The 56,840-nt window shown below is 68.6% G+C and carries 48 protein-coding genes (1 of these 48 running past the window's edge); 27 read left to right on the top strand and 21 right to left on the bottom strand.

All coding sequences use genetic code 11. The features are described 5' to 3' along the window. On the bottom strand, positions 1-173 hold the beginning of the coding sequence (coaE, locus tag OP497_RS11065) for a dephospho-CoA kinase (protein ID WP_280548318.1). The gene continues 442 nt to the left of window position 1, outside the view; 173 of the gene's 615 nt are visible here — the first part of the coding sequence; the start codon lies at positions 171-173; its stop codon lies off the left edge, out of view. A 42-nt stretch (positions 174-215) separates the two neighbouring features. Continuing rightward, positions 216-1,067 carry an A24 family peptidase gene (locus OP497_RS11060; RefSeq protein WP_280548316.1) on the bottom strand — a complete coding sequence of 284 codons (852 nt, stop codon included), beginning with the start codon at positions 1,065-1,067 and terminating at the stop codon, positions 216-218. Between the two features lie 148 nt (positions 1,068-1,215). Between OP497_RS11060 and nagZ the strand changes: the two genes are divergently transcribed. Both nagZ and OP497_RS11050 read left to right on the top strand, forming a co-directional pair. Beyond that, positions 1,216-2,229: a beta-N-acetylhexosaminidase gene (gene nagZ, locus OP497_RS11055; protein ID WP_280548314.1), complete on the top strand. Its 1,014-nt coding sequence runs from the start codon at positions 1,216-1,218 to the stop codon at positions 2,227-2,229. 43 nt (positions 2,230-2,272) lie between these two features. After that, positions 2,273-2,851, top strand: a complete 579-nt coding sequence (locus OP497_RS11050; RefSeq protein ID WP_280548312.1) for a hypoxanthine-guanine phosphoribosyltransferase — start codon at positions 2,273-2,275, stop codon at positions 2,849-2,851. Between the two features lie 114 nt (positions 2,852-2,965). Here the strand turns inward: OP497_RS11050 and OP497_RS11045 are convergent, their stop codons facing one another. Further along, positions 2,966-4,654: an AMP-binding protein gene (locus tag OP497_RS11045; protein WP_280548310.1), complete on the bottom strand. Its 1,689-nt coding sequence runs from the start codon at positions 4,652-4,654 to the stop codon at positions 2,966-2,968. Positions 4,655-4,750: 96 nt separating this feature from the next. Beyond that, positions 4,751-5,194, bottom strand: a complete 444-nt coding sequence (locus tag OP497_RS11040; RefSeq protein WP_280548308.1) for a MerR family DNA-binding transcriptional regulator — start codon at positions 5,192-5,194, stop codon at positions 4,751-4,753. Between the two features lie 263 nt (positions 5,195-5,457). Between OP497_RS11040 and OP497_RS11035 the strand changes: the two genes are divergently transcribed. The 6 genes from OP497_RS11035 (at position 5,458) to OP497_RS11010 (ending at position 11,563) form a co-directional block, all read left to right on the top strand. Next, positions 5,458-6,624, top strand: a complete 1,167-nt coding sequence (locus tag OP497_RS11035) for an acyl-CoA dehydrogenase family protein (RefSeq protein ID WP_280548306.1) — start codon at positions 5,458-5,460, stop codon at positions 6,622-6,624. 10 nt (positions 6,625-6,634) lie between these two features. Further along, a complete protein-coding gene (locus OP497_RS11030; RefSeq protein ID WP_280548304.1) occupies positions 6,635-7,789 on the top strand; it encodes an enoyl-CoA hydratase/isomerase family protein in 1,155 nt (384 codons plus the stop codon). 50 nt (positions 7,790-7,839) lie between these two features. Continuing rightward, positions 7,840-8,742: a 3-hydroxyisobutyrate dehydrogenase gene (gene mmsB / locus OP497_RS11025; RefSeq protein ID WP_280548302.1), complete on the top strand. Its 903-nt coding sequence runs from the start codon at positions 7,840-7,842 to the stop codon at positions 8,740-8,742. Between the two features lie 89 nt (positions 8,743-8,831). Next, a complete protein-coding gene (locus OP497_RS11020) occupies positions 8,832-9,008 on the top strand; it encodes a hypothetical protein (RefSeq protein ID WP_280548300.1) in 177 nt (58 codons plus the stop codon). 63 nt (positions 9,009-9,071) lie between these two features. Beyond that, the gene (locus tag OP497_RS11015) at positions 9,072-10,253 is read left to right on the top strand and encodes an acyl-CoA dehydrogenase (protein WP_280548298.1); all 1,182 of its coding nucleotides are present in this window, start codon (positions 9,072-9,074) and stop codon (positions 10,251-10,253) included. A gap of 104 nt (positions 10,254-10,357) precedes the next feature. Then, positions 10,358-11,563: a CaiB/BaiF CoA-transferase family protein gene (locus OP497_RS11010; protein WP_280548296.1), complete on the top strand. Its 1,206-nt coding sequence runs from the start codon at positions 10,358-10,360 to the stop codon at positions 11,561-11,563. A 138-nt stretch (positions 11,564-11,701) separates the two neighbouring features. Here the strand turns inward: OP497_RS11010 and OP497_RS11005 are convergent, their stop codons facing one another. Continuing rightward, positions 11,702-12,535 carry a pyruvate, water dikinase regulatory protein gene (locus OP497_RS11005; protein ID WP_280548294.1) on the bottom strand — a complete coding sequence of 278 codons (834 nt, stop codon included), beginning with the start codon at positions 12,533-12,535 and terminating at the stop codon, positions 11,702-11,704. Positions 12,536-12,822: 287 nt separating this feature from the next. Between OP497_RS11005 and ppsA the strand changes: the two genes are divergently transcribed. From ppsA to OP497_RS10975, 6 genes are all read left to right on the top strand, one after another. Beyond that, positions 12,823-15,195 carry a phosphoenolpyruvate synthase gene (ppsA, locus tag OP497_RS11000; RefSeq protein WP_280548292.1) on the top strand — a complete coding sequence of 791 codons (2,373 nt, stop codon included), beginning with the start codon at positions 12,823-12,825 and terminating at the stop codon, positions 15,193-15,195. A 121-nt stretch (positions 15,196-15,316) separates the two neighbouring features. Further along, positions 15,317-15,958: an anti-virulence regulator CigR family protein gene (locus OP497_RS10995; RefSeq protein ID WP_280548290.1), complete on the top strand. Its 642-nt coding sequence runs from the start codon at positions 15,317-15,319 to the stop codon at positions 15,956-15,958. Between the two features lie 119 nt (positions 15,959-16,077). Beyond that, positions 16,078-18,495 (top strand): ATP-binding protein, encoded by a 2,418-nt coding sequence (locus OP497_RS10990; RefSeq protein ID WP_280548288.1) that lies wholly within the window; start codon positions 16,078-16,080, stop codon positions 18,493-18,495. After that, a complete protein-coding gene (locus tag OP497_RS10985; RefSeq protein ID WP_280548286.1) occupies positions 18,485-19,267 on the top strand; it encodes a universal stress protein in 783 nt (260 codons plus the stop codon). The genes OP497_RS10990 and OP497_RS10985 overlap by 11 nt, the downstream gene beginning before the upstream one ends. Before the next feature lie 82 nt (positions 19,268-19,349). Next, the gene (locus tag OP497_RS10980; RefSeq protein WP_280548284.1) at positions 19,350-19,829 is read left to right on the top strand and encodes a hypothetical protein; all 480 of its coding nucleotides are present in this window, start codon (positions 19,350-19,352) and stop codon (positions 19,827-19,829) included. Between the two features lie 69 nt (positions 19,830-19,898). After that, positions 19,899-21,725 (top strand): gamma-glutamyltransferase family protein, encoded by a 1,827-nt coding sequence (locus OP497_RS10975; RefSeq protein ID WP_280548282.1) that lies wholly within the window; start codon positions 19,899-19,901, stop codon positions 21,723-21,725. Here the strand turns inward: OP497_RS10975 and OP497_RS10970 are convergent. The 3 genes from OP497_RS10970 to acnB all read right to left on the bottom strand — a co-directional run bounded on the left by OP497_RS10970 (position 21,722) and on the right by acnB (position 27,003). After that, complete coding sequence (locus OP497_RS10970) at positions 21,722-23,617, bottom strand: glycerophosphodiester phosphodiesterase family protein (RefSeq protein WP_280548280.1); 1,896 nt, start codon at positions 23,615-23,617, stop codon at positions 21,722-21,724. The two genes, OP497_RS10975 and OP497_RS10970, sit on opposite strands and share 4 nt — an antisense overlap. Positions 23,618-23,693: 76 nt before the next feature. Beyond that, on the bottom strand, positions 23,694-24,215 hold the full coding sequence (gene rraA / locus OP497_RS10965) for a ribonuclease E activity regulator RraA (RefSeq protein WP_280548351.1): 522 nt from the start codon (positions 24,213-24,215) through the stop codon (positions 23,694-23,696). A gap of 184 nt (positions 24,216-24,399) precedes the next feature. Then, positions 24,400-27,003, bottom strand: coding sequence for a bifunctional aconitate hydratase 2/2-methylisocitrate dehydratase (gene acnB / locus OP497_RS10960; RefSeq protein ID WP_280548278.1), 2,604 nt, complete (start codon positions 27,001-27,003; stop codon positions 24,400-24,402). A gap of 292 nt (positions 27,004-27,295) precedes the next feature. On the opposite strand from acnB, the gene OP497_RS10955 reads away from it, so the two are divergent. Genes OP497_RS10955 through OP497_RS10945 form a run of 3 tightly spaced genes read left to right on the top strand, consistent with a single transcriptional unit; the run spans position 27,296 to position 32,339 of the window. Beyond that, positions 27,296-27,751 (top strand): DUF1289 domain-containing protein, encoded by a 456-nt coding sequence (locus OP497_RS10955; RefSeq protein ID WP_280548277.1) that lies wholly within the window; start codon positions 27,296-27,298, stop codon positions 27,749-27,751. Positions 27,752-27,758: 7 nt separating this feature from the next. Then, positions 27,759-28,391, top strand: a complete 633-nt coding sequence (locus OP497_RS10950) for a tRNA-(ms[2]io[6]A)-hydroxylase (protein WP_280548276.1) — start codon at positions 27,759-27,761, stop codon at positions 28,389-28,391. A gap of 33 nt (positions 28,392-28,424) precedes the next feature. Then, on the top strand, positions 28,425-32,339 hold the full coding sequence (locus OP497_RS10945; protein WP_280548275.1) for an AAA family ATPase: 3,915 nt from the start codon (positions 28,425-28,427) through the stop codon (positions 32,337-32,339). A gap of 70 nt (positions 32,340-32,409) precedes the next feature. Here OP497_RS10945 and OP497_RS10940 read toward each other — a convergent pair whose 3' ends face one another. From OP497_RS10940 to queC, 4 genes are read right to left on the bottom strand one after another with little or no spacing between them, the layout of a single operon-like run. Beyond that, positions 32,410-32,685, bottom strand: a complete 276-nt coding sequence (locus tag OP497_RS10940) for a YkgJ family cysteine cluster protein (protein ID WP_280548274.1) — start codon at positions 32,683-32,685, stop codon at positions 32,410-32,412. Next, on the bottom strand, positions 32,682-33,527 hold the full coding sequence (locus OP497_RS10935) for a 6-carboxytetrahydropterin synthase (protein WP_280548273.1): 846 nt from the start codon (positions 33,525-33,527) through the stop codon (positions 32,682-32,684). Before OP497_RS10935 ends, OP497_RS10940 begins: the two co-directional genes overlap by 4 nt. Then, a complete protein-coding gene (gene queE / locus OP497_RS10930; protein ID WP_280548271.1) occupies positions 33,527-34,183 on the bottom strand; it encodes a 7-carboxy-7-deazaguanine synthase in 657 nt (218 codons plus the stop codon). Before queE ends, OP497_RS10935 begins: the two co-directional genes overlap by 1 nt. After that, complete coding sequence (queC, locus tag OP497_RS10925; protein ID WP_280548269.1) at positions 34,183-34,929, bottom strand: 7-cyano-7-deazaguanine synthase QueC; 747 nt, start codon at positions 34,927-34,929, stop codon at positions 34,183-34,185. The genes queE and queC overlap by 1 nt, the downstream gene beginning before the upstream one ends. Positions 34,930-35,128: 199 nt before the next feature. Between queC and yegQ the strand changes: the two genes are divergently transcribed. Both yegQ and OP497_RS10915 read left to right on the top strand, forming a co-directional pair. Next, complete coding sequence (yegQ, locus tag OP497_RS10920; RefSeq protein ID WP_280548267.1) at positions 35,129-36,565, top strand: tRNA 5-hydroxyuridine modification protein YegQ; 1,437 nt, start codon at positions 35,129-35,131, stop codon at positions 36,563-36,565. A gap of 89 nt (positions 36,566-36,654) precedes the next feature. Further along, entirely contained in the window at positions 36,655-37,065 is a 411-nt protein-coding gene (locus OP497_RS10915) for an SRPBCC family protein (protein ID WP_280548266.1), read from the top strand. A 76-nt stretch (positions 37,066-37,141) separates the two neighbouring features. Here the strand turns inward: OP497_RS10915 and OP497_RS10910 are convergent, their stop codons facing one another. The 9 genes from OP497_RS10910 to OP497_RS10870 all read right to left on the bottom strand — a co-directional run bounded on the left by OP497_RS10910 (position 37,142) and on the right by OP497_RS10870 (position 46,213). Then, positions 37,142-37,378 carry a DUF2789 domain-containing protein gene (locus OP497_RS10910; protein WP_280548264.1) on the bottom strand — a complete coding sequence of 79 codons (237 nt, stop codon included), beginning with the start codon at positions 37,376-37,378 and terminating at the stop codon, positions 37,142-37,144. A 181-nt stretch (positions 37,379-37,559) separates the two neighbouring features. Continuing rightward, positions 37,560-38,612, bottom strand: coding sequence for an asparaginase (locus tag OP497_RS10905; RefSeq protein ID WP_280548262.1), 1,053 nt, complete (start codon positions 38,610-38,612; stop codon positions 37,560-37,562). Between the two features lie 168 nt (positions 38,613-38,780). Next, a complete protein-coding gene (locus OP497_RS10900) occupies positions 38,781-40,004 on the bottom strand; it encodes an MFS transporter (protein WP_280548261.1) in 1,224 nt (407 codons plus the stop codon). Further along, a complete protein-coding gene (locus OP497_RS10895; protein WP_280548259.1) occupies positions 39,988-40,542 on the bottom strand; it encodes a hypothetical protein in 555 nt (184 codons plus the stop codon). The genes OP497_RS10900 and OP497_RS10895 overlap by 17 nt, the downstream gene beginning before the upstream one ends. Before the next feature lie 7 nt (positions 40,543-40,549). Next, positions 40,550-41,050, bottom strand: a complete 501-nt coding sequence (locus OP497_RS10890) for a hypothetical protein (protein WP_280548258.1) — start codon at positions 41,048-41,050, stop codon at positions 40,550-40,552. A gap of 89 nt (positions 41,051-41,139) precedes the next feature. Next, positions 41,140-42,447, bottom strand: a complete 1,308-nt coding sequence (locus OP497_RS10885; RefSeq protein ID WP_280548257.1) for a DEAD/DEAH box helicase — start codon at positions 42,445-42,447, stop codon at positions 41,140-41,142. A gap of 141 nt (positions 42,448-42,588) precedes the next feature. Beyond that, positions 42,589-43,182: an ABC-type transport auxiliary lipoprotein family protein gene (locus tag OP497_RS10880; protein ID WP_280548256.1), complete on the bottom strand. Its 594-nt coding sequence runs from the start codon at positions 43,180-43,182 to the stop codon at positions 42,589-42,591. Continuing rightward, positions 43,179-44,867: an intermembrane transport protein PqiB gene (gene pqiB / locus OP497_RS10875; protein WP_280548254.1), complete on the bottom strand. Its 1,689-nt coding sequence runs from the start codon at positions 44,865-44,867 to the stop codon at positions 43,179-43,181. The genes OP497_RS10880 and pqiB overlap by 4 nt, the downstream gene beginning before the upstream one ends. Further along, entirely contained in the window at positions 44,864-46,213 is a 1,350-nt protein-coding gene (locus tag OP497_RS10870) for a paraquat-inducible protein A (RefSeq protein WP_280548252.1), read from the bottom strand. The genes pqiB and OP497_RS10870 overlap by 4 nt, the downstream gene beginning before the upstream one ends. Before the next feature lie 109 nt (positions 46,214-46,322). Between OP497_RS10870 and OP497_RS10865 the strand changes: the two genes are divergently transcribed. The 8 genes from OP497_RS10865 to OP497_RS10830 all read left to right on the top strand — a co-directional run bounded on the left by OP497_RS10865 (position 46,323) and on the right by OP497_RS10830 (position 56,638). Then, positions 46,323-47,309, top strand: a complete 987-nt coding sequence (locus OP497_RS10865; protein ID WP_280548251.1) for a calcium/sodium antiporter — start codon at positions 46,323-46,325, stop codon at positions 47,307-47,309. A gap of 283 nt (positions 47,310-47,592) precedes the next feature. Next, positions 47,593-49,002, top strand: coding sequence for a cytochrome ubiquinol oxidase subunit I (locus tag OP497_RS10860; protein ID WP_280548250.1), 1,410 nt, complete (start codon positions 47,593-47,595; stop codon positions 49,000-49,002). 3 nt (positions 49,003-49,005) lie between these two features. Further along, complete coding sequence (gene cydB / locus OP497_RS10855) at positions 49,006-50,007, top strand: cytochrome d ubiquinol oxidase subunit II (protein ID WP_280548249.1); 1,002 nt, start codon at positions 49,006-49,008, stop codon at positions 50,005-50,007. Positions 50,008-50,011: 4 nt separating this feature from the next. Then, a complete protein-coding gene (cydD, locus tag OP497_RS10850) occupies positions 50,012-51,712 on the top strand; it encodes a thiol reductant ABC exporter subunit CydD (RefSeq protein ID WP_280548350.1) in 1,701 nt (566 codons plus the stop codon). Next, positions 51,699-53,432, top strand: coding sequence for a thiol reductant ABC exporter subunit CydC (gene cydC, locus OP497_RS10845; protein ID WP_280548248.1), 1,734 nt, complete (start codon positions 51,699-51,701; stop codon positions 53,430-53,432). Before cydD ends, cydC begins: the two co-directional genes overlap by 14 nt. A gap of 30 nt (positions 53,433-53,462) precedes the next feature. Continuing rightward, positions 53,463-54,458, top strand: a complete 996-nt coding sequence (locus OP497_RS10840) for an adenosine deaminase (protein ID WP_280548247.1) — start codon at positions 53,463-53,465, stop codon at positions 54,456-54,458. A 160-nt stretch (positions 54,459-54,618) separates the two neighbouring features. After that, entirely contained in the window at positions 54,619-56,307 is a 1,689-nt protein-coding gene (locus OP497_RS10835) for a diguanylate cyclase (RefSeq protein WP_280548246.1), read from the top strand. A gap of 121 nt (positions 56,308-56,428) precedes the next feature. Next, on the top strand, positions 56,429-56,638 hold the full coding sequence (locus OP497_RS10830; RefSeq protein ID WP_280548245.1) for an AbrB/MazE/SpoVT family DNA-binding domain-containing protein: 210 nt from the start codon (positions 56,429-56,431) through the stop codon (positions 56,636-56,638). The last annotated feature ends 202 nt before the right edge of the window (positions 56,639-56,840 follow it).

Here is a 56,840-nt window from a genome sequence, read left to right as displayed (position 1 = left end):
GCAAGGACCTCGCGCCCGAAGTGCTCGGCGATCTCGGCGAGGGCCGGCTCCCCCGGGGCCACGATCTCCCGGGCGACCTCGTCGGCATCCACCCAGGGGATGCCCCGCGCGGCGAAGGCCCGCGCCACCGTGGACTTGCCCGAGGCGATGCCGCCCGTCACGCCGATGATCATCCTCGTCTCCCTCGTTGGTGCATGGTTCGCGTCATGGTGATCTCAATACAGCAGTCCGGTATAGAGCGCCATCAGCGGCTCGCCGGCCAGCAGGGCGATCCAGCCGGCCATCACCAGCCAGGGACCGAAGGGCAGCGGGGCACCGCGCAGGCGGGGGATGGCCAGCTGGATGAGGATGCCCACCACCGCCCCCGCCCCGGCGGAGAGGATCAGCACCAGCGGCAGGTATTGCCAGCCCAGCCAGGCGCCCAGGGCGGCCAGCAGCTTGAAGTCGCCGTAGCCCATGCCCTCCTTGCCGGTGACCAGCTTGAACAGCCAGTAGAAGCTCCACAGCACGAGGTAGCCGGCCATGGCACCGATGACGGCCGAGGGCAGCAGCAACGGCTGGAAGAGCAGCTGGTAGAGCAGCCCTGTCCACAGCAGGGGCAGGGTGAGCAGGTCCGGGAGCAGCTGGGTGCGCAGGTCGATCACCGCCATGGCCAGCAGGGCCAGGCAGGCGCCGAGGATGAACAGCGCCTCCAGGGTCGGCCCGAAGAGCGCCAGCACCGCCACGGCCAGCACGCCTCCGGCGAACTCCACCAGGGGGTACTGGGGACTGATGCGCGTCTGGCAGCTGGCACAGCGCCCGCGGCGCTTGAACCAGCCCAGCAGCGGGATGTTGTCGTGCCAGGCGATGGGGGCCTCGCAGCGCGGGCACAGCGAGCGGGGGGTCACCAGGTTGAAGGGCGGTGCCTCTTCCGGTTCCAGTTCCAGGGCCTCGCGGGCCTCGGCGCGCCAGCCGCGCATCAGCATTACCGGCAGTCGGGTGATCACCACATTGAGGAAGCTGCCCAGGCACAGACCCAGGACGACTGCCAGGGGACAGAGCAGGAAGGGGGGGAGGTCGGCGAGCAAGGGGTGACTCCTGTCCAGTCGGTTCCGGTCCTCTATTGTATCGGGGGATGGCGTCGATTGCCTGGATACTGGCGTGTCGCTCGCGGGCTGTCCTGCGCTGCGGCTTTGGTCTAGAATCGGTTGCCTTTCATCTTCCAGGGGCACGCTCATGACCCAGATGCTCGGACCGGTGATGCTGGATCTGGAGGGCCTCAGTCTGACCCCCGAGGAGCAGGAACTGCTGGTGCGTCCCGAGGTCGGGGGCGTGATCCTGTTCGCCCGCAATATCGCCTCGGCCGACCAGGTCCGCACCCTGTGCAATGAGGTTCGTCGCATACGCCCCGACCTGCTGCTGGCGGTCGACCAGGAAGGGGGGCGGGTCCAGCGACTGCGCGAGGGCGTCACCCGCCTGCCGGCCATGGGCCGCCTGGGGCGTGACTTCGCCCTGCAGCCCGAGGTGACGGTGCGTCTCTGCCAGGATGCCGGCTGGCTGCTGGGCATGGAGCTGGCGGCCTGCGGCCTCGACCTCTCCTTCGCGCCGGTGCTGGATGTGGACGGGGGCAGTTCCAGCGTGATCGGCGATCGCAGCTTTTCCGCGGACCCCCGGGCGGTGGCCCGCCTCGGGCGTGCCTTCCTCGATGGCCTGCACGAGGCGGGCATGGTGGCCGTGGGCAAGCACTTTCCGGGCCATGGTGGCGTGGCGGCCGACTCCCATCATGAGCTGCCGGTGGATGGGCGCCCCCTGGAGGCGCTGCGCCGCCACGACCTCCTGCCCTTCGCCGAGCTGGCGTCCCGGCTCGATGCGGTGATGCCCGCGCATGTCGTCTATTCCGACTTCGACCCGCGTCCGGCGGGCTTCTCCCCGGCCTGGCTGGGCATGCTGCGCCAGAGCCTGGGTTTCAAGGGCGTGATCTTCTCCGACGACCTGAGCATGGCCGGTGCGGCCGCCGCCGGCACGCCCGCGGAGCGGGCCCGGCTGGCGCTGGCCGCGGGGTGCGACATGCTGCTGGTCTGCAACGACCGCAGCGCGGCCCGCGAGGTGCTGGACGCCTGCCAGGGTCGCCAGGTGCGTCGCGCCACGCGGCTGCGCTACGCCAGGGCGCGTCCCGACCTCAAGGCGCTGGGGGCCCTGTCGCGCTGGCGTCGCGTCCATGCGCGGCTCGAGGCAATGGCCGCCGGCTGAACCGACCTTCCTTCCTCCGATTCCCATCAAGAGCCGACCGACGATGTCCCGACTCGATGCCGATTCCCTGCCGTCCCTGACCGATATGCGCGATGTCATGGACAATGCCGACTGCCTGATCTCCCAGCCCGAGGTCGAGCGTGCGCTGGACCGCATGGCCGACGAGATCACCCGCGACCTGGGGGATCGCCTGCCGGTCTTCTACTGCGTGATGAACGGCGGGCTGATCACCACCGGGCACCTGCTGACCCGGCTCGGGTTCCCGCTGGAGGTCGACTACCTCCATGCCACCCGCTATCGGGGGGGCCTGCGGGGTGGCGAGCTGTTCTGGCGGGTCTCCCCGGAGGTGCCCATGGCCGGTCGTCACGTGGTGATCGTCGATGATATCCTCGACGAGGGCGCCACCCTGGCCGCGATTCTCGACTACTGCCGGCAGGCGGGGGCGGCAAGCATCTCCACCGCGGTGCTGGTCGACAAGCAGCACGACCGCAAGGCGGTGCCCGGCCTCAGGGCCGACTACTGCAGCCTGGAAGTCGCCGACCGCTATGTCTTCGGTTTCGGCATGGACTACAAGGGCTACTGGCGCAATGCCCCGGGCATCTACGCGCCCAGGGGGCTCTGAGCGCCAAGCCGCCAAGCCGCCAAGCCATAAGAAAACCCCGCGGGCCTTTGGGGCTGCGGGGTGTTCTCTTCCAGCTTCAAGCTTACGGCTTACAGCTCCCGGGCGCAGCCCGGGTCACAGCCCCAGCTCGTGGGTGGCTTCCTCGCGCATCTTGAACTTCTGGATCTTGCCGGTGACGGTCATCGGGAAGTCGTCGACGAACTTCACGTAGCGCGGGACCTTGTAGTGGGCGATCTGGCCCTTGCAGAAGGCCTTGAGTTCCTCCTCGCTGAGCGACTCGCCCTCGGTCAGCTTGATCCAGGCCATCACCTCCTCGCCGTACTTCTCGTCGGGGACGCCGATCACCTGCACGTCCGAGATGGCCGGGTGGGTGTAGAGGAAGTCTTCGACCTCGCGCGGATAGATGTTCTCGCCGCCGCGAATGATCATGTCCTTGATGCGCCCGACGATCGCCACATAGCCCTCGTCATCCATGGTGGCGAGGTCGCCGGTGTGCATCCAGCCGGCCTCGTCGATGGCCTTGTCGGTCGCCTCCGGGTTATTCCAGTAGCCGAGCATCACGCTGTAGCCGCGGGTGCACAGCTCGCCGGTCTCGCCGCGGGGCACTGCGGCGCCGGTATCGGGGCTGACCAGCTTGACCTCCAGGTGGGGATGGATGGTGCCCACCGTGGTGACGCGTTTTTCCAGCGGGGCGTCGGTCTGGGTCTGGATGCTCACCGGGCTGGTCTCGGTCATGCCGTAGCTGATGGTGACGTCCTGCATGTTCATGCGGTCGATGACATTGCGCATCACCTCGATGGGGCAGATGGAGCCGGCCATGATGCCGGTGCGGAGGCTGGAGAGATCAAAGCTCTCGAACTCCGGATGCTCCAGCTCGGCGATGAACATGGTCGGCACCCCGTAGAGCGTGGTGGCCTTCTCCTCGGAGACGGCGCGCAGCGTCTGCTCGGGGTCGAAGCCGTCGCCCGGGTAGATCATGGTAGCGCCGTGGGTCACGCAGCCCAGGTTGCCCATCACCATGCCGAAGCAGTGGTAGAGCGGGACCGGGATCACCATGCGGTCGGCTTCGCTGAGGTCTATGGTGCGGCCCACGAAGAAGCCATTGTTGAGGATGTTGTGGTGGGAGAGGGTGGCCCCCTTGGGTGCCCCCGTGGTCCCCGAGGTGTACTGGATGTTGATCGGGTCGTCGAACTGCAGGCTGGCCTGGACATCGGCCAGGTGCTCGGCGGAGACCTCGTCGGCATGGGCCAGCATCTGCGGCCAGGTCAGCATGCCGGTCAGGGCGCGGTCGGCATCGAGGCAGATTACCCGCTTGAGCTCGGGCAGGCGCTGGCAGGAGAAGGTGCCCGGGGCGCCGTCACGCAGCTCCGGGGCCAGCTCGGCCAGGGTGGCAACATAGTCGGAGGCCTTGAAGGCGCCCTGCAGGATCAGTGTCGAAGCGCCCGACTGCTTGAGGGCGTATTCGAGCTCATGGGTGCGATAGCTGGGATTGATGTTGACCAGGATGGCGCCGATCTTCGCCGTGGCAAACTGGGTGATGGTCCATTCGGCACAGTTGGGCGACCAGATGGCGACCCGGTCACCCTTGTCCACTCCCAGGGCGAGCAGGGCGCGAGCCGCCTCGTCCACGGCCTGCTGAAGTGCCTTCCAGCTGTAACGCAGCCCCTGGTGGCGGCTGATCAGGGCGTCGCGCTCGGCGAAGCGTGACACGGTGTCGTCGAAACAGTCACCGATGGTCTGGCCCTTGAGGGGAGTATCACTGATGCCGCTGACGTAGCTGATCGATTGATGTTGGCGTGTCATGGTGTTTCTCGTCTTGTTGTTGCCTGTGGCGGTGTGCGTGAAACGGGTGATGATGTCGTGGTTCGCTTAGGCGGCGCCGGGTCGCCTGTTCGATGCTCAGGCCTCGTGGCCGAGGCCGCGCAGCACCTCCCGGGCACGGTGGTCCACGTCGTCGAGCTCCATGCGCATCAGTCGGATGTCCTCCAGCTGCCGCTCGAGGTTGGCGCGCTTGTCGGCCAGTATCTCCAGCAGTCGCCACAGTTGGCGCGCGTTGCCGTCGGGCATGGCGTCGTACATCATCACCACTTCGCGGATCTCGGCCAGCGAGAATCCCAACCGCTTGCCGCGTAGGGTGAGCTTCAGGCGCACCCGGTCCTTCTCGCGGTAGATACGCTTCTGTCCCTCGCGGCGGGGCGCCAGCAGCCCCTCCTGCTCGTAGAAGCGGATGGTGCGTGGCGTGACCTCGAACATCCTCGCCAGCTCGCCGATGCTGTAGTGTCTGTGCTGGCGGGGCAGGGCTTCCTGGCTGGCCTCATGGGCCGGGGCAGTTGACTGTGTCATGACGTCGATCCTGTGGCCGGGTGGTGAACCGGCGGTTTCCCACCTCGTCTGGCAACACTAGACGAGGTTTACGTTAACGTAAAGTGCTTGTTCGACCATGGGGTGATATGGGATAAACCTAGCAAGTGCTAGGTTGGTGTCCAGCCGTACGGGCGAGACGGTGATGCTGCCGGGGTGTCCTCGAGAACTGCCCGGGGCTGCAGCGGCCCGGACAACAACCACAAAGACGTCACCCATCCATTGCTGAACGAGAGGGATTCCCCATGGACTTCTCCCTGACCGATGATCAGAAGGCGCTGACTGCGGCCGCCGCTGATTTCTCCCGGGCCGAACTGGCCGACCACGCCGCACGTTGGGATGCCGAGTCACATTTCCCGGTGGACGTGATTCGTCGCGCCGGCGAGGCCGGTTTCCTGGGGATCTATATCCCCGAGGAGCGGGGAGGTCTCGGGCTTTCCCGCCTGGATGCCTCGCTGATCTTCGAGCAGCTCTCTCAAGGCTGCATCTCCACGACCGCCTATCTTACCATCCACAACATGGTGGCCTGGATGGTCGCCAGTTGGGGCGACGATACGCTGCGCGAGACCTGGGTGGATCGCCTGGTCAGCGGGGAATGCCTGGGCTGCTACTGCCTCACCGAGCCCGGTGCCGGCTCCGATGCCGCCAGTCTTCGCACCCGGGCGGTGCGTGACGGTGATGACTATGTGATCAGCGGTTCCAAGATGTTTATCTCCGGTGCCGGCGCCAACGACGTGCTGGTGGTGATGGCCCGCACCGGCGCACCCGACAGCGGAGCAGCCGGCATTTCGGCAATCCTGGTGCCGGCCGATGCCGCGGGCATCGAGTATGGCAAGAACGAGGAGAAGATGGGCTGGAAGAGCCAGCCGACGCGCCTGGTCAGCTTCGACGGGGTGAAGGTACCGGTTACCAACCGGCTGGGTGCTGAGGGCGAGGGCTTCAAGTTGGCCATGAAGGGGCTGGACGGTGGACGCCTGAACATTGCCAGCTGCTCCCTGGGGGCGGCCCAGCAGGCATTGACCCTGGCCCGTGACTACATGAGTGATCGCAAGCAGTTCGGCCGCGAGCTCTCGAGCTTCCAGGCGCTGCAGTTCAAGCTCGCCGACATGGCCAGCGAGTTGACCGCTGCGCGGCTGATGGTGCGTCATGCCGCCTGGCGGCTAGACCAGGGCGATCCCGAGGCTACGGCCCACTGCGCCATGGCCAAGCGCTTCGCCACCGACATGGGCTTCACGGTCTGCAACGAGGCATTGCAGATCCATGGAGGGTACGGTTACCTCAGGGAATTTCCCCTGGAGCGCATGGTGCGTGATACCCGGGTGCATCAGATCCTCGAGGGCACCAACGAGATCATGCGCCTGATCGTCGCCCGTCGCCTGCTGGCCGACGGCGTCATCGAATCGTTGCAATAGGAGACCCCAGATGTCGGATCTTGCAGTGCTCTTCGACGAGCTGCCCACCCGCGATGGCGGCCGCATCGGCGTAGCCACCCTCAACGCCGCGAAGTCGCTCAACGCCCTGTCGCTGGAGATGATCCGCCAGCTCGAGGCCAAGCTCGAGGCCTGGGCGGTGGACCGCAACGTGGTGGCGGTGTGGCTCGAGGGCAGTGGCGAAAAGGCCTTCTGTGCCGGTGGTGATGTGGTGGCCCTCTACCGCTCGCTGACCGAGGAGGGCGATAATCGCGGTGCCGGCCGCGACGGTATCTTCGCCGAGACCTACTTCACTACGGAGTATCGCCTCGACTACCGCATCCACACCTACCCCAAGCCGCTGATGGTGTGGGGCGACGGCATCGTCATGGGCGGTGGCCTGGGGCTGATGGCCGGCGGCTTCCAGCGCCTGGCCAGTGAGACCACGCGCATCGCCATGCCGGAGATCACCATCGGCCTCTATCCCGACATCGGTGCCAGCTGGTTCCTGGGCCGCATGCCCCCCGGGGTGGGGGCCTACCTGGGCCTGACCGGGGCCCAGCTCAATGCCCGTGACGCCCTGGACCTGGGGCTGGCCGACCGCTTCATCCCGCGCGAGCGCCGCGAGGCGCTGCTCGGCGCCCTGGAAGAGGCCGACTACAGCGATCGCAGCCTGCCGGCGCTGCGTGCCGGGGTGCAGGCGGTGCTCGATGACCACGAGGACCGCCGCACCGTGCCGGCCGGCCAGGTGTGGCCGCATCTCGACCATATCCAGGCGCTGGTGGGCCGGGTGGATGCCGCCACGGCCGTCAAGCGTATCCTGCGCGACACCACCGACGACGGCTGGCTCGCCGCCAACCGCGCGCGTCTCGAGGCCGGCTGCCCGATGAGTGCCCAGCTAGTGTGGCGCATGATCGAGCGTCACGCCCACACCAGCCTCGCCGACGCTTTCCGTGACGAACTCGGCCTGTCGGTGCAGTGTTGTCGCCAGGGGGACTTCGTGGAGGGGGTGCGAGCGCTGCTGGTCGACAAGGACAAGGCGCCACGCTGGCAGCATGCCAGCGTCGCTGGGGTGGCCCAGGCCGATATCCAGGCCCTGATGACCCCGCTCTGGTCCAGCGAGTCACATCCTCTGCGCGACCTCGGCGTCGGTCATCGGATCGGATGAGGAACGCAAGTCGTCTCTGAATAACTCACGATGCAACAGGAGTCATGCCAATGAATATCGCCTTTATCGGCCTTGGCAACATGGGCGCGCCCATGGCCACCAACCTGGTCAAGGCCGGCCATGACGTCACCGTCTTCGACCTGGTCGAAAGCGCCATCCAGTCACTGGAAGCCGAGGGCGCGCGGCGCGGCGCCAGCGCCGAGGCGGCCGCCACCGGTGCCGACGTGGTCGTCTCCATGCTGCCGGCCGGGGCGCACGTCAAGGGGCTCTATCTAGGCCGCGACGGCGCGCCGGGGCTACTCGATGCCCTCGACGGCAAGCCGCTGCTCGTCGACTCCTCGACCATCGCGCCGGACGATGCCCGCCTGGTGGGGGCCGCCGCCGCCGAACGCGGCTTCACCTATCTGGATGCCCCGGTCTCCGGCGGAGTGGGCGGTGCCAAGGCCGGCAGCCTGACCTTCATCGTCGGCGGCGAGGCGGTCGGTTTCGACCAGGCGAAGCCGCTGCTCGAGGCCATGGGCAAGAACATCTTCCACGCCGGCGAGGCGGGCGCCGGCCAGGTGGCCAAGATCTGCAACAACATGCTGCTGGGCATCCTGATGTCGGGCACCGCCGAGGCCCTGGCGCTGGGCGTGAAGAACGGCATGGACCCGGCCGTGCTCTCCGAGATCATGAAGCAGAGCAGCGGCGGCAACTGGGCGCTCAACGGCTACAACCCCTGGCCCGGGGTGATGGAGGGCGCCGCCGCCTCCCGGGACTACCAGGGCGGCTTCCTGACCGACCTGATGGCCAAGGATCTGGGGCTGGCCTGGGAGCTGGCGCTGGGCTCGAAGTCCACCGTGCCGATGGGCTCCCAGGCTCGCAATCTCTTCGCGCTGCATAGCGCCCAGGGCAGCGGCCAGCTCGACTTCTCCAGCATCCAGACGCTGTACCGGGCGGGCGAGGATACGTAAGTACCGAGCGGCCAAGCGGCCAAGCGGCCAAGAAAAACCTCCAGCAGATTACTCTGCTGGAGGTTGTCCTTTATACGTCGAGACCTTGCATGAGCGCACCCGCTTTCCCGTCCTTCTCCCTTGCATTCCGACCCCGCCACGCCCGGGCCATGCGACTCTCGGTTGTCAGGCGCTTCGCGCTGATCGCCTGGCGGCAGATCCGCGCCGAGCTGGCACGCCAGGGCGTGCTGAACGCCAAGATCAGGGACGGTGGGCTTGGCAGATGACGCTCATTGGTCTACATTTAGTGAAAATGTAGAAATTGGCAGCACGCCAACCGAGGACACCCCATGAGCCAGATCACTCCCGTCACCTGGGACGACCCCTTCCGCCTCGTCGACCAGCTCTCCGAAGACGAGCGCATGGTCCTGCAGACCGCCCACGACTATTGCCAGGAGAAACTGCTGCCGCGGGTGCTGGAAGCCAACCGCCACGAGCGCTTCGACCGCGAGATCATGAACGAGATGGGCGAGCTGGGGCTGCTCGGCGCGACCATCAACGGCTACGGCTGCGCCGGGCTGAACTATGTCAGCTATGGCCTGATCGCCCGTGAGGTGGAGCGCGTCGACTCCGGCTACCGCAGTGCCATGAGCGTGCAGTCGAGCCTGGTGATGTACCCCATACACGCCTTCGGCAGCGAGGCCCAGCGCGAGAAGTACCTGCCGAAACTGGCCAGCGGCGAGTGGGTGGGGGCGTTCGGCCTCACCGAGCCCGACCACGGCTCCGATCCTGGCGGCATGAGCACCCGTGCCACCCACACCGACGGCGGCTGGCGGCTCAACGGCACCAAGACCTGGATCACCAACTCGCCCATCGCCGATGTCTTCGTGGTCTGGGCCCGGGACGACGAGGGGGTGGTCAACGGCTTCATCCTCGAGAAGGGCATGAAGGGGCTCTCGGCCCCCAAGATCGAGGGCAAGTTCAGCCTGCGCGCCTCCATCACCGGCCAGATCGCCATGCAGGACGTGGAGGTCTCGGACGATCAGCGCCTGCCCGGCGTCACCGGCCTGAAGGGGCCGTTCTCCTGCCTCAACCGCGCCCGCTTCGGCATCGCCTGGGGCACCATGGGGGCCGCCGAGGCCTGCTGGCATGCGGCCCGCGACTATACCCTGGAGCGCAAGCAGTTCGGTCGCCCGCTGGCTGCCAACCAGCTGATTCAGAAGAAGCTCGCCGACATGCAGACCGAGATCACCCTGGGCCTGCAGGCCGCGCTGCGCGTCGGCCGCATGATCGACGACGGCCAGCTGGTGCCGGAGGCGATCTCGCTGATCAAGCGCAACAACTGCGGCAAGGCCTTGGACATCGCTCGTATGGCCCGTGACATGCACGGCGGCAACGGCATCAGCGACGAGTACCACGTGATCCGCCACATGATGAACCTCGAGGCGGTGAATACCTACGAGGGCACCCATGACGTCCACGCCCTGATCCTCGGGCGCGCCCAGACCGGCATCCAGGCCTTTACCGACTGATCGGCCAGAACGATACACGCTGACAATAACGAGGGGTGCGGGGAACAAGTCGAGGGATGTGGGGCTTGTTGCCGGATCAGCCCCGAGCGAGCAAGGAGCTCAAGATGAGCGGACCGCTGGACGGCATCACGGTGCTCGATATGTCGCGGGTGCTGGCCGGCCCCTGGGCCGGCCAGCTGCTCGCCGACCTCGGGGCCCGAGTAATCAAGGTCGAACACCCCTCGCGTGGCGATGACACCCGTGGCTGGGGGCCGCCCTGGCTGGCTGAGCAGAACATTGCCGAACGGGTGGCGGCCTACTTCCTGTGCGCCAACCGCGGCAAGCAGTCGCTGGCCGTGGATATCGCCACCGAGGGCGGTCAGGACCTGGTCAGGGCACTGGCGAAGGGCGCCGATATCCTGCTCGAGAACTTCAAGGTTGGCGGCCTGGCCAAGTACGGGCTCGACTACCCCAGCCTGCGGGCGATCAATCCGCGCCTGATCGGCTGTTCGATCACCGGCTTCGGCCAGGATGGCCCCTATGCTCACCGGGCCGGCTACGACTTCATGATCCAGGCCATGGGCGGCTTGATGAGCCTCTCCGGCGAGCCCGATGGCATGCCCATGAAGACCGGCGTGGCCATCACCGACGTGATGACCGGTCTCTATGCCACGGTGGGCGTGCTGGCCGCCCTGCAGGAGCGTGCACGCACCGGTCGAGGACAGCACATCGACCTGGCGCTGCTCGATGTTCAGGTGGCCACCCTGGCCAACCAGGCGCTCAACGCCCTGGTCGAAGGCCGTTCACCCGAGCGTCATGGCAACGCCCATCCCAATATCGTGCCCTATCAGGCCTTTGCCTGCGCCGATGGCCATCTGGTACTCACCGTGGGCAACGATGCCCAGTTCGCGCGCTTGGCCGACATGCTGGGCCATCCCGAGTGGGCCGAGGATCCCGCCTACGCAAGCAATGCTGCCCGGGTCGGCAACCGGGAGGTGCTGGTCTCACTGATCCAGAAGATTCTGCTCGAGCGCGACCGCGATGACTGGCTGGCCGAGATGGAGGCGCGCGGACTCCCCGCCGGCCCCATCAACACCCTGACCGAGGTCTTCGACGACCCCCAGGTGCGCCATCGCGGCCTGCACCGGACGCTGCGCCGTGGCGATCTCGAGGTGCCCCAGGTCGCCAACCCGCTGCGCTTCGACGGGCAGCCCGCCAGCAGCGAGGTGGCGCCTCCTCGGCTCGGCCAGGACAGCGATGCGATACTCGCCGAGATGGGGCTGACGCCCGAGGATATTGCCAAGCTCAGACGGGCAGGCGTGGTCAGGTAAGAAACCAACTGGCGGCGCCGGGGACAGGTCGTAGCGGAGGTCCTACGCCAGGGATGGCGTCGGTAGCGCCCACGGATGGGTTCACAGCGCCTCCGCGTAGACCTGTTGCCGGTTAAGCCGCATGCTGGTCACTGGCTCCTATCTGGGCGAAAACCGCCGTGTCAGTCCCGTCTCGGCGATCATCCGGGTGGATATCTCCTCTACGGAGAAGCGGGTGGTGTCGATATAGGGGATGTGCATCTGGCGATAGAGCCCCTCGGCCTGCTCGACCTCCTGGGCGCACTGGTCCATGGAACTGTAGCGGCTGTTGGGCCGGCGCTCATGGCGGATCGCCGCCAGTCGTCGCGGGTCGATGGTCAGCCCGAACAGCTTGTGGCGATGCGGGACCAGCGCCTTCGGCAGCTTCAGGGTGCCGTTCTCGTCCTGGTCGTCCTCGGTGAGCGGGTAGTTGGCGGCGCGGATGCCGAACTGCAGGGCCAGGTAGAGCGAAGTGGGGGTCTTGCCGCAGCGCGAGACCCCGACGAGGATGATGTCGGCCTGGTCGTACTGGTGGGTGCGGGCCCCGTCGTCGTTGTCCAGGGCGAAGTGCACCGAGTGGATGCGGTCCATGTAGACATCGTCGCGGCCAATGGCATGGGTGCGACCCACGCTGTAGGAGGAGTGGGCCTCCAGCTCCTCCTCCAGCGGCTTGAGGAAGGTCGAGAAGATATCGACCTTGAAGCCCGGGGCCTGGCGTATCACCTCGCGGATCTGCTCGTCGACCACGGTGTCGATGATGATCGGCTGCTCGCCGTCGCGCACCGCCGTGGCCTCGATGATCGCCACCAGGGTCCGGGCCTTCTCGAGGGAGTCGATATAGGGCTTGGTGAACATGCGGATCTCGACGCTCTCGAACTGGGCGAGGAGGCTGCGTCCCAGGCTCTCGGCGGTGATGCCGGTGCCGTCGGAGATGAAGAAAGCGGTACGCGTCATGGCGGGTCGCTGTGGTCCGGTGTGGAGGTGGGGCCTATTGTCAGTGTTGGTCGGGGCCGGGACAAGGGTCAGGCGGCGGCGCGGCGGGGCCTGTCACTACAGGAAACGGGCTCATGGCCCCGCTGTTGTAAAAATCCTCCAGTGACTTCGATGTTAGACCAATGGCGAATATGGAAGGTCGCTGGTAGAGTCGCCAGCATCCCATCATGCCCTGGTCCCTCGAGTGAGGCCCGCGAGCGAGGCCCACCGGCGTGATGCACTCGTCGACGATTTTTCTGGGAGGTCTCATGGACGATTACATTCAGTGGTTCGATCAGTTGGGCATGGGGGACGTTGAACGGGTCGGTGGCAAGAATGCCTCCCTCGGCGAGATGATCTCCAACCTGTCCGGCGTGGGTGTCACCGTCCCCGGCGGGTTCGCCACCACGGCCCACGCCTACCGCGAATTCCTCTCCCACGAAGGGCTCAACGAGCGCATCAACCGCCGGCTCGCCACTCTGGACGTCGATGACGTGGCCGAGCTGGCGAGGGCCGGTGCCGAGATCCGCCAGTGGGTCATCGACACGCCACTGCCGCCGACCTTCGAGCAGTACCTGCGCGAGAGCTACGCGACGCTCTCGGCGATGCATCCCAACCTCAAGGCCGCGGTGCGCAGCTCCGCCACCGCCGAGGACCTGCCGGATGCCTCCTTCGCCGGCCAGCAGGAGACCTTCCTCAACATCGAGGGCTTCGACAACATCAAGCGCGCCGTGCACGAGGTGTTCGCGTCGCTGTTCAACGACCGGGCCATCTCCTACCGCGTGCACCGCGGCTATGCCCACGAGAACGTGGCGCTGTCGGCGGGCATCCAGAAGATGGTGCGCTCCGAGACCGGTGCCTCGGGCGTGATGTTCACCCTGGACACCGAATCCGGCTACCGCGACGCGGTCTTCGTCACCGCCTCCTGGGGCCTGGGCGAGACGGTGGTGCAGGGCGCCGTGAACCCCGACGAGTTCTACGTGCACAAGCCGACCCTGGCGGCGGGCCGCCCGGCGGTGTTGCGTCGCAACCTCGGCTCCAAGCTGATCAAGATGATCTACACCGACGACACCAGCGCCGGCAAGTCGGTGGAAACCGTGGACGTACCGCTGGCCGACCGCGGGCGCTTCTGCATCAATGACGAGCAGATCATGGACCTGGCCCGCCAGGCGGTGACCATCGAGCAGCACTACGGCCGTCCCATGGACATCGAGTGGGCGCTGGACGGCGACGACGGCAAGCTCTACATCGTCCAGGCGCGTCCCGAGACCGTGGTCTCCCAGCAGGAGGGCGGCAAGCTCGAGCGCTTCCAGCTCAAGGAGAAGGGGCGCACCCTGGTGGCCGGCCGGGCCATCGGCCAGCGCATCGGCCGCGGTGCGGTCAAGGTGGTGTTCTCCCCGGATGACATGCAGAAGGTCAACCCCGGCGATGTGCTGGTCACCGACATGACCGACCCGGACTGGGAGCCGATCATGAAGCGCGCCTCGGCCATCGTGACCAACCGGGGCGGCCGCACCTGCCACGCGGCGATCATCGCCCGCGAGCTGGGCATTCCCGCCGTGGTCGGCTGCGGCGATGCCACCGCGGCGCTGGCCGACGGGCGCGACGTCACCGTCTCCTGTGCCGAAGGGGACACCGGGCACGTCTACGAGGGCCTGCTGGAGTTCGATCGCCGCGTGACCAGCGTCGATGCCATGCCCGAGATCCCCTTCAAGATCATGATGAACGTCGGCAACCCGGATCGTGCCTTCAGCTTCGCCAGCCTGCCCAATGCCGGGGTCGGCCTGGCCCGCCTGGAGTTCATCATCAACCGCATGATCGGGGTGCACCCCAAGGCACTGCTCGAGTACGACACCCTGCCCGCCGACCTGCAGCAGACCATCGACCTGCGTACCGCCGGCTACCGCGACCCGGTGGCGTTCTACGTCGACAAGCTGGTCGAGGGCATTTCCACCCTGGCGGCTGCCTTCTACCCGCAGCGGGTCATCGTGCGCCTGTCGGACTTCAAGTCCAACGAGTACGAAAACCTGATCGGCGGCAAGCTCTACGAGCCGGGCGAGGAGAACCCCATGCTCGGCTTCCGCGGCGCCTCGCGCTACATCTCGGAGTCGTTCCGCCCCTGCTTCGAGCTGGAGTGCCGGGCGCTCAAGCGGGTCCGCGAGGTGATGGGGCTGGACAATGTCGAGATCATGGTGCCCTTCGTGCGCACCACCGAGGAGGCCCGTGAGGTCGTCGACCTGCTGGCCGCCAACGGCCTGGCCCGCGGCGAGAAGGGCCTCAAGGTCATCATGATGTGCGAGCTGCCGGCCAACGCCCTGCTCGCCGAGGAGTTCCTGGAGTACTTCGATGGCTTCTCCATCGGCTCCAACGACCTGACCCAGCTGACCCTGGGCCTGGACCGCGACTCCGGCATCGTCGCCCACCTGTTCGACGAGCGGAACCCGGCCGTGAAGAAGCTGCTGGCCATGGCCATCCAGGCCTGTCACGCCCAGGGCAAGTACATCGGCATTTGTGGCCAGGGCCCCTCGGACTATCCGGACCTGGCCAAGTGGCTAATGGAGCAGGGCATCGACTCCGTGTCGCTCAATCCCGATGCGGTCCTCGAGACCTGGTTCATGCTGGCCGGCGAGACCCTGGGCTGACCCGGCGTCTGGCGGTCCTTGATCGACGACACCCGGGCTTGCCCGGGTGTCTTGCTTTGTGCACGGCCCTTGCACGATGTCGGTCTAGACTGAGCGTATATGCCCCGACGAGGAGGTCTGCATGAAGACCCGTTTCCCGCTTTATCCCCTGGTGGTGGCCGGTGCCCTCGGCCTGGCTCTCGCCGCGTCCCCGCTGCTGGCGCAGCCTGGCAACGGTCAGGGCAATGCTCAAGGGGCGGCTCCCTGGAAGGAAAAAGGCCAGCAGCAGCGTGGCCAGAAGGGCCAGGGCCAGAATGCCCAGGAGTCGCGTGGCCAGGGCCAGGCTCAAGGCGACCGCGACCGCGACCGCCAGGAGTCCCGTGACCGGGGGCGTGACGAGTACCGCGACCGGGATCGACGCGATCGGCAACGAGAGGAATACCGCGACCGGGACTGGGACCGCGAGGAGTATCGCGACCGGCAACGCTATCGCGATTCGGCCAGGCGGCCGTTGATCGACGAGCGCGAGGTTCGCGAGATCTTCCGCAGTCGGCGCGAGGTCATCCGTCATGACGACCGCGACAGCCTGCCGCCCGGCATCCGCATGAACCTGGCGCGCGGCAAGCCCCTGCCTCCCGGCATTGCCAGGAAGTTCGACGAGCGCGTGCGGCGTGATCTGCCCGATTACGAGGGCTATGAATGGCGCCGTGTGGGCACCGATGCCGTGCTGGTGGATCTGACCAACGACATCATCTACGAGGTGATCCACGATATCCTGCGTTGATCGCCACCGGCGGGCACGCCGTTGCCCGCCGTCCCTCCTGCGCCCCCTCTCCTTGATCTCTATCAGGCACGACCCTTCGCCTTGTCGCATACTGCCGGTGTCTGCAAAGGAGAACTGCTATGGTGGAACCCCTTGGGGTGGCACAGGTGTACCGGACCTGTCCGACTGATGTCTTCGCTTTCGAGGTCACCAGTGAGCTCGAGTCGCTGGACCTGCTGGTTGGCCACGAGCGCGCGCGGGACGCGTTGAGTTTCGGCACCGCGATCCGCAGTGACGGCTTCAACCTCTTCGTGCTGGGCCAGCCCGGGCACGACCGGCACAGCCTGGTGGGCAGCTTCCTCTCCGAGAAGGCCCGAGCCGCCTCGCCTCCCAGCGACTGGTGCTACCGCTACAACTTCGACGATCCGGCCGTGCCGCTGGCCCTCTCGCTGCCGCCCGGCCTGGGGCGTCAGCTGCGCACCGACCTGGAGGCGCTGGTCGAGGAGTTGCGCAGCGCCATCCCTGCCGTGTTCGAGAGCGAGGAGTACCAGAACCGCCTCCACGAGCTCAAGCAGGCCATGGGCGAGCGCCAGCGCGACGCCGTGGAGGCCGTGCGACGCGAGGCCCGCGAGCACGATATCCTGCTGCTCTCCACCCCCAACGGCTTCACCTTCGCGCCGGCCGACGGTGACAAGATGATGGCGCCGGAGGCCTTCGAGAAGCTGCCGAAGGACGATCGCGAGCGCATCGAGGCCACGGTCGAGATCCTGCAGCGCAAGCTGACCCAGGCGATCCGCCAGATGCCACGCCTGGCCAAGGCACTGCGCGACCAGGCCAACGCCCTCAACGCGGAGATGCTCGAGTCGGCCATCGGCGCCCCGCTGGATGAGCTCAAGGAGCGCTATGCCGAACACGAGGGCGTCCTGACCCACCTCGACGCCATCCGCGAGGCGATCCTGTTCAATGTCGACTCCTTTATCGCCGATGAGCCCGACATCCCGGCGGAGGCGGTGTTCAGCCGCTTCCAGGTCAACCTGATCGTGGACAACGCCGAGGCACAGGGGGCACCGGTGATCTACCAGGACCTGCCCACCCACCAGCACCTGGTGGGGCGCATCGAGCACCATGTTCACAACGGCACCCTGCTGACCGACTTCTCGCTGATTCGGCCAGGTGCCCTGCATCGCGCCAATGGCGGCTATCTGGTGCTGGACGTGCGTGGCGTGCTCACCCAGCCGGGGGCCTGGGAGACCCTCAAGCGAATACTGAAGGCCGGCGAGATCCGCACCGAGTCGCTGGAGCAGGCCTATGGGCTGATCAGCACGGTGACCCTCGAGCCGGAGCCGATCCCGCTGGACGTCAAGATCGTGCTGCTGGGCGAGCGCCTGCTCTACTACCTGCTCTGCGAGCATGACCCCGAGTTCCTGGAGCTGTTCAAGGTCCAGGCCGACCTCGAGGACGAGCTTGACCGTGACCCCGAGCACGAGGCCTTCTATGCCCGCTTGGTGGCGACCCTGGCCCGCGAGGCGGCCCTGCGTCCGCTGGACCGCAGCGGCGTGGCCGCGGTGATCGAGCGGGCCAGCCGCCTGGCCGACGACCAGCGCAAGCTGACCGCGCGTCACCGCGATCTTCATGACCTGGTGCTGGAAGCCGACCACTGGGCCGGCGAGGAAGCGGCCACGGTGATCGCCCGGCGCCATGTCGAGAAGGCGGTCAGCCAGCAGCTGTGGCGGGCGGGGCGCATCCGCGAGCGCAGCCACGAGATGATCACTCGCGGCACCCTGATGGTCGCCACCGAGGGTCGCGTGGTCGGCCAGGTCAACGGCCTCTCCGTGCTGCAGCTGGGCGAATATGCCTTCGGTCAGCCGTCGCGCATCACCGCCACGGCGCGGCCGGGCAACGGCCAGGTGGTAGACATCGAGCGCGAGGCGCGCATGGGGGGGCGTATCCACTCCAAGGCGGTGATGATCCTGTCGCACTACCTGGCCACGCGCTATGCGGGGGAGGAGCCACTCTCGCTCTCCGCGAGCCTGGCCTTCGAACAGTCCTACGGCGGGATCGAGGGCGACAGTGCCTCGGTGGCCGAGGTGTGTGCCCTGGTCTCGGCCATTGCCCGGGTACCGCTCGACCAGGCCTTCGCCGTGACCGGCTCCATCGACCAGCATGGTCGGGTCCAGGCGGTGGGCGGCGTGAACGAGAAGATCGAAGGGTTCTTCGATGTCTGCGCCGCCCGCGGGGATCTCGAGGGCCAGGCGGTGATCCTGCCGGTGACCAATATCGAGCACCTGATGCTCAAGGCCGAGGTCCGCGACGCCATCAAGCAGGGGCGCTTCCGGGTCTTTGCGGTGTCACGGGTGGACGAGGCACTGGAGCTGCTCACCGGCCTGCCCATCGGTGCCCCCGACGCCCAGGGGCATTTCCCCGAGGGCAGCCTGGATGCCCGCGTGACCGAGCGGCTGGCCCATTTCCGTGAGGTGGTGAAGCACGCGCGCCAGGAGGAGCGGGGTGGCGATGATGATGAGCACGATGAGCACGAGGAGCCGGATGATGAACGCTGACGTGTCCCGACCAGACCCCAGGGAACAGACTACGGATGAGCCGGTCCCGGTGATGCGGGTGCTGGCACTGCTCGATGCGTCGCGCCACAGCCTGGCGGCACTGGCCGCCGCCGTGGATTTCGCGATGATGCGCCACGCCGAGCTGGTGGCGCTTTATGTCGAGGACCAGGACCTGCTGGGCAGCGCCGGCTTTCCCTTTGCCCGGGAGATCGGCGCCGTCTCGGGGCGGGTGCGCCGGTTGTCGAGGACCGACCTCGAGGCTGGCATGGCCCGACAGACCCGGCGCGTGACCGAGGCCCTGGAGGCCGCGGTGGCCGGCCGGGAGCTGCGACACCAGTTGCGGGTCAGTCGCGGCCAGGTGGTCAGCGAGGCATTGTCGCTGGCCGGCCCGGGGGACCTGCTGGTGCTCGGCAAGGCCGGGCTCTCGGGCCACTGGGGCGTGCGGCTGGGCTCCACCAGCCGCGCCCTGATCCTGGAGGCGCCCTGCACGGTGGTCATCTGGGATGAGCGGCTGTCGCTTTCCCGCGGCCCCTTGCGCACCCTGGACGGTCCCGGGGCGGGCGGCGAGTTCCCGCCGGTTCCCGAGGCGCTGACTCGACTGTTCGATGGCAGGGAGACCCTGCAGGTGGCCGATGCCCGGCAACTGGAGCAGCAGTTGGCGCGCGCGGACAACGGTGCCCTGTTGCTCCATCGCCCCCAGCTCGCCCGCCTGGCCGACCAGGATGCCGACCTGCTGGCCCGCTTGCCGATCCCGGTCATCGTGGTGCCTTGAGGGACCAAGCGATTCTGGACCACAGGACGGCGAGAATTTGGCAAGATAGCGCCTCCAACGAGCCGAAGGGGGATCTGCCGGGATGGCATACTTGCTGGTGATGGGGGGCCTGGCGCTCTCCGTCTGCTTTACCCTGGGCTGGGGCCTGGTCCGTGCCACGCGCTGGCTGGTGGGGCGCCTGCCGGGCGCGGGTCGCAAGCCGTCGCGGCGCCCCCCGCGGCGTGCGCCCAGCAGGCCCGGGGCCGCACCGCAGTCCAGGGCCGCACCGCAGTCCAGGGCCGCACCGCAGTCCAGGGCGCGGAAGGCCGCACCGGCCAAGGCGCCGCCGGAACCCTGGCGCCTGACCCGCTGGCTGGCCCGACGGCGTTCGCCGCTACCGCTGGGCATGCTGGCGTTGCTGCTCTACGCGGGCAGCCGCCTGGCCGAATACGGCATGGCCTTCCGGCCGCAGGCCGCTCCCGGCGAGTTCCACGGCCTGGTCAGTTCCCTGGGCTGGGTCGCCGCCGCACTGCTGACCCTCGCCAGCATGAACCTGCTGGCCCTGTGGCGCTGTCGCCGGTAAGGGTGGCGACGACCGGGCCGGACTCACCTATGCTGTCAAGACCCCGAATCGAGACAAGGCGTCCTGATCATGGCTATCCCCACCGCTTGGCGTCGCTCGGCGTCCCTGTTGCTGCTCCTCTCCCCGCTGCTGCTGTCCCCGGCGGCCCTGGGCGAGGTGGACTTCCAGTACCAGCGTCCGGACATCGCCCCGGAGACCGGGTCCGGGAGCGAGGAGAAGCCTGGCTGGGCCACCCAGACGTTCGCCGTGGCCGCGGCCAACCCCCTGGCCACCGATGCCGGCTACCAGATCCTCAAGGCGGGGGGCTCGGCCATCGATGCCGCCATCGCGGTGCAGATGGTGCTCACCCTGGTCGAGCCCCAGTCCAGCGGTATCGGCGGCGGTTCCTTCCTGATGTACCACGACGGCGAGGAGGTCAAGGCCTACGACGGCCGCGAGACCGCGCCGTCCTCGGTGGAGGAGGGACTCTTCCTGGACGGGGACGGCGAGCCCCTGGCGTTCATGAAGGCCGTGGCCAGCGGTCGCTCGGTCGGCGTGCCCGGTACCCTGCGCATGCTGGAGATGGCCCACAAGGCGCATGGTCGCCTGCCCTGGGCCGAGCTCTTCGAGCCGGCCATCACCCTGGCCGACGAGGGATTTCCCGTCAGCCCCAGGCTGCATCGGAGCCTGGCCGACACCGACGCCCTGCGTGACGACGCCCTGGCATCGGCCTTCTACTTCACCGAGGCGGGGGAGCCGCTGCCGGAAGGGCACAGGCTCAAGAACCCGGCCCTGGCCGTGATCCTCGAGCGGATCGCCGAGGATGACAGCTCGGCGCTGCACACCGGGGCGATCGCGGCGGACATCGTGTCGCGGGTGCAGAACCATCCCGGCATTACTGGCAGCCTGAGCCTCGAGGACTTGGCCACCTACTCCGCGAAGGAGCGCGAACCGCTGTGCACCGACTGGCAGGCGTACCGGGTATGTGGCTTTCCGCCTCCCTCCTCGGGCCACCTGACCGTGATGCAGATCCTCGGCACCCTGGAGCAGCTCCCTCCGCTGGAGGCGGGGCTGGAGGACGACCTGCCCGGCGTCGACTGGCTGCACCGCTTCCTGGAGGCCTCGCGGCTGGCCTTCGCCGACCGCGGACGCTACATCGCCGACCCGGACTTCGTCGATGCGCCCGGCGGGGACTGGTCGCTGATGCTCGCCCCCGACTACCTGGAAGAGCGTGCCGACCTGATCGAGGACGGGCAGAGCATGGGCAGTGGCGGTGCCAGCCCGGGCAACCCCGGCGCCCTGGCCACCGCTTGGGCGGTGCAGCCGACGCAGCCGGAATACGGCACCAGCCACATGAGCATCGTCGACGCACACGGCAACGCCCTGGCCATGACCAGTTCCATCGAGCAGGCCTTCGGCGCACGCATCCTCTCCGACGGGGGCACCGGCATGCCAGGGGGCTTCCTGCTTAACAACGAGCTGACCGACTTCTCCTTTACCCCCGCGGATGAGGAGGGGACCCCCATCGCCAACCGGGTGGAGCCCGGCAAGCGCCCACGCTCGAGCATGAGCCCGACGCTGGTCTTCGACCGGGACAGTGGCGAGCTGGTGGCGAGCCTCGGTTCGCCGGGGGGCGCGGCCATCATCCACTACACCGCCCGTTCGCTGGTGGCGATGCTCGACTGGGGCCTTGACGCCCAGCGCTCGCTGGACCTGCCCCATGCCATCACCTTGGGCGGGCCGGTCTATCTGGAGGCGGGACGCTTCCCGCCGGCCACCCGGGAGGCGCTGCGCGAGCGGGGGCACGAGGTGGAGGAGCGCGAGCTCACCAGCGGCCTGCAGGCGATCCAGCGCACCGAGGAGGGCTTCTTCGGTGGCGCCGACCCGCGCCGTGAAGGGGTGGTGATGGGGGACTAGTTCCTCAGCCAGTTGCGTAGCTTGACCAGCAGCAGGGCGCCATCGCCCAGGCGGCGGCGCTCGGCGATCAGCGCGGCGAGCATGGCCGGCCGGTCGGTGATGATGCCGTCCACCCCCAGGTCGATCAACTGGGACATCCGGGTGCGATCGTTGATGGTCCAGGCATGCAGCTCGTAGCCGTAGTGTCCCGCGAGGCGGACCTCCTCCTCGTCGATGCGGTTGTGGCGAAGGGCCAGGGCATCGAAGCCCCGGCGCTCCAGGGTGCCCGACATCACCAGCTGGGCCAGCAGGGTGGTGCGCAGGCGGGGCGCGCGTAGCGTGACCTCGCGCAGCAGCCAGGGCGACGTGGCGGCCACGCGCATCTCGCCCATAATGTCGGGATCGCCACAGGCCAGGGCGGTCACCCGATCCTCGGCGCGGTGCCGGCACGCGCGGCGCAGCTCCCTCTCCCTCGCCAGGGTGTCGATGACCGCATCGGCAAGCTCGAGTTCGCGGCCGGGATCGGGCTTGAGCTCGATCATCAGGGTGGCGCGTCCACGCACCGCCGCCAGGACCTCGTCCAGCCCCGGGATTCGCTCGCCGATGAAGGGGTCACCGAACCAGCTGCCCACATCCACCTCGGCGAGGTCCGCTCGCGGCAGGGCCCCGACACTGCGGTCGTCGCCGGCCAGTCGCCTGAGACTCTCGTCATGGTAGAGGACCACCTCGCCGTCGGCGGTGAGGCGCGCGTCGATCTCGATGCCATCGGCCCGGTCCCGGATCGCCTGTTCCACCGCGGCCAGGGTGTTCTCCGGCGCCTTCAGCGAGCTGCCGCGGTGGGCGATGATGGTGACCTCGTCGCGGATCTCGAAACGGTTGACGATCAGCCACGCCTGGCCAATGGCGAACAGCACGACGGCGAGCTCGACGGCCCAGGCCAGGCGCCCGGGATGGGTGCCGGGTGGCGGGGGTTTGGGCTTCGGCTCGCGATGGGCCAGGCGCAGGTAGAGGCAGGTGGCCTGCAGGGCGTTGGCGGCGATGCCGCCGAAGGTGATGGCCAGGGCGATCAGCAGGTAGGCGGTGAGGTAGGCGAGCATGGCCGGGATCAGCACCGCATTGCGCTCGGGCAGCCACCACAGCAGCGGCGTGACGAACCGGTCGAACAGCGCCGTGGCCAGCAGCGGCAGCATGACGATGCCCAGCAGCAGCAGGACCACCGCCGCGGCGATATGGCGCCCGCGGCCTCGGGTCAGCTGCATGCTGCGCGCCAGGGCCGCCGGCGGCGAGAGCCCCTCCAGGGTCAGCACCGGCAGGGCCAGGTGCCAGCGGACATAGAGGCTGCCGGCGATCAGGACCCACGCCAGCACCGGCACCAGGCCGCTGCCGAGGAAGGCCCAGAAGGCGGGCGGGCGCACGCTCTGCACGAAGTAGGGGTCCAGTCCCCCCAGGAAGAACCCATGGAGCCAGGCGAGGCTCAGGGCCAGCGGGACCAGCAGCAGCAGCTGGCCCCCCACCTGCAGCACCACCAGGCCGCTGAGGGCCGGCAGCCGGCGCAGCGTGGCCCACAGGGCCTCGAAGGCCAGTCGGACATGGTGGTCCCGGGGACGCACCGCCACCAGGATCATGCCGGCTTGCTGCAGGTAGAGCACCAGGAAGGTCAGGCCCACGGCGGCCAGTAGCCAGAGCAGTCCCTCGGGGCTCATCAGCAGGGCGATCAGCTCGTTGTTGGTGATCACCGGGCGGCCGAACTGGGCGATCAGGCCCGAGAGGGTCCAGCCCACGGCCGGCAGCAGCAGGCTCGAGGCCAGCAGCGTGAAGAAGAGGTGATAGGCGATCAGCGGACGCAGATGCTCGCGCAGGGTACGCAGCGCGTCGCTGCTCAGTCGTGACAGGGGCAGCATGGACTCGCGCATGACGGGAATCTGACGTCAGGATGACACCGCTTGCCCGTCACGGGCAAGTGCCTGTTACCGCGGGCCTCGTCGCGGTTCAGCGCTCCAGGTCCAGCTGCTCGTCGGCGACCAGGATGCCGTTGTTGTCGGCATAGAGCCACTGGCCGGGCGTCAGGGTGACACCGGCAAAGCTGACCGGGATGTCGCGCTGTCCCTCGCCGCGCTTCTCGCTCTTGCGCGGATGGGCGCCCAGGGCCTGGATGCCGAGCTCCGACTCGGCCAGCACGTCGACGTCACGCACGCAGCCGTACATCACCACGCCGGCCCAGCCGTGGCCGGCGGCCTGTTCGGCCAGCATGTCGCCCAGCATGGCGCAGCGGGTGGAGCCGCCGGCATCGACGACCAGCACGGCGCCATCGCCGGGCTCGGCCACCGCCTGCTTGACCAGGGAATTGTCCTCGAAGCACTTGACGGTGCGGATCGGGCCGGCGAAGGCCTCGTGGCCGCCGACGTTGACGAAGATCGGGTCGAGCACCTGGACCTCGGGGTAGGCATCGCAGATGTCCGGGGTGACGATATGGCTCACGGTGAGGCTCCTCGTGACGTGGGAGATCCCCATCATGATGCCATGGCCCGGGCAGAACGGAAGCCCCCTTTTGGTGGGACAGGCCGGTCGAAAGGGCGGGATCAAAAAAAGCGCCCCGGATGGGGCGCTTCGTTCATCGGCTCCGGCCGCCGCGGACGGCGGCCTTCGATGTTGCGAGCATCGGAGTCGAACCCAAGGTTATCAGAAAATAGGGGGATCAGGCTTCCTGCGCGACCGGAATCACGTTGGACGCGGCGTTCTGATACTCCTCGATCTCATGGAAGTTCATGTAGCGGTAGATCTCGCCGGCCATGGCATCGAACTCGCCCATGTAGCGGCGATACTCGTCGACGCTGGGCAGGCGGCCTTCCACGGCGGCCACGGCCGCCAGCTCCGCGGAGGCGAGGTAGACGTTGGCGCCGTCGCCCAGGCGGTTCGGGAAGTTACGGGTCGAGGTGGAGACCACGGTGCTCTTGGCGGCGACGCGGGCCTGGTTGCCCATGCACAGCGAGCAGCCGGGCATCTCCATGCGTGCCCCGGCGCGGCCGTAGATGCCGTAGTAGCCTTCCGCGGTCAGCTGGTGCTGGTCCATCTTGGTCGGCGGGGCCAGCCACAGGCGGGTCTTCAGGCTGCCTGCCGGCTGCTTCTCGAGCAGCTTGCCCGCGGCGCGGAAGTGGCCGATGTTGGTCATGCACGAGCCGATGAACACCTCGTCGATCTTCTCGCCGGCCACGTCAGACAGCAGGCGGGCGTCGTCCGGATCGTTCGGGGCGCACAGCACCGGCTCCTTGAGCTCCTCGAGATCGATCTCGATGACCTCGGCGTACTCGGCATCGTTATCGGCGCGCATCAGGCTCGGGTCGGCCAGCCACTCCTCCATGCCCTGGATGCGGCGCTCGATGGTACGGCGGTCGCCGTAGCCGTTGGCGATCATCCACTTGAGCAGGGTGATGTTGGACGTCAGGTACTCGCTCACGCTGTCGTCGGACAGCGTGATGGTGCAGCCCGCGGCGGAGCGCTCGGCGGAGGCGTCGGAGAGCTCGAAGGCCTGCTCGACGGTGAGATCCTCGAGGCCCTCGATCTCCAGCACGCGGCCGGAGAAGGCGTTCTTCTTGCCGGACTTCTCGACGGTCAGCAGGCCCTGCTGGATGGCGTAGTAGGGGATGGCGTGGACCAGGTCACGCAGGGTGACGCCGGGCTGGCGCTCGCCCTTGAAGCGCACCAGCACCGATTCCGGCATGTCCAGCGGCATCACGCCGGTGGCGGCGGCGAAGGCGACCAGGCCGGAGCCCGCCGGGAAGGAGATGCCCAGCGGGAAGCGGGTGTGGGAGTCGCCGCCAGTGCCCACGGTGTCGGGCAGCAGCATGCGGTTGAGCCAGCTGTGGATGATGCCGTCGCCCGGGCGCAGCGAGACGCCGCCGCGGTTCATGATGAAGTCGGGCAGGGTGTGGTGGGTGTCCACGTCGACCGGCTTGGGGTAGGCGGCGGTGTGGCAGAAGGACTGCATCACCAGGTCGGCCTGGAAGCCGAGGCAGGCGAGGTCCTTGAGCTCGTCGCGGGTCATCGGGCCGGTGGTGTCCTGGGAGCCCACGGTGGCCATCTTCGGCTCGCAATACATGCCCGGGCGCACGCCGTCCAGGCCGCAGGCCTTGCCGACCATCTTCTGGGCCAGGGTGAAGCCCTTGCCGGTGTCGGTGGGCTGCTCGGGCAGGCGGAAGACGTCGGAGGGAGCGAGGCCCAGGGACTCGCGCGCCTTGGTGGTCAGGCCGCGGCCGATGATCAGCGGGATGCGGCCGCCGGCACGTACCTCGTCGAGGATCAGCTGGGTCTTGAGCGCGAAGGTGGTGAGCACCTCGTCGGTGCCGTGCTTGCACACCTTGCCCGTATAGGGGTAGACGTCGATGACGTCGCCCATCTCGAGCTTCTCGACATCCATCTCCACGGGCAGGGCGCCGGAATCTTCCATGGTGTTGAAGAAGATCGGCGCGATCTTGCCGCCGAAGCAGAAGCCACCGGCGCGCTTGTTGGGCACGTTGGGGATGTCGTCACCGAAGAACCACAGCACGGAGTTGGTGGCGGACTTGCGCGAGGAGCCGGTGCCGACCACGTCGCCCACGTAGGCGACCGGAAAGCCCTTGGCCTTGACGTCCTCGATCTGCTTGAGCGGGCCGGTGGTGCCGGGCACCTCGGGCTCGATGCCGTCGCGCTCGTTCTTGAGCATGGCATTGGCGTGCAGCGGGATGTCGGGGCGTGACCAGGCGTCCGGGGCGGGGGAGAGGTCGTCGGTATTGGTCTCGCCGGGCACCTTGAAGACGCTGAGGGTGATCTTCTCTTCCAGGGCGGGCCTGGAGAGGAACCACTCGGCGTCGGCCCAGGACTGGAGGACGTCCTTGGCCACGGCGTTGCCGGCCTTGGCGCGCTCTTCCACGTCGTGGAAGGCGTCGAACATCAGCAGGGTGTGCTTGAGCTGCTCGCCCACTTCCTTGGCGAGCTGTGCGTCGTCGAGCAGCTCGACCAGGGAGACGATGTTGTAGCCGCCCTGCATGGTGCCCAGCAGCTTCACCGCGTGGATCTTGTCGATCAGCGGCGACTCGGCCTCGCCCTTGGCGATGGCGGTCAGGAAACCGGCCTTGACGTAGGCGGCTTCGTCGACGCCGGGCGGCACGCGATGGGTGAGCAGGTCGAGGATGGCCTCTTCCTCGCCGGTGGGCGGGTTCTTCAGCAGCTCGACCAGTGCGGCGACCTGCTCGGCGTTCAGCGGCTTCGGCGGCACGCCATCGGCGGCACGCTCCTCGACATGTTGGCGATAGGCTTCAAGCACGTTGGGGCCCTCATCGGTGGTGGTGGCCGAAGCCGGCAGACCTTGTGGCGCATCGATAAGTCGAGCGTCGACGAAAGGCACGCTTCGGCGCGGGAAAACGTCTGGCAGACCCTTCCTGTTTACCAGGGTGTCAGCGGTGCCGCGATCATAGAGGAAACTGTCGACAATGTTAAGTTGGGCCCGCAGTAGCGGCCTTGAACTTTGGTCGGCGGCAACTTCGGGATGCCAGCCCGGCGTTCCCCGCGTTACCATGACGTTCTGTCAACGCACCTTAACGTCAACGGGAGGGGACATGGGGGAGCGCATCACCTCGCCGTGCGTCGGTCTCTGCTCGACCACCCTGGGCGACCGTGTCTGCCGTGGCTGTCAGCGCGTCGACAGCGAGATCCGCGACTGGCCGGCCCTGTCCGGCGAGCAGCGACAGCGGCGCATGGTCGAGCTGGACCGGCTGCGGGCCGAGGTCGCCGCGCGCTTCCTGGAGGTCGTCGACCCCGCGAGCCTGGAGGCGCAGCTGCAGCGCCACCGCATCCGCTTTCGCGAGGATCAGCCGGCGCTCTCCCGCGCCGTGGAGTTGCTGCGGGTGGGCCGCGGCCGCATCCGGGAGCTCGCGCGCTACGGGCTGGTCAGTCGCGACGACGAGGACGCCGCCACGCTCCATGAACGCATCACCACCGAGCTGCTGGCCGCCGCCGAACGGCGACAGGCGCTGCTCCCCGACCCCCTTGACCCGCCGACACTGGAACCCTAATACCCCGATGCCGACCCTCGAGATGACCGACTGCCGGGACCTGCTGCCCGCCGAGCTACTTTCCTTCCTGCCCTGTGCCACCCCGGATGCCTGGGTGGACTGGGCCCTGGCCAACCCCGAGCTGTTGCTGATCGACCATGCCCAGTGCGAGAAGAAGGCGGCCTCCACGGCCATGAGCCTGCTCTATCGCTACCTGGACCAGCCGCTGCTGCTGACCAAGATGAGCCAGCTCGCTCGGGAGGAGTTGCTGCACTTCGAGCAGGTTGTCAAGCTGATGGAGGCGCGAGGCATTGTCTATCGTCCTATCAGTGCCTCACGCTATGCCGAGGGGCTGCGCCGCCACTTGCGCGGCGAGGAGCCTGAACGGCTGATCGATATCCTGATCATCGGGGCACTGATCGAGGCGCGCAGCTGCGAGCGCTTTGCCCGCCTGATTCCGCGTCTGGATGATGAACTTGCCAAGTTCTATCGCAGTCTGGTTAAGTCGGAAGGCCGTCATTTCGAGGATTATCTGATGTTGGCGCGCCGCCTGGCCCCGGCGCCCATCGATGCGCGTATCGCCTTCTTCTCCGATCGCGAGGCCGAACTGGTCACCATGCCGGACACGGCCTTTCGTTTTCACAGCGGCGTGCCGGCCTGAGGCCATCACTTCCGCCACGCAGGAATGATCACCATGCGGAATGCTGCCGACGACGTACACGACAATGACCGGGACCACCTGGCACTCTTCGGCCACTTTTCCCTGAGTCTGGGCGACGATATCCTGACCCAGTTCAGTTACGACAAGGTCAAGGCACTGCTGGTCTATCTGCTGCTCCACGACCAGCCGGTCAGCCGCGCCACCCTGGCCGAACTGCTGTGGCCCGATCAGGGCCTGTCGTCGGGGCGCACCAATCTGCGCCATGCCCTGCACTGCCTGCGTCAGTCGCTGGGCGACGAGGCCGAGCGAGTGCTGTCGGTGTCCCGCCAGACTATTGCCTTCCGACTGCCGGAGCGCTGGCGCTTCGACATGCATCGGCTGCAGGCGCTGCTCGAGGGCCCCGTCGACGTGGCCACGCTCGAGGCGGTGCTGGCCTGCTACCGCGGCGATCTCGCCGAGGAGCTGCACCTTTCCAGCTGTGCCGAGTACCAGCGCTGGCTGGTACAGGTGCGCAACGAGTGGCGCCAACGGGTGATCCGCTTCGCCGAGAGTGTCCTGGAGCGTCAGGAGGCACTGCCGGATAGCGTGCTGGAGTCACTGGTCAGCCGCTTTTCCGGCTACGGGCCCTTTCATGAACGCCTGGTGCGCCAGCTGGCCGAACAGGGCCAGCTGGCCGCCGCCCATGAGCAGTACAACGCCTACCTGCAGCTGCTGGCGCTCTCCGGTCAGCAGCCCGAGCCCTCCTTCCTGCAGCTGGCCCGCTACTGGTCCGATGTCCAGGCCGAGGTGCGCGCCCTCGGCCCCAGCGGTGCCTTCTCGCGCACCCTGGCCATGGATAGCCCCCCCCTGCGCGAGGGCGAGATCGAGCAGCGCCAGCTCTCGGTGATGGCCATTCGCCTGCGGCTCAAGGCCGACCTGTCGGCGCGCGCCGATGCCCGCGCCTGCCTGGCGTTGCAGGTCGAACTGATGCGCTGGCTCGAGCAGCAGTGTCACCACCTCGGCGGCTTCTGGCTGCCCGGGGCGACCGGCGGCCTGGGCCTGGCCTGCTTCGGCACCCATGGCCCGGCGCACCAGTTGGCTGAACTGGTGGCGCTCTACGAGCATTGTCGGTGCGTGCTGCCCGAGGAGTCCCAGCGCCACTGGAGTGGCGAGGGCGAGCCACCGCGCATCGAGCTGGCCGCCGGCCTGGACAGTGGCCGGGTTGTCTACCTACCCGAGCGCCATCTGGTCGATCCGCTCGGCCAGGTAACCCAGGGCTCCCTCGATCTGATGAGTGCCGCCGAGGGCAGTGAGCTGGTCATCTCCCAGGACGCCAGCCAGCACATGCCGCCGGCCCTCGACCTTCAGCCGCGGCTCTCTACGCGGCTGGTGGCCAGCGACGGCCGGGTGCGCCTGAGGGCGCTCGTGCTCGGCACCAACGAGGGCGGGCGCGAGGCGCCTCCGCCCAGCCTGGTGGGACGCGAGGGCTCCCTGCGCACCCTGCGCGATGCCCTGGCCCGGGCCGGCATCGGCCTGCGGCAGAGCGTGCTGGTGCGAGGGCCCTCGGGGCTCGGCAAGTCGGCGCTGCTGGTGGGCTTTCGCCAGCTCGAGCAGAGCCGCGAGGCGGCGATCTGCTGGCAGCCTACTACCCGACTCTCCGTCCAGGAGCCCTATGGGGTGGCGCGCCAGCTGCTGCGCTGGCACCTGGGGGGGCGCATCGATGCCGAGGCGCTATCGCGACTGCTGGCCGGCGATGAGGCCCTGGCCCCCGATACCGACCATCGCCTGTTGCTGGAGGAGGCGCTCGGCGTGCGCGAGCCCCGCGAGATGGCGGTGCTCGCCCAGAGCGGGGAGGCCGTCGAGCTGGTCGTGGGGCTGGTTCATCGCCTGATCCGCGAGCTGTCCCACGAGCGCACCCTGGTGCTGATGATCGATGACCTGCAGTGGCTCGACGAGCCCTCCTTCAAGGTGCTGGCAGGGCTTCAGGCGCGGCTGCCGATCAATAGCCCCTTCCTGCTGGTGGCCAGCCACCATGGTCGCGAGGCGCTGCCGGCGAAGCTGCACTGGGACCAGCAGATCTCCCTGGGGCGGCTAGATGCCATGCAGTCCTCCCGGCTGCTCTCCCAGCTGGCGCGCCGCTACCGGATCCACTTGAGCCCGCGGCTGCGCGGCCAGATCATCGAGCGCTGCGATGGCGTCCCGCTCTACCTCCAGGAGATCTGCCGCCGGGTGGACATGGATCGCCGCGAGGGGCGCAGCGTGCAGCTCGACGAGCTGCCACGCGGCCTGCTGGGGCTGCTGGCCAGCCGCATCGACCAGCTCGACACCGACCGCGAGGTGGCCCATGTGGCGGCGGTGCTCGGGCGCCGCTTCCGCCTCGACTTCCTGGCCGAGTGCAGCGGCTGGGAGATGAGCCGCCTGGCAACGGCGCTGGAGCAGATGCGCCGGCTGGAGATCATCGAGCCGGTCGAGGGCGAGGAGGGGGAGCGTGAATACCAGTTCACCCACCAGCTGCTGCAGGAAGCCGCCTATCTCTCCTGTCCCCGGGACGTGCGGGTGAGCATCCATCGTCAGGTGGTCAGCCTGATCGAGGAGCACTTCCCCATCTGGATCAGCCGCCATCCCGGCGATTTCGCCACCCACCTGCGGCGCAGCGGCCACTATGCCCGCGGCGCCCGCTACTTCGAGCTGGCCGCTCGCGAGGCCCTCAAGGTCAGCGCCAACCGCACGGCGCTGAAGATGGCCGACTTCGGCCTGGCCAGCCTGCGCCATGTCGAGGGTCAGGCCGAGCGCGAGATCAGTCTGCTCACCGTGCGTGGCCAGGCCGCCTTCGCCCTGGAGGGGCATGGCTCACCCACCGCCCACGAGAGCTTCGTGCGGGCCCGGGAGCTGCTCGCTCAGGAGGAGGCCGGCCTGGACGACGGCGCGGACCTGGAGCAGGCCTTCCTGGTCCAGTGGGGGCTCTGGGTGGGCTGCAGCCAGCGCCATGCCCATGCCGATGCCTTCTCGCTGGCCTCGCGCCTGGCCGGCCTCGCCGACCGCCTCGAGGATCCTCGCTACCGGCGCCTGGCCGACTTCGCTCGGGCCAGCTGCGAGTATTGGGCCGGGCGCATCTCCCAGGCCTATGACCACCTGGAGGAGATCGACCCGCTCAATGTCCCGATGATGATCGAGTGGCTGCCGTTCTCCGACCATCCTCAGGTCGCGGCCGCCTGCTTCCAGGGCTGGACGCTCTGCCTGCGTGGTGACTACCAGCGTGCCGAGCGGCAGGTGGAATCGGCCATCCGGCTGGCCGAGCGGATCGGCCATCCCGGGAGCCTGGCCATGGCGCTGATGTATGCCGCGGCCCTCTATCGCCAGCTGGGGCATGTGCACCTGGCCACCATGCGGGCCGAGCGGGCCTTCGAGCTGACCGGCACCCCCGACCTGCACCTCTGGCAGGTGGCCGCGCGCAGCGTGCTGGGCTGGCAGCGGGCGCTGGCCGGCGACCGCGACGGCCTAGCCCAGATCGAGTCGGCCCAGGAGGAGCTGGCCGAGGTCACCGGGCGGGACCCCTACCAGCGACCGGCCCTGTGGTACGTGGATGCCTGCCTGGCCCTGGGGGAGCTTTCCCGGGCCGAGGACTACCTCGACCAGTGCCTGATGATCGCCCGCGAGCGCACCACCCTGTTCGTCCCGGAGCTGGCCGTGCACCTGGCGCGCGTTCGGCAGCGCCTGGGACACTCCCGCGAGGAGGTCAAGAGTCTCGCCGAGCAGGCCCTGGTGCAGGCCCGGGAGGACGGCAACCTCCACCAGCAATTAGCGGCGCTCGAGTTCTGGTTGACCCTGATCGATCCTCAGGACGAGGCGCTCCGGGCGGAGTTCCGCACCCTGCTGAGCGAGGTGAGCCACAGCGATGCGCCGGTCCTGATGCGCTGGCGCAGCCTGCTCGACCGGCGCCTGCCCCATGCCGCGGACCTCTCCTCCTGAATCTTCGATACGCGACCTGCAGCGAACAACGGCGCCCCTTGAGGCGCCGTTGTGGTGGGGAGGGCGGGGCTCAGGTGGCCAGTTCCAGGGCCTCGATGCGCCTGAGCGCCTCGTCACGTCGCTCGCCGCACAGCTCGGGGTCGTAGTCGAAGCGCGCGCACACCGCCGGCCGGCGCGGGTCGCCGAACAGCCGGCAGAGGTTGGCATCATCGAGCTGCACGCAGCGCACGCCCGCCGGCTTGCCGTCAGGCATGCCGGGAATCGGCGAGCTGATCGAGGGTGCAATGCAGCAGGCGCCGCAACCCGGACGGCACCCGCTGGCGGGGTCCGGGGGCGTGCCGGTCATGGCCGAGCCTCGGCGATGGCGCCCTTGTCGATGCCCTCGAAGGCCTGGACCCGCGTGGCCTGGCCGCTCTCCCGGGCGATGGCCTCGGCCAGCCAGGCGGCGATATGTTCCACCGTGGTCGGCGTCGGCAGCACCGCGCAGCGGCTGCGCGGGAGCCGGATGAAGAAGTGGCCCTGCTCGGCGCGGTAACGGCAGGTCAGCAGGTCGCGGAAACCGGGCTCGTCGTCGACGACGACATCCGCCGCGTCCACCAGGTAGCGGTCGGCCAGCCAGGCGGCCCAGTGCTGCTCGAGGGCCGGCACGCGTCGCCCCTGCTGCCACACCTGCAGGCGCGAGCGATGGCCATGGGCGATGCGCTGGCAGTTGCCGGCATGCTGCTTCAGGCCATGGCTGTAGCTGTAGGCGGCCCCCTCGATGGCCTCCTCGCGCAGGCGCAGGCGGATGTCGGTGACCCGCGGCGGCGGGCGGCGCATCAGCTCCGCGGCCAGGTGGTCGGCGAGTCGCTCCGGGGTGATCTCGCGCCAGGGCAGCAGGGTCAGGGCTTGGCGCGGGGCACGTACCTCCAGCGGGTAGGGCCGCTCGATGCGCACGCAGAGCCCTTCCCGGCAATCGTGGAGCGTCACCCCCGGTGCTCCGGTGGGCACCAGCAGGGTGTGGTCGAGGCCGCCATCGAGCCGCGACTTGATCCACGGCTTCACCTCGCCGAAGTCGAACAGCATGCCGTCCTCGCCGAGCTCGCCGTCGAGTTCGACATCGACCTGCCAGCTGGCGCCGACCAGGCCCCGCTGCGGGCACCAGAGCGAGACGTCGAGGTGGGTAAGGCGGTTGACGAAGAGCGTCATCAGTCGATCCCCGCGATCTTGTGGGCCTGCAGCGACAGTCGCCACTGCGGGTTGGCCAGGCAATAGGCCACGCTCTGCGTCATGGCGTCGCCCCGAAGGCCCGTGGGGGCCACGTCCATGGGCTGCAGGAAGAAGTGGGTGAAAGCCAGCCGGGTGAAGCGCTCGGGCGGGGCGTCGGCCTGGGGATGGACCAGCTTCAGCTCGTCGCCCCCGGTGATGGCCAGCGGATTCTCACCCTTGGGGCTGACGCAGAGCCAGTCGATGCCGGCAGGGGCGGGCAGGGTGCCGTTGGTCTCGACCGCGACCGCGAAGCCGCGGGCGTGCATCTCGCGGATCAGCGGCTCGTCGAGCTGCAGCAGTGGCTCGCCGCCGGTGAAGACCACATAGGGCGTGGCGGTTCTCACACCCTGCCCCTCCTGGTCCGGCCACAGCGCGGCCAGGTGCTCGGCCAGCGTCTCGGCCGTCGAGAAGCGGCCGCCGTTCCGGCCATCGGTGCCGATGAAGTCGGTATCGCAGAAGCGACAGGCCGCCGCGGCGCGATCCTGCTCGCGGCCGGACCAGAGGTTGCAGCCCGAGAACCGGCAGAAGACGCTGGCGCGACCCGCCTGGCCGCCCTCGCCCTGCAGGGTGTAGAAGGCCTCCTTGAGGTGGTACATCAGCGCTCTCCGGCGGGCGAGTCAAGTGAAACGGCAGGGGGAGCGGGCTGCTGCGGGGCGGCGGTATCGGGCCACGGTAAATAGCCGACGGGATCCCTGGCGTCGTTGGCAGCAAACGCCGTCAGGCGCTCGCAACAGCTGCCGCAGCGCCCGCAGGCCAGCTCGCCGCCCTGGTAGCAGGTCCAGGTGTCGGCGTAGTCGAGCCCCATGGCCAGCCCCTCGGCGAGGATCTCCGCTTTGCTGGCGCGCAGGTAGGGCGTATGGATCTCGACGGCCTCGAAGTTGGCGATGCCGGCCACCGCATTCATCGCCTCGACGAACGCCGGGCGGCAGTCCGGGTAGAGCAGGTGGTCGCCGCCGTGGGCGCCGTAGTCGACCCGTCCGGCGCCGATGTTCACCGCCTTGGCGATGGCCAGCGACAGCAGGATCATGTTGCGGTTCGGCACCACGGTGGCCGCGAGGTTGTCTGCCGCGTAGTCGCCCTCGGGCATGTCGCGGCGGGCGTCGGTGAGTGCCGAGTTGTCGATCAGGCCATGGATGGCGCGGATGTCGACCACCTGATGAGGCACGCCGAGTTCGCGGCAGACGCGACCGGCCACCTCGAGCTCGCGGCGATGGCGCTGGCCGTAGTCGAAGGAGAGGGCGTGGACCTCGCGCCCCTCGCGCAGGGCGCGGTGCAGCACGGTGTAGGAGTCCATGCCGCCGGAGTAGATCACCACGGTGGCAGGCTCGGAAGAGTGGGTCATATCGGAAACTCTGGTCGGAGAATTTGTCGGGCCGCTTGCGCGGCGATCCGGGGTCCGGTCCGGAAACGGCCATAGTCTACGTGACCTGCCGGCCCCGGGGAACTCCAGCCTCCGGCGTTCGGCGTTCGGCGCTGTTATACTGCGCGCCCTTCACACCCTGCGCCGTCGCGCGCCATCGTCCTGACAACGGTGACCTCCTATGCAAGCCCCCGAACTGCTCTCCCCCGCGGGAACGTTCAAGAACATGCGCTACGCCTTCGCCTATGGCGCGGATGCGGTCTATGCCGGCCAGCCGCGCTATTCGCTGCGCGTGCGCAACAACGATTTCAAGATCGACAACCTGCACAGGGGCATCGCCTATGCCCATGAGCGGGGCAAGCAGTTCTATGTGGCGTCGAACATTGCGCCACACAACAGCAAGCTAAAGACCTACCTGCGCGACATGGAGTCGGTGATCGAGGCCGGCCCGGATGCGCTGATCATGTCCGACCCAGGTCTGATCATGATGATCCGCGAGCGCTGGCCGAATCAGCCGATCCATCTCTCGGTGCAGTCCAATGTGGTCAATTGGGCGGCGGCACGCTTCTGGCAGCAGCAGGGCATCAGCCGCATCATCCTGTCGCGTGAGCTGTCGCTCGCGGAGATCGCCGAGATCCGTGCCGAGTGCCCGGATCTGGAGATCGAGACCTTCGTCCACGGCGCGCTGTGCATCGCCTACTCCGGGCGCTGCCTGCTCTCCGGCTACTTCAACCACCGCGACCCCAATCAGGGCACCTGTACCAACGCCTGCCGCTGGAAGTACAACACCGTGGCCGCCGCCCACGACGAGACTGGCGACCTGGTGCCGGCCAACTCGGCCCGCGCCCATGCCGGCAGCGGCGTCTGGACCCCGGGGGACGGGGGGCAGCAGGGCGGGCTGATCGCCTCCGGCGGCGGCAGTGCCCAGGTGGTCGACACGACGGCGAGCACCGCCACCGCCGGCGGCGTGGAGGGCCAGGACGAGCTTTCGGCGCTGATCGAGGACCGCAGCCGGCCGGGTGAGCTGATGCCGGTGTTCGAAGACGAGCACGGCACCTACATCATGAACTCCAAGGATCTGCGCGCCGTGCAGCACGTGCCGCGCCTCACCGAGATGGGCGTCACCTCGCTGAAGATCGAGGGGCGCACCAAGTCGCCCTACTACGTGGCGCGCACCGCCCAGGTCTACCGCCGGGCCATTGACGATGCCGTGGCCGGCCGCCCCTTCGACATGCGGCTCATGGACGAGCTCGATAACCTCGCCAACCGCGGCTACACCGAGGGCTTCTATCGCCGCCACGTCCACGACCAGTACCAGAACTACGAGCAGGGCAACTCGGTGGGCGTGCACCAGCAGTTCGTCGGCGAGGTCACCGCCTACGACCCGGATCGCGGCGCGCTGGAGATCGACGTCAAGAACCGCTTCGAGGTCGGCGACTCCATGGAGCTGATGCTGCCCGGCGGCAACCGTCGCTTCGTGCTCGAGCACATCGAGAACCGGCGCGGTGAATCCGTGGGCGCGGCCCCGGGCTCCGGCCACGTGGTGCGCATCCCGGTGCCGGGCGAGGCCATCTCGCCCGAGCGGATCGAGTTCGCCCTGCTGATGCGCGACCTCTGAGCCGACGCGCGGCTGGACATCATCGGCCGTCGGCGACAAGGTAGGGCACGATTGGCGATCGAGCCGTTGGCAGTCACACAGGGAGCGTCATGGCGACCATCGAACACAGCGCGATTCTCAAGGCACCCCCGGAGCGGGTCTTCGCCCTGCTCGAGCGGGTTGAGGACTTCACTGACTACTCCGACCTGATCCAGGCGATCGAGCCGCTGGGCAAGGATCGCTACCGCTGGCACGTGCACGTGGTGGGGATGGACTGGACCTTCGACGTGGCGATCACCGAGGCGCGGGCGCCGGAGGTGCTGGCCTGGGAGTCGCTGGACGGGGTGCACAACCGGGGCTGCTATCGCCTCACGCCCGTGGCGGGGGGCACCGAGGTGGCCCTGACCCTGACCTACGCCATCCGCAATCGCCTGCTGGAGAAGGCCGTCAACCGGGCGGCCAAGCCTCTGGTCGGCAAGGTCAGCCGGCAGATCCTGGAAAGAGTCGAGGCGCGGCTATGAAGCCGCAGGATCCCCCTTGCTCCGATGCTCCCCCGGGCGGGGCTTCTCCGCCTGCCTGACGACCGCGGCCGCCGACTCAGCCCTTGCGCAGCGAGGTATTGAGGTGGTCGACCACCTCAGCCCAGTCGGCGTCTTCCTCGAGGGCCTCGCGCAGGAACTCCGCCTGTCCCTCGTTCCAGCAGGGCGCATCGGGCAGGGCGATATCCTCGGGAATGGGGGCATGGCGATCGATGAAGCGCTTGATGGCCGCGCGATCCGAGGCGAGGCCGAGCTGCTCGAAGAGTTCGGTGAAGGGGTGGTCGGGGTGTTCCATGGCGTGACTCCTGCTGTCCTGTCGCGGTATTCCTACCTTAGCGACTTCCGGGGTGTCGTGCTTGATGCCCGTCAACGCTGCCATCGACGTCTTCATGGCTATATCTTTAGCAGCCAAGCTCGGAGCTGATCCGGCGCCAGGCCCCGGCGCTCCTCGCCACCTCGATGTTATTGGCGACGCCTCATCGCTCGCCGGCGAGCGGCGTGAGAAAGCGTCGTCGCCGCTCGTTCTCCGGGAGCGGCAGGGCCAGCAGGTGGACCAGCTTGGTGAAGGTGGCCTCCGGGGTCATGTCATCGGCCGAGAGCACCCCCGCCTCGGCCAGCCCCTGTCCCGCGGCGTAGGCGCCGAAGGCCACCGGGCCATGGGGACACTGGCTGAGGGCCACCAGCAGCTTGCCCTCGCCGCTGGCGCGGGTAAGCACCCCGGCCAGCGACGGGTCGTCGGGCAGGTTGCCGCCGCCCCACACCTCCAGCACGGCACCGTTGACCCGGTCGTCCCGCAACCAGGCCTCCAGTTGCCAGGCCTGGATGCCCGGCCAGAGAGCGAGGCGCACGACCCCCCCCGCCGCCAGCGGCGAATAGTCGGCGAGCTCGAAGCGCGGGGCGCCCCGCTGGTGATCCGCCAGGCCGCGCCCCGGGTAGAGCACGACCTCGTCGTCGACGCGCTCGCCGAGCAGCGGCTGGTTGGGGCTGGTGAAGGCGTCGGCCTCCCGGGTCTGCCACTTGCGGGTGCGACAGCCGCGCAGCAGGCGCCCGGCGAAGCAGATCGCCACCTCCTGCAGGCGCGGGATGACCGCGAAGCGCAGGGCGTCCTCGACGTTGGCCGCGGCATCACTGCCCTCGGCCTCCAGAGGACGCATGGCCCCGGTGAGGATCACCGGGCGATCCAGCCCCAGCAGCTGGAAGGCCAGGCTCGAGGCCGTCCAGGCCAGGGTATCGGTGCCGTGGAGGATGACGATACCGGCATGCCGGCGGTAATGCCGCGCCACCAGGGCGGCGAGCCGCTGCCAGTCATCGGGCGTGGCACTGCTGGAGTCGATGGGGCGGTCGGTCTCGAGCACCTCGAAGGCCGGCAGGCTCGCCTGGCGGCCCGGCGGCAGGTCGGCCAGGGCACGCCGCAGGCGATCGGCGATGTGGCGGCCCGGGGCCAGGCCGCGGGCGGTCTCGACCATGCCCAGGGTGCCGCCGGTGTCGATCACCAGCACGGGACGCTCTGCGCAAACCGGGGCGGGCATCTGGGCTCCTGTCGGCGGCGGATGGGAAAAGGGATGGCACCATGATACCGGTCCGCCGCTGGGGGGCAAGGTGGCGGCCTCGACCACCGTCCACCCAGGACGGCGTGCTGCCTGGTCACGGGCCCGAGCGATGGCCAAGCGCTGTTGTTCGCCGCGCTAGAACGCCAGCTAGCGGGTGACCAGCCTCCCCGCGTCGTCGACCTCCAGGCGGCGGTTGCGGCCGGCGAGCAGGGCGAAGCCCATGCTGACGGCGATGATGCCCAGCAGCACCCGGGTCAGGGTCGTCAGGCCGACCTCGAACTGCAGCATCACGCCGATCGCCAGCGGCCCCATGGCGGCCAGGGTGTAGCCGCCCCCCTGGACCAGCCCCGAGAGCTTGCCGGCCAGGCGTGAGCTGGCCGTTCGCAGCACGATCAGGGTGAGGGCGAGGCTGAAGCCGCCGCCCTGGCCGAGCCCCAGCAGCACCACGCCGGGCCAGCGCCAGATCGCCGGCGCCTGGAGCAGCAGCCAGAAGCCGGCGGCGACCATGCCCAGCACGATCAGCAGGGCAGGCCGCTGGTCCTGACCCAGGCGTGCCAGCCAGGGCGCCGAGAGGGCCGAGACCAGCTGCACCATCACCGAGGCACCCATCATCCAGCCGGCCTCGGCCTCGCTGTAGCCGCGGGCCACCAGCAGGGTGGGCAGCCAGCCGAAGACGATGTAGGCCAGCGACGACTGGCTGCCCATGAACAGCATCACCTGCCAGGCCAGCGGCTGGCTGAGCAGCTCCCGGGTGGAGCCGCCACCCCCGGGCAGGGCCGTGGCGGCGTCATGGCGCGGCATCAGCACCTGCCAGGCCACTAGGGCCACCAGCGCCAGCAGGGACCAGCTGGCGAGCCCGGCCGGCCAGCCCCCCAGGGCGTCGGCCAGGGGAATGCTCAGGCCTGCGCCCAGGGCGCCGCCGAGGCAGAGGGCCATGGTGTAGACGCCGGTCATCAGGTCGGCCCCGGCAGGCAGCTCGCGCTTGACCAGGGCCGGCAGCAGGGTGCCGGCCACGCCGATGGCGGCGCCGACCATCAGGGTGCCGGCGAACAGCGCGACGACGGCCGGCACGCCACGCAGCAGCAGGCCGCCGGCCAGCAGTAGCAGGGCGGCGGCCAGGGTGTTCTCGGGGCCGAAGTGCTTGGAAAGCCAAGGGGCCAGCGGGGCGAAGATCCCCAGGCAGAGCACCGGCAGGGTGGTCAGGGCACCGATGGCCAGCGCCGAGAGCCCGGTATCCTGCTGGATGCGCGTGAGCACCGGGGCCAGGATGGAGAGGGCGGGGCGCAGGTTGAGCCCCACCAGCACCATCAGGCCGATGAAGAGTGCCAGTTGGCGAGAGGCGGGCCGAGCTGCCTCAGTGCCGTTCGTCATCATCACGCCACTCGCGTCGGGTCGCCGGCCGGGCGGGGCGACGCTCGTCCCGGGGCTCGGCGATCAGGGGGTGGTCCTCGAGCTCGTTGACCGCGCGGAAGGTGACCTCGCCGGGCGGCTGCGGAGTGTCGCGGTCGACGCGCCCGCGGATGCCGGAGACATCCTCGGCGCTGACCAGGCCCGACCCGCCGACGTTGACCCCCGGCTGGGCGACCAGCCTGCCCTCGAAGCTCCAGCAGCGCTGGGGCACCTGGGAGAGGCGCCACAGGCGGTCTTGCCAGTGGGCCTGGCCGTCGTCGGTCAGCGTCAGGTCGTCCAGCGGCACCAGGGCGGCGAACAGGCGGGCGTTGAGCACCAGGCCGCCGCCGGCCAGGCGCACGGCGCCCCGGAACTGCCCCTGCGCCAGGGCCGCGAGCACGGCCTTGCGCTTGTCCCGGCTCTGGAGGGTGCCCTGGCCGCACAGGTGCAGCAGGCCATCATCGACCTGCTTGATGACCCAGACCTCCACGGGGGACGCACCGAACAGCCTCTTCAGCATGCCGGGTTCATCGCATGTGGCGGCGCAGGTCGCCTCGCACCGCGTCGAGCAGGGTGATGAAGCGGGTGTCGCGGTCGCCGTCGATGCGATCGACCCGCACCACGCTGCTCATGCCGCGGTCGATGTTCAGCTGGTCGAAGATTTCCAGGGTGACGTTCTCGGCCGGCTGGCTGCCGGGCTCGATGCGGCCTTCCTCGAGGGTGAAGGTGGTCAGCAGGGTGGCGCGCACGCGCGTCGAGCCGCCCTCCGCCAGCACCCGGCGCACGAACAGCCAGCCCTCGCAGGCCAGCGCCGTGTCGCCGTGTTCACGCAGGAAGAGGGTGCGATAGCTGGCGCCTTCACTGGCGGCCTTGGCGGCCATGCTGCGGTAGGCCTCGGTCATGCGTGTCGCCGAGACTTTCGACTCCTCGAGCCGCTGGCGGGCGCCGTGGTGTTCACGGTCCAGCCGGGCCTGCTGCTGGAAGGTCAGCCAGCGCAGGTAACAGGTGACGAGATTCTTTTCATCCATGGAAGCGTCTTGTCTTGGACGGTGGAAGGGACAAGGGGCAACAGCGGGCTACATTCGCACATTCCGATGCAGCCCGCCAGCCACGGGACTCAGGCCTGGCGCGAGCCGGAGCGGCCGCCGCGCCGACGGCGCGGGGCACGGGCCTCGTCGCTACCGCGGCGCTGGCCCACGGCCTGACCCTGGCGCCGCTGGTCCTGGCCGCCGTTGCGGCCGCCGCCTGAGCGCTTGCCGCGGCCGTTCTCGATGGGCTCGGGCTTGGCATTGGGGTCTGGTTCGAAGCCCGGCTCAATGCGCTTCTCCAGGTCGCGCTTGATCAGCCGCTCGATGCCCTTGAGCAGGCCGTGCTCGTCGATGCAGACCAGGGAGACCGCCTTGCCCTCGCTACCGGCCCGGCCGGTACGGCCGATGCGGTGGACATAGTCTTCGGCCACGTTGGGCAGTTCGAAGTTGACCACATGGGGCAGCTCCTCGATGTCCAGGCCGCGGGCCGCGATGTCGGTCGCCACCAGGACCTGCAGGTCACCGGTCTTGAAGGCGGCCAGCGCCTTGGTGCGGGCCGACTGGCTCTTGTTGCCGTGGATCGCCATGGCCGGGATGTTCTGCTTGGACAGCTGTTCGGCCAGGCGGTTGGCGCCGTGCTTGGTGCGGGTGAAGACCAGCACCTGTTGCCAGTCATGCTCGGTGATCAGGTGGGCCAGCAGATCGCGCTTCTTCTCGCGGTCGACGCGGTAGATCGCCTGGTCGACGAGCTCGGCGGTGGTGTTGCGGCGGGCGACCTCGATCATTGCCGGATCGTCGAGCAGCTTGCCGGCCAGCGCCTGGATCTCGTTGGAGAAGGTCGCCGAGAACAGCAGGTTCTGGCGCTTCTCGGGCAGCACGCGCAGGATCTTCTTGATGTCGTGGATGAAGCCCATGTCGAGCATGCGATCGGCTTCGTCGAGCACCAGGATCTCGACCTTCGACAGGTCCACGTGCTTCTGCTGGTGCAGGTCCAGCAGGCGACCGGGGGTGGCGACCAGCACGTCGAGGCCGGCGCGGATGGCGTCCACCTGGGGCTGCTGGCCGACGCCGCCGAAGATCACGTGGCTCTTCAGGGTCAGGTGGCGGCCGTAGTCGGCCACGCTCTCGCCGACCTGGGCGGCGAGCTCGCGGGTCGGGGTCAGCACCAGGGCACGGACCTGGCGCTTGGTCGGGCGCGGGCCGTCGGCCAGGCGCTGCAGCATCGGCAGGGTGAAGCCGGCGGTCTTGCCGGTGCCGGTCTGGGCGCTGGCCAGCAGGTCACCGCCCTCGAGGACGGCGGGAATCGCCTTGAGCTGGATCGGGGTCGGGGTGGTATAGCCCTGTGCCTCGACGGCACGCAGCAGTTCGGCACGCAGGCCGAGGTCGGAAAAGGTCATGCGGTCTCCGCAGAGACGCCTTGGTCGCGCCGCGTCGGTATACGACGTGGTCAGTCCCGGGCCAAGGCGTGTAAAAGGAATCTGGCGCGGCAGGAGGGACCAGCGATCGCCGCGTCACGATATTATGCCATAGTGCGTGACTCAGCGCAGCCGTTTGATTTCCGCGGCGATCTCGTCGGTCACCCGGTCCCAGCCGCGGCCCAGGGCACGCACCAGGGCGGGGTAGCCGTCCTGGGCCAGCTCGATCTCCACCGCGAAGGGGGCCATCGCCAGCAGTTCGCCCGCGCCGTCACGCAGTTGCCACTGGCCCCCGGCCACGGCCCGGCCGTCGAAGCGGCCATGGAAGCGGTCCACCTCCAGGCGCAGGACGGCGGTGGCGTTTCTTCGGCTGTCGGTATCGTCGCGCATGACCTGGGTATCCGGCAGGCGAGTGGCCAGCCGAGCACGCAGACCGCGCTCGAGCTGCAGGCCGAGGGGCTCCGCCCACTGGTGGTGATTGGCCTCGTTGAGGGTGATGTCATCGAGCTGCAGCACCAGGCCGTCGACCTCCAGGAAGCGGGCCAGCCGGGGCTGGCCGACGACCAGCCGATGCGTGGCCTCTGCCCCGGCGATGCGTGCCGGGTCACCGCCGGCATTCGCGGGCAGGGTGTACTGGCTCGGCGCCGGCCCGCTGGCGGCGCAGCCGGCCAGCCACAGCGACAGGCCGGCGGCGATCAAGGCCTTGATGGGCGTCATGGAGCGCTTCCTCGGGGTTGGCGTTGCGGTGCCCTGGGCAGCGGGTCTTCGCCATCCAGGCGGTCGAAGAACAGGGCGCTGGGATTGTCGCGCAGCGTTCTCGCCGTGGGCTGCAGGTCGCGCAGCAGTCGCTCGAGCTGCTGCAGCGTCGAGGTGAAATCGCCGTAGGCGGCGGAATCTGGCGAGACCCCCTCGAGGGTGGTGCGTAGCTCCTCCAGGGTGCGGTTGAGGTTGCCGGGGAGCGCCCGGGTACCGGGATCGTCGACCAGGGTGCGCATGCTGGCGGTGAGCTCGCGGACCTCGACGAGCATGGCCTCGGAGGTCGCCAGGTTGCGGTCGAGCCCCTCCAGCAGCGGTTCGAGCTGCAGGCCATTGAGCTTGTCGAGCAGTGCGGTCACCTGTGCCTCGATCTGGGCGAAGCCGCTCGAAGTGGTGGGGAAGACGCTGCGCTCGGCGAAGGTCTCCGCGACGTAATCGTCGGCCTGGTCGCGCTGGAAGTTGAGGTCGACGAACAGCGCGCCGGTGATGAGGCTGCCGCTCTTCAGCGAGGCCTTGAGCCCCAGCCCGAAGAGGCGCTCGAAGCGCGTGCGCCACTCCTCGAGGTCGAGCTCCTGGGAGTCGATGCCCAGGCGCTGGGGCTCGATGCGGATCAGCACCGGGATGGCGAAGTTCGAGCGGGAATCCGGCTGGGGAGCGGTGAAGTTCCAGGGCACCGCCGCCACCGTGCCGATGCGCACACCGCGGAACTCCACCGGGGCGCCCCGAGACAGGCCGCGCACCGTGTCCTCTACCAGCAGCACATATTCCAGGTAGCGATTGAAGGTCCCCTGACGGGCGCTTTCCTCGTCGGGGTAGAGGCTGAAGGTGGCGTCGGGCTCCACGGCCATGCCGCGGGGCAGGTCCTCCGGCACACCGAAGGTGACGCCGCCGCCGAGCAGGGTCTCCAGGGAATCGATATTGACCCGGAAGCCCTCGGAGTCCAGGCGCAGGTCGAAGCCGCTGGCCGACCAGAAGCGGGTGCTGTCGGAGACCAGGTCGTGGTAGGGGCTCTCGATGAAGATGCGGTGGTGCATGCGCCGGGTCGCGGCATCGAAGCTGGCTTCCTCGACCCGGCCGACGATAAGGCCCTGGTAGGTGACCGGGTCGCCGACGTTCAGCGAGTTGCCCAGCTGGCTGACCAGGTTGATGCGCAGCCCCTCGGCCCCGGCCGGGGAGACCGGCGGCTGGTCGCTGACCTCGAACTCCCGGTTGTCGATCTCGCTCTGGCCCGGTTCGAGCTGGATGTAGGCGCCGGAGAGCACCGTGCCCAGGCCGCTGATGCCCTCGCGGCCGATGCGGGGCTTGACCACCCAGAAGCGGCTGTCCTCGACCAGCATGGCATCGGTGTCGGGGCTCATGCGGGCGGTGATTACCGCCCGGGAGAGGTCATCCGAGAGGTGGACCCGCTCGACCCGTCCAACCTCGACGTTGCGGGTCTTGATCAGGGTGCTGCCCGCCTCGATGCCCTCGGCGCTGTCCATCATCAGGGTGATCTGCGGGCCGCGACTGCGGTAGTTGTCGTAGACCAGCCAGGCGCCGATCAGGATCGCCACGAGGGGCACGATCCAGATCGGCGAGAGCCGGGCCTGGGGCGTGGCATGGGCGCGGTGGCTGTCCCGGTCGGGCGTCTCGGGGGGCTCGGTCATCGCGGGCTTCCTTGTGCGGGGCGGGACTCACGCGGCAGGGACGGGTCCCAGAGCAGTCTCGGGTCGAAGGTCATGGCGGCGAGCATGGTGCTGACCACCACGGCAGCGAAGGCCAGGGCGGCGGGGCCCGGGGTGATCGACATCAGGGCACCGGCGCGGATCAGCGCCACCAGGATCGCCACCACGAAGACATCGACCATCGACCAGCGGCCGATGAACTCGGTGAGGCGGTAGAGGCGGGTGCGGGTCGCGGCGTTGAGCTCATCGCTGCGCTTGACCACCAGACACAGCCAGGCCAGTGCCACCAGCTTGCCTACCGGCACGATCACGCTGGCCACGAAGATCACCACTGCCACCGGCCAGGAGCCCATCTGGATCAGCTCCACGACCCCGCCGATGATGGTGGAGGGGCTGGCATGGCCCAGGCTGGTGGTGGTCATGATCGGGTAGAGGTTGGCCGGCAGGTACATCACCGTGGCGGCGGCCAGCAGCGCCCAGGTGCGCTGCAGGCTGTGGGGCAGGCGCGCGTGCAGGTTCTCGCCACAGCGTCGGCAGCGACCGTGGCCGTGGTCATCCAGCCGGTTGACCAGCCCACAGGTGGCGCAGCCGGCCAGGCCCTGGACGGCGGCGGGCTCGCCGGTCCGGGTGCCCTCCGGGGCGAGGGGTTCGCCGGCCAGCGAGAACCACATCCAGTCGGCGTCCAGCGACTGGGTGGTGGCCAGCAGCAGCAGGGCGAAGACACAGAAGGCCCAGAAGGCGATGCCCAGCTCGATCTCGGCCATGCCGGCGATCTTGATCAGGCTCACCAGGGCGCCGACGATGAAGACGTCGGCCATCATCCAGGGGTGCAGGTGGGAAAGCGAGCGGGCGATGCTGCGGCTGGCCGGCAGCGGTGCCTGGCGCAGCAGGCCGAGCTGCAGCCAGACCACCCCGGCGAGGTAGACGGCGGGCAGCACGGCGATGGTCAGCAGCACCGCGATGGCCACCAGCGGCTGGTCGAGACCGATCAGGGTGGTGGCGGTCTGGGAGAGCTCGATGCGGTTGCCGATGCCGCCGATGCTGAAGCTGACGAAGGGAAAGGAGGCCGCCAGCGCCAGCGCCACCAGGGCGGCCAGCGCCAGCGCCATGCTGCGCTGGGCCGGGCGGTAATGGCGGCTGGCCAGGGTATGGCCGCAGCGCGGGCAGTCGGCCTTCTCGCCGGCGTGCAGTGGCGGCAGCGCCACCAGCCAGTCGCACTCGTGACAGGCCCGCAGCCGTCGCCGTGAGGTGCGCGTCTCCGGTGGCGAGCGATCCACCAGGGGGGCTCCCCGGGGCAGGGTGGGGGTGCGAAAGGCGAGCCTGGGCACCGCGATGGGGTCTCCTCGTGCCGTCAGATGTCGGAAATCCAGTGTGGCACGTTGACGCAAGCGACACCATATACAAACATGCGGGCCTGAATGTTCCCGAGGAGACGACATGTTAGTTCCCGCCGTGGCGGTTTTGGCAGGCCTGGTCCTGCTGGTATGGAGCGCCGAGCGCTTCGTCGATGGGGCGGCGGCGACCTCCGCCCGGCTGGGCCTGTCCCCGCTGCTGATCGGCATGCTGGTGATCGGCTTCGGCACCTCCGCCCCTGAGCTGGTGGTCTCCGCCCTGGCGGCCAGTCAGGGCAACCCCGGCCTGGCGCTGGGCAACGCCTACGGCTCCAACATCGCCAACATGGGCCTGATCCTGGGCCTGGTGGCGCTGATCTCGCCGCTGGCGGTGCACTCCGGGGTGGTGCGTCGCGAACTGCCGGTACTGGGTGGTGTTACGCTGCTTTCCGCCCTGCTGCTGTGGGGCGGGGTGATCGGCCGCCTCGAGGCCATCCTGCTGCTGGGGCTGCTGGCGGCCTTCATCGGTGTCTCCATTTATCTCGGGCTGCGCGACGGCAGCGATGCCCTGTCCAGCGACACCGAGGAGAGCCTGGCGGTGCACCCCATGTCGCTGAAGGCCGGGCTCGTCTGGACGGGCATCGGCCTGGTGCTGCTGGTGGTCAGCTCGCGCATCCTGGTATGGGGCGCGGTGGCCATCGCCCAGGGGTTCGGCGTCAGCGATCTGGTGATCGGCCTGACCGTGGTGGCGGTGGGTACCTCGCTGCCGGAGCTGGCCTCCTCGATCAGTGCCCTGCGCCGCCGCGAGCACGACCTGGTGCTGGGCAACGTGGTGGGCTCCAACCTCTTCAATACCCTGGGCGTGGTGGGCCTGGCCGGGGTGATCGCGCCCATCGAGGCCGGTCGCGAGGTGCTGCTGCGCGACTGGAGCCTGATGATGGCCATGACGGTGATGATGGCGGTCTTCGCCATGGGCTGGCGTGGTCGCCAGGGCCGCATCAACCGGGCTGAGGGCGCCGCCCTGCTGGCGATGTTCCTCGGCTATACCGCCTACATGGTCAGCATGGTCATCCGGGGCGGCGCAGCGGGCTGAGCCCGCTGCGACACTGCGACACGGCACCGCTGGTGGTCAGGTCCGCCCGCCGGGCGCAGGATAGTGGGCTTGCCGAGTGATAAGGTCATGACGTCTGGTGTCATGACACGCCTTGAGGGCGTTGCCATCAGACTGGTCTAGGCTGGGCATGGGTAAGGAGGAATGCGGCAAGGCGCCATGAGCATGGCGGCCTCACGTACAAGGGCACCAACGAGTGCCGTGCGCATCCCTTGATGACTCTGTCTTTGTGGAGCCCCGTCTCCGCCGCAATCAGGAGTGCGTGATGGAACTGGATCCCCTGCTGCTGTCGCGACTGCAATTCGCCTTCGTGGTCGCCTTCCACGCCATCTTCCCGGTGTTCACCATCGGTCTGGCGTCCTATATCGCCCTGCTCAACGGCCTCTTCTTCAAGACCGACAACCCGGCATGGGACCGTCTGGCGCTGTTCTGGACCAAGGTCTTTGCCGTGGTGTTTGGCATGGGGGTGGTGTCGGGCATTGTCATGTCCTTCCAGTTCGGCACCAACTGGAGCAACTTCTCCCTGGCGGCATCCAACTTCCTCGGCCCGGTGCTCAGCTACGAGGTGGTCACGGCCTTCTTCCTCGAGGCCGCCTTCCTCGGGGTGCTGCTCTTCGGGCGAGGCAAGGTGCCCCAGGGCGTGCATCTCTTCGCCGCCATCATGGTCGCCACCGGGACCTTCATTTCCTCGTTCTGGATCCTCTCGGCCAACAGCTGGATGCAGACCCCGGCCGGCATCGAGCTGATCGACGGCCGCTTCCATGTGACCTCCTGGAGCGAGGCGATCTTCAATCCCTCCTTCCCCTATCGCTTCTGGCACATGGTGCTGGCCTCCTTCCTGACTGGCGGCTTCGTGGTGGCCGGGGTCAGCGCCTGGTACCTGCTCATCCGGCGCGACGTGGAGGCCAATCGCAAGGCCCTCTCCATGTGCCTGTGGCTGCTGCTGGTGCTGACGCCGGCCCAGGCGGTGCTGGGCGACTTTCATGGCCTCAACACCCTGGAGCACCAGCCGACCAAGGTCGCCGCCATGGAGGGTAACTGGGAGCGCAGTTCCCATGTGCCGCTGCTGCTCTTCGCCTGGCCCGACCAGGACGCCCAGCAGAACCGCTTCGAGGTCGGCATCCCGAGCCTCGCCAGCCTGATCCTGACCCACCATGCCGACGGCGAGGTGCCCGGGGTCAGCCAGGTGCCGCCCGAGGAGCAGCCGCGGGTATGGCTGGTGTTCTGGTCCTTCCGGGTGATGGTGGGCATTGGCCTGGTCATGATCGCCGTCTCCCTGGCAGGGCTCTGGCTGCGTCGCGGTGGACGGGTCTTCGAGCATCGCGGCTTCCTGCAGCTGCTGCGGGTGATGACGGTGACGCCCTTCATCGCGGTACTCGCGGGCTGGTTCGTCACCGAGACCGGCCGGGCGCCCTGGCTGGTCTACGGCATGATGACCCATGCCGAGGGGCTGACGCCGTCGCTCACCGGCGGCATGGCGCTGTTCACCCTGGTCGGCTATATCGCCGTCTACGCGGTGGTGTTCTGGGCCGGCCTCTACTACCTGACCCGGGTGGTGCGCCAGGGCATGCTGCCCGAAGCGCCTCATGACCATGAGGTGGAACGGCCCAAGCGTCCCCTGTCGGCCGCCCATGCGACCTTCGATGACGCCTCTCGCCAACCGGGAAGGAGCTGAATCATGGAAGCATTCGACCTGACACTGATCTGGGCCCTGATCATCGGTTTCGGGGTGATCATGTACGTGCTGATGGACGGCTTCGACCTGGGCGTGGGGATCCTCTTTCCCTTCGCCCCGGACGAGGCGTCGCGTGACCTGATGATGAACTCGGTGGCGCCGGTCTGGGACGGCAACGAGACCTGGCTGGTGCTCGGCGGGGCCGGTCTGCTGGGGGCCTTCCCGCTGGTCTATTCGGTGTTCCTGCCGGCGCTCTACATCGGGGTCTTCCTGATGCTGGCCGGCCTGATCTTCCGCGGCATCGCCTTCGAGTTCCGCTTCAAGTCGCACCGCAACCGTCACTGGTGGAACCGTGCCTTCTGCTGGGGATCCGCCGTGGCGTCCTTCGCCCAGGGCGTGGTGGTGGGCGCCTATATCCAGGGCTTCGCCGTGGAGGACTTCGTCTATGTGGGGGGGCCGCTGGATTGGCTGACGCCCTTCAGCGTGCTCACCGGCCTGGGGCTGATGGCAGGCTATGCCCTGCTCGGCGCCACCTGGCTGATCATGAAGACCGAGGGGGCGGTCCAGGCCTGGGCCTACCGGCTCACGCCGCGCCTGCTGCTGGCGGTGCTGGGGGTGTTCGCGATCATCAGCGTCTGGACCCCGTTCGTCGATGTCGGGGTTCGCGAGCGATGGTTCGGCCACTTGAATCTGATCTGGGTCTTCCCGGTGCTGGCGCTGGCCTGTGCGGCGCTGCTGTGGCGTGCCATCAGCCAGCGTCGCGAGGGACAGCCCTTCATCGCCACCCTGGGCCTGTTCCTCTTCACCTATCTGGGGCTGGTGATGAGCAAGTGGCCGGTGATCGTGCCGCCCGACTACACGATCTGGGATGCCGCCTCGGATCCGGGCTCGCAGCTCTTCCTGCTGATCGGGGTGCTCTTCGTGATCCCCATCGTGCTGGCCTATACCGCCTGGAGCTACTGGGTGTTCCGCGGCAAGGTGCGACCCGGTGAGGGGTATCACTGAGCCGATGGACGCGCCCGACGCGGCGACAGGCGAGCTGACCGCGCGCCGCTACCTGAGAGACCTGGCCGCCGGCGAACGCCGGCGGCTACGTCTCGCCGTGCTGGCAGGCACCTCGGCCGGCCTTGTGACCATCGCCCAGCTGGTGCTGCTGGCCCGGTTCATCGGTCGCCTGCTCGTCGACGGGGCGTCGCTGGCTGAGCTCGCGCCGCTGCTGGCGGGAATGCTGGCCATGCTGGCGCTGCGTGCCCTGGCGCTCTATCTGCAAGAGACGCTGGCGCAAGCGGCGAGCCTGCGGATTCGCCGGCGCGTCCGGCGCACGCTGCTCGATCACCTGGCGCGACTGGGGCCTGTAAAGCTGACGTCGCGGCACAGCGCGTCGCTTGCCAGCCAGCTGGTGGAGCAGGTGGAGGCCCTGGACGGCTACTTCGCCCGGTTCCAGCCGCAGCTGCGCCTGGCGGTGCTGGTGCCGCTGCCGGTCGTGCTGGCGGTGCTGTGGCTGGACTGGTTGGCGGCCATCTTTCTGCTGATCTCGGCGCCGTTGATCCCGCTGTTCATGGCCCTGGTGGGGATGGGAGCACAACGGCTCAACCAGGAGCAGTTCGCCGCCGTGGCGCGACTCTCGGGCCACTTCATCGACCGCGTGCGGGGGATCACCACGCTGCAGCTGTTCGGTCACACGGCCCAGGCCACCCGCGAGGTGCATGCCGCCGCCGATGACTACCGGCAGCGCAGCATGCGCACCCTGCGCCTGGCGTTTCTCTCCTCGGCGGTGCTGGAGTTCTTTGCCTCGGTGGCGATCGCCGTGGTGGCGATCTACGTGGGCTTCGGCCTGCTGGGCTACATCGAATATGGCCCCGCGGACGAGTTGACCCTGTTCAGCGGCCTGCTGGTGCTGCTGCTGGCACCGGAATTCTTCCAGCCGCTGCGCAGCCTCTCCCAGCACTACCATGACCGGGCGGCGGCGCTGGGGGCCGCCGAGGGGCTGGTGGCCCTGCTCAACGAGGCCCCCGATGCCGGGCGCCTGTCGGGCGGGGCCGTCCCGGCGCCCTCGCGGGATGTGCTGGTCGAGCTCGAAGCCGCCAGCGTCGAGCATGTGGGGCGGGGGCGTGTGCTGGGGCCCGTCGACCTGACACTGGCCGCGGGAGACGTGGTGGCCGTCACCGGTCCGTCGGGCGTCGGCAAGTCCACCCTGCTGCAGCTGCTGGCCGGTTTCATCGCGCCCGCCAGCGGCAGCATTCGCGTGGCCGAGGGCCTGAGTCTGGCCTGGATGGACCAGCGCCCGCTGCTGATCCAGGGCAGCCTGGCGGACAACCTGCGGCTGGCGGCGCCCGACGCCAACGAGGCCGAGATGTGCCGGGCACTGGCCCGGGCCGGCCTCGGCGAGCTGCTGGCGGCACTGCCCCACGGGCTCGAGACACGCCTCGGAGAGCGCGGGGTCGGCCTCTCCGGGGGTCAGGCACAGCGGCTGGCCCTGGCCAGGGTCTTCCTCTCCCGGGCCCCACTGGTGCTGCTCGACGAGCCCACGGCCAGCCTGGACGCCGAGACAGAAGGCTACCTCATCGAGGCGCTACAGGCGTTGGCCGATGAGGGGCGGGCACTGGTCATCGCGACCCATCATCCCGCCCTGATGGCGCTGGCGAAGCGCCGCCTGTCGCTCGAGGCCCAGGCAACGGTACAGGAGGCGAGCCACGATGCCCTCGCCTGACGCCTCGCTCTGGCGCACCCTGCGCCCCTGGCTTGCCCTGCTCGGACAGCGTCGCGGCCGGCTGTTCCTGGGCGCCCTGCTGATGGCGCTGACCCTGGTCTCGGCCATCGGATTGCTGGCCCTCTCGGGGTGGTTCATCACGTCGACGGCGCTGACCGGCCTGCTGCTGGCGGCGGGCATCGCCGCGACCCTGGAGGTGTATGTCCCCGGGGGCGGGATTCGCTTCTTCGCCGTGACCCGCACGGTGTCGCGCTACGTGGAGCGCCTGTACAACCACGATACCGTGCTGCGACTGCTCGCCGACCTGCGCTCACGGCTGTTCGCCGTGCTCTCCGGCCTCGACGCCCACGCCCTGTCGCGTCGACGCGCCAGCGACTGGCTCAACCGCCTGACGGTGGATATCGACACCCTGGACAGCCTCTACCTGCGCCTGTTGGCGCCGGCGCTGGTGGCGCTGCTGGCGATCCTCGGCCTGGCCGCGTTCCTGGCCCTCTGGTCGCCGCGGGTCGGCGTGGCGATTGGCGCGTTGCTGCTGCTGGGCTGGCTCTGGCTGACGGCGGGCCAGGCCCGTCTGGGCATGGCCGCCAGCCATCGCCAGGTTGGCGATCTCGAACGGCTCAGGGGACGACTCATCGAGCAGGTCCAGGGCCTGGCGGAGCTGGAAGCGTATGGCAGCCTGGCGGATCACCGCGCTCGGCTGGCCGCCATCGAGACGCGGCTCTACCGGGATCAGCGTCGCCTGGGACGGCGGGTGGCGCTCGGCAATGCACTGGCGTCGCTGATCGTGGGCCTGGCAGTGCTCCTGGCCCTGTGGCTCGCGGCCGAGGCCTGGAGCGCCGGGCTGCTGTCCGGGCCGCTGACCGTGATGATGCCGCTGGCGGTGCTGGCCATCAGCGAAGCGCTGGCCCCGCTGCCGGCCGCCTTCACCTGGCTGGGGGCCACGCGGGGCGCCGCCGAGCGCCTCAATGCGCTGGAAGTGCAGCAGCCGTGCCTGGCCACGGCGGACTCGCCTGCACGGCTGCCGGTGGGGGCCCTGTCGGTGACCCTTACGGATATCACCTTGACCCATGCGGACGCCCTGGTGCCGGCCCTGGCCGAGGTCGGCCTTGGCCTGAGACCCGGCGAGCGGCTGGCCTTGTGCGGGGCATCCGGGGCGGGCAAGTCCAGCGTGGCCGGGCTGCTGACGCGACAGCTCAGGCCCGAAGCGGGCGAGGTGCGGCTGGGTGGCGTGGCGCTTGAGGCCTGGCCCGAATCGGCGTTGACCTCCCGAGTGGCCCTGCTGACCCAGCAGACGGACCTGTTCGACGATACCCTGGCCGCCAACCTGCGCCTGGGCGACCTCGAGGCGGGCGAGTCACGGCTGTGGCGGGTGCTGGCGATGGTGGAACTCGCCGATTGGGCCGGGGCGTTGCCCCGGGGGCTCGATACCCGGGTGGGAGAGGGCGGCCGGCGGCTCTCCGGCGGCCAGGCCCGGCGCCTCGCTCTCGCTCGGCTGCTGCTGCGCGAACCGGACCTGGTGGTGCTGGACGAACCCTTCGCCGGGCTCGATGTCGAGACCGCGGCACGGCTCGCGGCCCGCCTCGATGCGTGGTTGGCGGGGCGCACCGTCATCTACCTGGTGCACCAGCTCGGCGACGCCATCGACCCGCCCGGCATCGACCGCTGCCTGACCCTGCGGGGTGGACGACTTTGCACGCATGGTCAGGATGTTTCAGGATGAGACCGACGACTCTCCTGGACGAGGTGTGCCATGCGTGATTTCCTCAGGCGCCTGCCCAAGGCCGAACTCCATCTGCACATCGAGGGCTCGCTGGAGCCCGAGCTGATGTTTTCCCTGGCCGAGCGCAACGGCGTCAGCCTGCCCTACGCCTGCGTGGAGGAGGTCCGGGCGGCCTATGACTTCTCCGACCTGCAGTCTTTCCTCGACCTCTACTACCAGGGCATGAGCGTGCTGTGCACCGCCGAGGACTTCCATGACCTGGCCATGGACTACTTCCGCCGCGCCAGTGCCGAGGGGGTGGTGCACGTCGAGATGCACTTCGATCCCCAGGCGCACCGGGTCCGCGGCGTCGAGCTGCCGGTGGTGATGGAGGGGCTCTCACAGGCGCGACGCCACGCACAGCGCGAGCTGGGCATGTCCTCGGCACTGATCATGGCGTTCCTGCGCGACCGGCCGGCCGAAGAGGCGATGGCGCTGATGGAGAGCGCGGCCCCCTACTGGGAGATGCTCGATGCCGTGGGGCTGGACAGCGCCGAGCGTGGCAACCCCCCGGCCAAGTTCGTCGAGGTGTTCGAGCGGGCACGGCAGCTCGGCATCTCCCGGGTCGCCCACGCCGGTGAGGAGGGGCCGCCCGACTACATCCTCGAGGCTCTGGACCTGCTGGATGTCTGTCGCATCGACCATGGCGTGCGCTGCCTGGAGGACCCGGAACTGGTGGCCCGACTGCGGGACGAGGGCGTGGTGCTCACCGTCTGTCCGCTCTCCAATGTGCGCCTGCGGGTCGTCGAGCGCATGACCGACCATCCCCTGCCGCAGCTGCTCGACGCCGGCCTGCGCCTGACCCTCAATTCCGACGATCCGGCCTATTTCGGCGGCGGCATGCTGGCCAACTTCGAGGCCTGTGCCGAGGCCTTCGGCTGGTCGAAGGAGATCTTCATCCAGCTGGCCGGCACCGCCATCGAAGCCGCCTTCATCGACGAGACGCGCCGCCTCGACCTGCATCGCCAGCTGGCGGCGTGCCTCTAGCGTCCCGCCAGCGAGTGGCCCCGGGCCGGGCCGAGCGGCACGCGATGCCCCATGGGCGCGCGGGCGCCCCAGCGTTGACGGGCTGTCGTGCAACGGCCTGTAATATCGTGTAAAAGGAAGGTTCTCATCCTGCCATCGGGCCGATCGGGGAGAGCCGTTCTTGAGCCTTAAGACCCGTTTCCTGCTGCTGGCCGCCTGCCTCGTGCTCGTGGCATCGGCGGCCGCCTGGACCGTCTTCCAGCGCATCACCGAGGGCATCATCGAGCAGTGGGGCGAGCGCGTCGCGGCCATCCAGGTGCAGTATGACAGCGGTCGCCTGCTGCAGCCCCTGGAGCGGGAGATTGCCCTGGCGCGCCAGATGGCCGACTCCATCGTGCTGCAGCGCTGGGCGCGAGACCCCGACGATCCGGCGCTCGAGGCCCAGGCCTTCGCGGAGATGGAAAGCTTCCGTCGCAACTTCCGCGACAACAGCTATTTCGTCGCGCTGAGAGGCAGCGGCGGCTATTACCACAACAATGCTGCCGGCGATTACACCAGCGAACGCCTACGCTACCGGCTGCGGCAGAGTCGACCGGCAGACGCCTGGTTCTATCGCCTGATCGAGGAGGGGCGGGACTTCCACCTCAACGTCAATCCTGACGTGGAGCTCGGCGTCACCAAGCTGTGGATCGATGTCCTGATGCGGGACGCCGATGGCGAGATCCTGGGGGTAGTGGGCACCGGCATGGAGCTCGAGGGCTTCCTGCAGGAGGTCGTGGATATCCAGCAGCCTGGCATCACCACCCTGTTCGTCGACTACAACGGCGCCATCCAGCTCTACCGCGACCGTCGCCTCATCGACTACGCCAGTTTCGTCAAGCCGGAGGGGCAGAAGCGTACCCTGGACCTGCTGGTGGACCTGCCCCGCGACGCCGAGGCGCTCTCCGGCATGATGCGCGAGCTGCGCGAGGCCCCGGACCAGTCGCCGAACGTGCGCACCGAGTTCGTCACCGTGGAGGGCAAGCGCCACCTGGCCGGCGTGGCCTTTCTCCCGGCCCTCGGCTGGTTCGAGGTGACGTTGCTCGACCTTGGTGCCCTGATGCCGCTGGACGGTTTCACGCCTGTGGCGGTGGTGTTCGTGCTCACCCTGCTGGTCACGCTGCTGGTCTTCCACCTGGCGCTGCGCCGACAGCTGCTGGTGCCCATCGCGGCCCTGGAAGCCGCCATGCAGCGGGTCAAGGAAGGCGACATGTCGCCCTCCGATCTGCCCCGGGGGCGGGGCGAGATGGGCCGGCTGATGCGCCATTTCCATTCCATGGCCGAGGCCATCCAGCGCCATACCCGGGATCTCGAGGAGCGGGTCCGCGAGCGCACCGAGGAACTCGAGGCGGTGGCCATCCGTGATGTGCTGACGGGCCTCATGAACCGTCGCGGCATGCAGCGGTGGCTGGAGGAGCAGATCCTGCGGGCGTCCCGGGAGGGGAGCCACTTCGGGCTGATCTGGCTGGATCTCGACTGCTTCAAGGAGCTCAACGATGGCCTCGGTCATGCGGCAGGGGATCAGGCCCTGGTCCGCGTCGCCGAGACGCTGCAAGACGGGCTGCGTCCCTACGACCGGGCCTCGCGCTGGGGAGGCGACGAGTTCCTGGTGCTGCTTTCGCCCTGCGACGAGCCGACCCTGACCCGCGTCGCCGAGCGCCTGCGCGGTGCGGTCGCCTCGATCGAGGTGGCCGGGGGAGCCGTCACCATCAGCGTGGGGGCCTGCCTGGCCGTACCCGGAGAAGACCTCGACAGCCTGTTGAAGCGGGCCGACGAGGCGCTCTATCAGGCCAAGGCCGAGGGGCGCAACCGGGCCCGGGTGGCCGTCTAGGCCCTTAGCGGACGAAAACGAGAGAACCCCGCCATCGCCGCTGAGGGCATCCTGCGACGTTGACTGATGCCATCGGTCGACCCATGATGGTTAAAGTTTGATCGATCAGGGAGGCGTAAAAATGGCCACGGCAACTCTCTCCAGCAAGTACCAGCTCGCCATCCCCAAGGAGGTGAGAGAAAAGCTCGGTCTCGGAGCCGGCCAGACCTTCACGGTGTTGGCCAAGGGGCGGGTGATTGAACTGGTGCCGACCCAGAACATCCTGGCGTTGCGTGGCACCATGAAGGAGGCGGATCCTGCCGATTACCGTGATCACTCGGATCGAGTCTGATGACGGCACTTGTCGATACCTGCGGCTGGATAGAGTGGTTGACGGATGGTGAGCTGGCGGATGACTTCTCCCCATGGCTGATCCATCCCTAAGGAGCCTGTCGGGTTTGACCGATCGTAGCGAGAGAGACGGATTTCGAGACAAGTTTATCGATCTGATGAGGCGAATAGCCCGCTATTTAACGAATCAGATCGAATGAAGT

This window comes from Halomonas sp. 11-S5 (assembly GCF_029889825.1).
Lineage (GTDB): Bacteria > Pseudomonadota > Gammaproteobacteria > Pseudomonadales > Halomonadaceae > Halomonas.
This window is presented reverse-complemented; position numbering and strand designations above follow the sequence as displayed.

Coding starts and splice junctions, on each gene's coding strand:
- OP497_RS11005 (WP_280548294.1), bottom strand. CDS start 12,535: ATGACGCGTACCGCTTTCTTCATCTCCGACGGCACCGGCATCACCGCC.
- ppsA (WP_280548292.1), top strand. CDS start 12,823: ATGGACGATTACATTCAGTGGTTCGATCAGTTGGGCATGGGGGACGTT.
- OP497_RS10990 (WP_280548288.1), top strand. CDS start 16,078: ATGGTGGAACCCCTTGGGGTGGCACAGGTGTACCGGACCTGTCCGACT.
- cydC (WP_280548248.1), top strand. CDS start 51,699: ATGCCCTCGCCTGACGCCTCGCTCTGGCGCACCCTGCGCCCCTGGCTT.
- OP497_RS10915 (WP_280548266.1), top strand. CDS start 36,655: ATGGCGACCATCGAACACAGCGCGATTCTCAAGGCACCCCCGGAGCGG.
- OP497_RS10830 (WP_280548245.1), top strand. CDS start 56,429: ATGGCCACGGCAACTCTCTCCAGCAAGTACCAGCTCGCCATCCCCAAG.
- OP497_RS11010 (WP_280548296.1), top strand. CDS start 10,358: ATGAGCGGACCGCTGGACGGCATCACGGTGCTCGATATGTCGCGGGTG.
- OP497_RS11020 (WP_280548300.1), top strand. CDS start 8,832: ATGAGCGCACCCGCTTTCCCGTCCTTCTCCCTTGCATTCCGACCCCGC.
- OP497_RS10940 (WP_280548274.1), bottom strand. CDS start 32,685: ATGACCGGCACGCCCCCGGACCCCGCCAGCGGGTGCCGTCCGGGTTGC.
- OP497_RS10985 (WP_280548286.1), top strand. CDS start 18,485: ATGAACGCTGACGTGTCCCGACCAGACCCCAGGGAACAGACTACGGAT.
- mmsB (WP_280548302.1), top strand. CDS start 7,840: ATGAATATCGCCTTTATCGGCCTTGGCAACATGGGCGCGCCCATGGCC.
- queE (WP_280548271.1), bottom strand. CDS start 34,183: ATGTACCACCTCAAGGAGGCCTTCTACACCCTGCAGGGCGAGGGCGGC.
- OP497_RS11030 (WP_280548304.1), top strand. CDS start 6,635: ATGTCGGATCTTGCAGTGCTCTTCGACGAGCTGCCCACCCGCGATGGC.
- pqiB (WP_280548254.1), bottom strand. CDS start 44,867: ATGACCGAGCCCCCCGAGACGCCCGACCGGGACAGCCACCGCGCCCAT.
- OP497_RS10895 (WP_280548259.1), bottom strand. CDS start 40,542: ATGCTGAAGAGGCTGTTCGGTGCGTCCCCCGTGGAGGTCTGGGTCATC.
- queC (WP_280548269.1), bottom strand. CDS start 34,929: ATGACCCACTCTTCCGAGCCTGCCACCGTGGTGATCTACTCCGGCGGC.
- OP497_RS10885 (WP_280548257.1), bottom strand. CDS start 42,447: ATGACCTTTTCCGACCTCGGCCTGCGTGCCGAACTGCTGCGTGCCGTC.
- OP497_RS10910 (WP_280548264.1), bottom strand. CDS start 37,378: ATGGAACACCCCGACCACCCCTTCACCGAACTCTTCGAGCAGCTCGGC.
- OP497_RS10970 (WP_280548280.1), bottom strand. CDS start 23,617: ATGCGCGAGTCCATGCTGCCCCTGTCACGACTGAGCAGCGACGCGCTG.
- OP497_RS11045 (WP_280548310.1), bottom strand. CDS start 4,654: ATGACACGCCAACATCAATCGATCAGCTACGTCAGCGGCATCAGTGAT.
- OP497_RS10900 (WP_280548261.1), bottom strand. CDS start 40,004: ATGACGAACGGCACTGAGGCAGCTCGGCCCGCCTCTCGCCAACTGGCA.
- OP497_RS10950 (WP_280548276.1), top strand. CDS start 27,759: ATGCCGACCCTCGAGATGACCGACTGCCGGGACCTGCTGCCCGCCGAG.
- yegQ (WP_280548267.1), top strand. CDS start 35,129: ATGCAAGCCCCCGAACTGCTCTCCCCCGCGGGAACGTTCAAGAACATG.
- OP497_RS10860 (WP_280548250.1), top strand. CDS start 47,593: ATGGAACTGGATCCCCTGCTGCTGTCGCGACTGCAATTCGCCTTCGTG.
- nagZ (WP_280548314.1), top strand. CDS start 1,216: ATGACCCAGATGCTCGGACCGGTGATGCTGGATCTGGAGGGCCTCAGT.
- OP497_RS10905 (WP_280548262.1), bottom strand. CDS start 38,612: ATGCCCGCCCCGGTTTGCGCAGAGCGTCCCGTGCTGGTGATCGACACC.
- OP497_RS10840 (WP_280548247.1), top strand. CDS start 53,463: ATGCGTGATTTCCTCAGGCGCCTGCCCAAGGCCGAACTCCATCTGCAC.
- OP497_RS10865 (WP_280548251.1), top strand. CDS start 46,323: ATGTTAGTTCCCGCCGTGGCGGTTTTGGCAGGCCTGGTCCTGCTGGTA.
- OP497_RS10975 (WP_280548282.1), top strand. CDS start 19,899: ATGGCTATCCCCACCGCTTGGCGTCGCTCGGCGTCCCTGTTGCTGCTC.
- OP497_RS11035 (WP_280548306.1), top strand. CDS start 5,458: ATGGACTTCTCCCTGACCGATGATCAGAAGGCGCTGACTGCGGCCGCC.
- OP497_RS10935 (WP_280548273.1), bottom strand. CDS start 33,527: ATGACGCTCTTCGTCAACCGCCTTACCCACCTCGACGTCTCGCTCTGG.
- OP497_RS10945 (WP_280548275.1), top strand. CDS start 28,425: ATGCGGAATGCTGCCGACGACGTACACGACAATGACCGGGACCACCTG.
- OP497_RS11015 (WP_280548298.1), top strand. CDS start 9,072: ATGAGCCAGATCACTCCCGTCACCTGGGACGACCCCTTCCGCCTCGTC.
- OP497_RS10890 (WP_280548258.1), bottom strand. CDS start 41,050: ATGGATGAAAAGAATCTCGTCACCTGTTACCTGCGCTGGCTGACCTTC.
- OP497_RS10880 (WP_280548256.1), bottom strand. CDS start 43,182: ATGACGCCCATCAAGGCCTTGATCGCCGCCGGCCTGTCGCTGTGGCTG.
- OP497_RS11050 (WP_280548312.1), top strand. CDS start 2,273: ATGTCCCGACTCGATGCCGATTCCCTGCCGTCCCTGACCGATATGCGC.
- OP497_RS10955 (WP_280548277.1), top strand. CDS start 27,296: ATGGGGGAGCGCATCACCTCGCCGTGCGTCGGTCTCTGCTCGACCACC.
- cydB (WP_280548249.1), top strand. CDS start 49,006: ATGGAAGCATTCGACCTGACACTGATCTGGGCCCTGATCATCGGTTTC.
- OP497_RS10995 (WP_280548290.1), top strand. CDS start 15,317: ATGAAGACCCGTTTCCCGCTTTATCCCCTGGTGGTGGCCGGTGCCCTC.
- OP497_RS10980 (WP_280548284.1), top strand. CDS start 19,350: ATGGCATACTTGCTGGTGATGGGGGGCCTGGCGCTCTCCGTCTGCTTT.
- OP497_RS11040 (WP_280548308.1), bottom strand. CDS start 5,194: ATGACACAGTCAACTGCCCCGGCCCATGAGGCCAGCCAGGAAGCCCTG.
- cydD (WP_280548350.1), top strand. CDS start 50,012: ATGGACGCGCCCGACGCGGCGACAGGCGAGCTGACCGCGCGCCGCTAC.
- rraA (WP_280548351.1), bottom strand. CDS start 24,215: ATGGGGATCTCCCACGTCACGAGGAGCCTCACCGTGAGCCATATCGTC.